38 protein-coding genes and 1 tRNA gene (1 of these 39 running past the window's edge) are annotated in these 48775 nt (G+C 64.1%); 25 read left to right on the forward strand and 14 right to left on the reverse strand.

The features are described 5' to 3' along the window. The 4 genes from ABWO90_RS12220 to folE2 all read left to right on the forward strand — a co-directional run. Nucleotides 1-78: the 3' end of an exodeoxyribonuclease VII small subunit gene (locus ABWO90_RS12220; RefSeq protein ID WP_353191499.1), read on the forward strand. 198 nt of this gene lie to the left of the window's left edge; only the last 78 of its 276 coding nucleotides appear in the window; its start codon lies off the left edge, out of view; its stop codon occupies nucleotides 76-78. 116 nt (nucleotides 79-194) lie between these two features. Beyond that, entirely contained in the window at nucleotides 195-1091 is an 897-nt protein-coding gene (locus tag ABWO90_RS12225; protein WP_353191500.1) for a polyprenyl synthetase family protein, read from the forward strand. A gap of 236 nt (nucleotides 1092-1327) precedes the next feature. Beyond that, the gene (gene dxs, locus ABWO90_RS12230; protein WP_353191501.1) at nucleotides 1328-3241 is read left to right on the forward strand and encodes a 1-deoxy-D-xylulose-5-phosphate synthase; all 1914 of its coding nucleotides are present in this window, start codon (nucleotides 1328-1330) and stop codon (nucleotides 3239-3241) included. Between the two features lie 201 nt (nucleotides 3242-3442). Beyond that, nucleotides 3443-4252 carry a GTP cyclohydrolase FolE2 gene (folE2, locus tag ABWO90_RS12235; RefSeq protein WP_353191502.1) on the forward strand — a complete coding sequence of 270 codons (810 nt, stop codon included), beginning with the start codon at nucleotides 3443-3445 and terminating at the stop codon, nucleotides 4250-4252. Nucleotides 4253-4352: 100 nt separating this feature from the next. Here folE2 and tsaD read toward each other — a convergent pair whose 3' ends face one another. Continuing rightward, nucleotides 4353-5384 (reverse strand): tRNA (adenosine(37)-N6)-threonylcarbamoyltransferase complex transferase subunit TsaD, encoded by a 1032-nt coding sequence (tsaD, locus tag ABWO90_RS12240; protein ID WP_353191503.1) that lies wholly within the window; start codon nucleotides 5382-5384, stop codon nucleotides 4353-4355. Nucleotides 5385-5472: 88 nt separating this feature from the next. Between tsaD and ABWO90_RS12245 the strand changes: the two genes are divergently transcribed. The 3 genes from ABWO90_RS12245 (at nucleotide 5473) to dnaG (ending at nucleotide 9399) form a co-directional block, all read left to right on the forward strand. Further along, nucleotides 5473-6726 carry a BaiN/RdsA family NAD(P)/FAD-dependent oxidoreductase gene (locus ABWO90_RS12245; protein WP_353191504.1) on the forward strand — a complete coding sequence of 418 codons (1254 nt, stop codon included), beginning with the start codon at nucleotides 5473-5475 and terminating at the stop codon, nucleotides 6724-6726. 273 nt (nucleotides 6727-6999) lie between these two features. After that, nucleotides 7000-7446: a GatB/YqeY domain-containing protein gene (locus ABWO90_RS12250; RefSeq protein ID WP_353191505.1), complete on the forward strand. Its 447-nt coding sequence runs from the start codon at nucleotides 7000-7002 to the stop codon at nucleotides 7444-7446. Between the two features lie 69 nt (nucleotides 7447-7515). After that, entirely contained in the window at nucleotides 7516-9399 is a 1884-nt protein-coding gene (gene dnaG / locus ABWO90_RS12255; RefSeq protein ID WP_353191506.1) for a DNA primase, read from the forward strand. A gap of 14 nt (nucleotides 9400-9413) precedes the next feature. Here the strand turns inward: dnaG and ABWO90_RS12260 are convergent, their stop codons facing one another. Beyond that, on the reverse strand, nucleotides 9414-9848 hold the full coding sequence (locus tag ABWO90_RS12260) for a hypothetical protein (protein ID WP_353191507.1): 435 nt from the start codon (nucleotides 9846-9848) through the stop codon (nucleotides 9414-9416). A 151-nt stretch (nucleotides 9849-9999) separates the two neighbouring features. On the opposite strand from ABWO90_RS12260, the gene rpoD reads away from it, so the two are divergent. The 3 genes from rpoD to ABWO90_RS12275 all read left to right on the forward strand — a co-directional run bounded on the left by rpoD (nucleotide 10000) and on the right by ABWO90_RS12275 (nucleotide 13406). Continuing rightward, nucleotides 10000-12105 (forward strand): RNA polymerase sigma factor RpoD, encoded by a 2106-nt coding sequence (rpoD, locus tag ABWO90_RS12265; RefSeq protein WP_353191508.1) that lies wholly within the window; start codon nucleotides 10000-10002, stop codon nucleotides 12103-12105. A 28-nt stretch (nucleotides 12106-12133) separates the two neighbouring features. Beyond that, nucleotides 12134-12209, forward strand: a tRNA-Ile gene (locus ABWO90_RS12270). 270 nt (nucleotides 12210-12479) lie between these two features. Continuing rightward, nucleotides 12480-13406 (forward strand): EAL domain-containing protein, encoded by a 927-nt coding sequence (locus ABWO90_RS12275; RefSeq protein WP_353191509.1) that lies wholly within the window; start codon nucleotides 12480-12482, stop codon nucleotides 13404-13406. A 322-nt stretch (nucleotides 13407-13728) separates the two neighbouring features. Here ABWO90_RS12275 and ABWO90_RS12280 read toward each other — a convergent pair whose 3' ends face one another. From ABWO90_RS12280 to ABWO90_RS12295, 4 genes are all read right to left on the reverse strand, one after another. After that, nucleotides 13729-15009 carry an MFS transporter gene (locus ABWO90_RS12280; RefSeq protein ID WP_353191510.1) on the reverse strand — a complete coding sequence of 427 codons (1281 nt, stop codon included), beginning with the start codon at nucleotides 15007-15009 and terminating at the stop codon, nucleotides 13729-13731. A 114-nt stretch (nucleotides 15010-15123) separates the two neighbouring features. Then, a complete protein-coding gene (locus tag ABWO90_RS12285) occupies nucleotides 15124-16224 on the reverse strand; it encodes a M14 family metallopeptidase (RefSeq protein WP_353191511.1) in 1101 nt (366 codons plus the stop codon). Nucleotides 16225-16467: 243 nt separating this feature from the next. Further along, nucleotides 16468-17376 (reverse strand): LysR family transcriptional regulator, encoded by a 909-nt coding sequence (locus ABWO90_RS12290; RefSeq protein WP_353191512.1) that lies wholly within the window; start codon nucleotides 17374-17376, stop codon nucleotides 16468-16470. Between the two features lie 158 nt (nucleotides 17377-17534). Beyond that, nucleotides 17535-18890 (reverse strand): MFS transporter, encoded by a 1356-nt coding sequence (locus ABWO90_RS12295; protein WP_353191513.1) that lies wholly within the window; start codon nucleotides 18888-18890, stop codon nucleotides 17535-17537. Between the two features lie 115 nt (nucleotides 18891-19005). On the opposite strand from ABWO90_RS12295, the gene ABWO90_RS12300 reads away from it, so the two are divergent. From ABWO90_RS12300 to ABWO90_RS12320, 5 genes are all read left to right on the forward strand, one after another. Then, on the forward strand, nucleotides 19006-20016 hold the full coding sequence (locus ABWO90_RS12300) for an asparaginase (RefSeq protein WP_353191514.1): 1011 nt from the start codon (nucleotides 19006-19008) through the stop codon (nucleotides 20014-20016). A 48-nt stretch (nucleotides 20017-20064) separates the two neighbouring features. After that, nucleotides 20065-20745: a GntR family transcriptional regulator gene (locus ABWO90_RS12305; RefSeq protein ID WP_353191515.1), complete on the forward strand. Its 681-nt coding sequence runs from the start codon at nucleotides 20065-20067 to the stop codon at nucleotides 20743-20745. A 319-nt stretch (nucleotides 20746-21064) separates the two neighbouring features. Next, entirely contained in the window at nucleotides 21065-22939 is a 1875-nt protein-coding gene (locus ABWO90_RS12310) for a methyl-accepting chemotaxis protein (protein WP_353191516.1), read from the forward strand. 226 nt (nucleotides 22940-23165) lie between these two features. Then, complete coding sequence (locus tag ABWO90_RS12315; RefSeq protein ID WP_353191517.1) at nucleotides 23166-23522, forward strand: GFA family protein; 357 nt, start codon at nucleotides 23166-23168, stop codon at nucleotides 23520-23522. Nucleotides 23523-23832: 310 nt separating this feature from the next. After that, a complete protein-coding gene (locus ABWO90_RS12320) occupies nucleotides 23833-25470 on the forward strand; it encodes a methyl-accepting chemotaxis protein (RefSeq protein ID WP_353191518.1) in 1638 nt (545 codons plus the stop codon). A gap of 228 nt (nucleotides 25471-25698) precedes the next feature. Here the strand turns inward: ABWO90_RS12320 and scpC are convergent, their stop codons facing one another. Then, a complete protein-coding gene (gene scpC, locus ABWO90_RS12325; protein WP_353191519.1) occupies nucleotides 25699-27195 on the reverse strand; it encodes a succinyl-CoA:acetate CoA-transferase ScpC in 1497 nt (498 codons plus the stop codon). Nucleotides 27196-27392: 197 nt separating this feature from the next. On the opposite strand from scpC, the gene ABWO90_RS12330 reads away from it, so the two are divergent. Next, entirely contained in the window at nucleotides 27393-28310 is a 918-nt protein-coding gene (locus ABWO90_RS12330) for a LysR family transcriptional regulator (protein ID WP_353191520.1), read from the forward strand. On the opposite strand, the gene ABWO90_RS12335 is transcribed toward ABWO90_RS12330, so the two are convergent. After that, complete coding sequence (locus ABWO90_RS12335; RefSeq protein ID WP_353191521.1) at nucleotides 28249-28800, reverse strand: hypothetical protein; 552 nt, start codon at nucleotides 28798-28800, stop codon at nucleotides 28249-28251. The genes ABWO90_RS12330 and ABWO90_RS12335 overlap by 62 nt on opposite strands. A 190-nt stretch (nucleotides 28801-28990) precedes the next feature. Here ABWO90_RS12335 and ABWO90_RS12340 point away from each other — a divergent pair, with 190 nt between their 5' ends. Both ABWO90_RS12340 and ABWO90_RS12345 read left to right on the forward strand, forming a co-directional pair. Then, on the forward strand, nucleotides 28991-30583 hold the full coding sequence (locus ABWO90_RS12340; RefSeq protein ID WP_353191522.1) for an EAL domain-containing protein: 1593 nt from the start codon (nucleotides 28991-28993) through the stop codon (nucleotides 30581-30583). A 261-nt stretch (nucleotides 30584-30844) separates the two neighbouring features. Continuing rightward, nucleotides 30845-31138 (forward strand): hypothetical protein, encoded by a 294-nt coding sequence (locus ABWO90_RS12345; protein WP_353191523.1) that lies wholly within the window; start codon nucleotides 30845-30847, stop codon nucleotides 31136-31138. A gap of 104 nt (nucleotides 31139-31242) precedes the next feature. Here the strand turns inward: ABWO90_RS12345 and ABWO90_RS12350 are convergent, their stop codons facing one another. After that, on the reverse strand, nucleotides 31243-31899 hold the full coding sequence (locus ABWO90_RS12350; RefSeq protein WP_353191524.1) for a hypothetical protein: 657 nt from the start codon (nucleotides 31897-31899) through the stop codon (nucleotides 31243-31245). Nucleotides 31900-32609: 710 nt separating this feature from the next. Between ABWO90_RS12350 and ABWO90_RS12355 the strand changes: the two genes are divergently transcribed. Next, the gene (locus ABWO90_RS12355) at nucleotides 32610-33965 is read left to right on the forward strand and encodes an MFS transporter (RefSeq protein WP_353191525.1); all 1356 of its coding nucleotides are present in this window, start codon (nucleotides 32610-32612) and stop codon (nucleotides 33963-33965) included. A gap of 175 nt (nucleotides 33966-34140) precedes the next feature. Then, nucleotides 34141-35361 (forward strand): multidrug effflux MFS transporter, encoded by a 1221-nt coding sequence (locus tag ABWO90_RS12360; RefSeq protein ID WP_353191526.1) that lies wholly within the window; start codon nucleotides 34141-34143, stop codon nucleotides 35359-35361. Between the two features lie 100 nt (nucleotides 35362-35461). On the opposite strand, the gene ABWO90_RS12365 is transcribed toward ABWO90_RS12360, so the two are convergent. After that, nucleotides 35462-37819 (reverse strand): cytochrome P450/oxidoreductase, encoded by a 2358-nt coding sequence (locus tag ABWO90_RS12365; RefSeq protein ID WP_353191527.1) that lies wholly within the window; start codon nucleotides 37817-37819, stop codon nucleotides 35462-35464. A gap of 346 nt (nucleotides 37820-38165) precedes the next feature. On the opposite strand from ABWO90_RS12365, the gene ABWO90_RS12370 reads away from it, so the two are divergent. From ABWO90_RS12370 to ABWO90_RS12380, 3 genes are all read left to right on the forward strand, one after another. Beyond that, nucleotides 38166-39071: an IclR family transcriptional regulator gene (locus tag ABWO90_RS12370; protein WP_353191528.1), complete on the forward strand. Its 906-nt coding sequence runs from the start codon at nucleotides 38166-38168 to the stop codon at nucleotides 39069-39071. A 236-nt stretch (nucleotides 39072-39307) separates the two neighbouring features. After that, on the forward strand, nucleotides 39308-40183 hold the full coding sequence (locus ABWO90_RS12375; RefSeq protein ID WP_353191529.1) for a 4'-phosphopantetheinyl transferase family protein: 876 nt from the start codon (nucleotides 39308-39310) through the stop codon (nucleotides 40181-40183). Between the two features lie 139 nt (nucleotides 40184-40322). Beyond that, nucleotides 40323-41927 (forward strand): ABC transporter substrate-binding protein, encoded by a 1605-nt coding sequence (locus ABWO90_RS12380; protein ID WP_502922596.1) that lies wholly within the window; start codon nucleotides 40323-40325, stop codon nucleotides 41925-41927. 87 nt (nucleotides 41928-42014) lie between these two features. Here ABWO90_RS12380 and ABWO90_RS12385 read toward each other — a convergent pair whose 3' ends face one another. The 4 genes from ABWO90_RS12385 to ABWO90_RS12400 are packed head-to-tail and all read right to left on the reverse strand — an operon-like array spanning nucleotide 42015 to nucleotide 46770. Next, nucleotides 42015-42905: an NAD(P)-dependent oxidoreductase gene (locus tag ABWO90_RS12385; protein ID WP_353191530.1), complete on the reverse strand. Its 891-nt coding sequence runs from the start codon at nucleotides 42903-42905 to the stop codon at nucleotides 42015-42017. Further along, on the reverse strand, nucleotides 42902-44647 hold the full coding sequence (gene ilvD / locus ABWO90_RS12390) for a dihydroxy-acid dehydratase (protein ID WP_353191531.1): 1746 nt from the start codon (nucleotides 44645-44647) through the stop codon (nucleotides 42902-42904). Before ilvD ends, ABWO90_RS12385 begins: the two co-directional genes overlap by 4 nt. 33 nt (nucleotides 44648-44680) lie before the next feature. Next, nucleotides 44681-45460, reverse strand: coding sequence for an SDR family NAD(P)-dependent oxidoreductase (locus tag ABWO90_RS12395; protein WP_353191532.1), 780 nt, complete (start codon nucleotides 45458-45460; stop codon nucleotides 44681-44683). Further along, a complete protein-coding gene (locus ABWO90_RS12400; protein WP_353191533.1) occupies nucleotides 45457-46770 on the reverse strand; it encodes an MFS transporter in 1314 nt (437 codons plus the stop codon). Before ABWO90_RS12400 ends, ABWO90_RS12395 begins: the two co-directional genes overlap by 4 nt. 299 nt (nucleotides 46771-47069) lie before the next feature. Here ABWO90_RS12400 and ABWO90_RS12405 point away from each other — a divergent pair, with 299 nt between their 5' ends. Then, complete coding sequence (locus ABWO90_RS12405; protein ID WP_353191534.1) at nucleotides 47070-48026, forward strand: LysR family transcriptional regulator; 957 nt, start codon at nucleotides 47070-47072, stop codon at nucleotides 48024-48026. A gap of 354 nt (nucleotides 48027-48380) precedes the next feature. Further along, on the forward strand, nucleotides 48381-48775 hold a 395-nt coding region (locus ABWO90_RS12410), incomplete at its 3' end, for a hypothetical protein (protein WP_353191535.1).

Genomic DNA, 48775 nt, shown 5'->3' on the forward strand with positions numbered 1-48775 from the left:
GTGGAGCAGCAGGTCAAGGTGCTCGAGGGCGAGACGCTCAAACCGCTCGACGCTTCGCCTTCGCGCGACGAGTTCTGATCGGTTTCCGGCGGAAACCGGCAAGACGGAATTACCCACGACCCAAAGCGTCCCCAGACTGCCCGGGGCGACTCAATAACACGCACGGCCCGTCGGGCACGTGCAGGACGAAGACGATGGCGGATCAGAATATCAAGGCCTGGATGCAGGCAGTACAGGCACGTGTGGAAACGGCGCTCGACGCCGCGCTGCCCCAGGCGGCCGATGGCGGCTCGTCCCGCCTGAACGAATCGATGCGCTATGCCGTGCTCGGCGGCGGCAAGCGGGTGCGTCCGCTGCTGTGCTTCGCAGCCGGCGAAGTGACCCAGGCGAGCGAAGCGGCATTGGCCCGCGCCGCCTGTGCCGTGGAAATGATCCACGCCTATTCGCTGGTGCACGACGACTTGCCGTGCATGGACGACGATGACCTGCGCCGTGGCAAGCCCACGGTGCATGTGCAGTACGATGAGGCGACCGGCCTGCTGGCGGGCGACGCGCTGCAAACGCAGGCGTTCGTGCTGCTCGGCGAGTCGACGGGCGACCTGAGCGCCGCGCAGTCGCTCGCGCTGGTGCGCGAACTGGCGCTGGCCTCCGGCGCGCTGGGCATGGCGGGCGGACAGGCGATCGATCTGGAGAGCGTCGGCATCAAGCTCACCCAGGCCCAATTGGAAAACATGCACCGCCTGAAGACGGGCGCGCTGTTGCGAGCCTCGCTGCGCATGGGCGCCATCTGCGGTCGGGCATTGTCGGACGACGAAACCGTTGCGCTCGACGCTTACGCCGCAGCCGTTGGCCTGGCCTTCCAGGTGGTGGACGACATTCTCGACACGACGGCCGATTCGGCCACGCTCGGCAAGACGGCCGGCAAGGATGCCGCCAACGACAAGCCGACCTACGTGTCGCTGATGGGCCTCGACGGCGCCCGCGCTTACGCGGAGAAGCTGCGCGCGGATGCGCATGCGGCGAGCGCCGCGCTCGGCAGCGCCGATCGTTTGCGTGCACTGGCCGATTACGTGGTCGATCGCATCAACTGATTGGCGTCGATTGGCACCGATTGACACCGATTGGCATTGGCGTTCATCGCGAATCGCCGGAAAAGTAAGTTTGAGACGGCCGCCGGAGGCAGGATCACGGGATCCGGAGGCAGTTTGCAGTAGAACAAGCAAGGGGCAAGGAGGGTCGGCGCGGTCTCCCCACAGAGCGCACCGGCAGGAGATCGGGAGCGGCGCGGGGGCGCCGACCGATAAAAACGCCTATACATGGAACGACGATGTACGAACTGTTAAATACCATCGATGACCCGGCCGCACTGCGGCGTCTGGAGCGTCGTCAACTTGCGCCGTTGGCCGAAGAGCTGCGCGCTTTCGTGCTCGAGAGCGTGTCGCGCACGGGCGGCCACCTGTCGTCCAATCTCGGGACGGTCGAGCTGACGATTGCGTTGCACTATGTCTTCAATACGCCGGAAGACCGCATTGTCTGGGACGTGGGGCATCAAAGCTACCCGCACAAGATCCTGACCGGCCGTCGCGACGCGATGGGTTCGCTGCGTCAGTTGGGCGGCATTTCGGGCTTCCCGAAGCGCGACGAATCGCCCTACGACACGTTCGGCACGGCCCATTCGAGCACCTCGATTTCGGCTGCGCTCGGCATGGCGCTCGGTGCGCGCACGAAGGGTGAGGACCGCTTCGGTATTGCCGTGATCGGCGATGGTGCGATGACGGCGGGCATGGCCTTCGAGGCGATGAACAACGCCGGTGTGCACGAAGACGTGCCGCTGCTTGTCATCCTGAACGACAACGACATGTCGATCTCGCCGCCGGTCGGCGCGCTCAACCGTTACCTCGCCCGCCTCATGTCGGGCCGTTTCTACGCCGCTGCGAAGAAGGGCGTGGAGAAGGTGCTGAGCGTGGCGCCGCCGGTGCTGGAGCTCGCACGCAAGTTCGAAGAGCATGCCAAGGGCATGGTCGTCCCTGCGACGATGTTCGAGGAATTCGGCTTCAACTACATCGGCCCGATCGATGGTCACGACCTCGATTCGCTGATCCCGACGCTCGAGAACATCAAGAATCTGAAGGGCCCGCAATTCCTGCACGTCGTTACGCGCAAGGGGTACGGCTACAAGCTGGCGGAAGCGGATCCGGTGCTGTATCACGGCCCGGGCAAGTTCAATCCGGCCGAAGGCATCAAGCCGAGCACGAGCAGCAAGAAGACCTACACGCAGGTGTTCGGCGACTGGTTGTGCGATATGGCGGCGGCCGACAAGCGCGTCGTCGGTATCACGCCGGCCATGCGCGAAGGCTCGGGCATGGTCGAGTTCGAGAAGCGTTTCCCGGATCGCTATTACGACGTCGGCATCGCCGAACAGCACGCGGTGACGTTCGCGGGCGGTATGGCGACCGAGGGCCTCAAGCCGGTCGTCGCGATCTATTCGACGTTCCTGCAACGCGGCTACGACCAACTGATTCACGATGTGGCGCTGCAGAACCTGCCGGTGGTGTTCGCGCTGGATCGCTCGGGTCTGGTCGGTGCCGATGGTGCGACGCACGCAGGCGCTTACGACATCGCTTACCTGCGCTGCATCCCGAACATGGTCGTGATGGCGCCGTCGGATGAGAACGAGTGCCGCCAGATGCTGTACACGGGTGTGCAGATCGACGGCCCGTCGGCGGTGCGCTATCCGCGCGGTGCCGGCACGGGTGCGGCGATCGAACAAACGATGACGGCACTGCCGATCGGCAAGGGCATCGTGCGTCGCGAGGGCCACGCGCAAGCGGGCCGCCGCGTGGCGATCCTGGCGTTCGGTAGCATGGTTGCTCCGGCGCTGGCCGCCGCAGCGCAACTCGATGCCACCGTGGCCGACATGCGCTTCGTCAAGCCGATCGACGATGAACTGATCGCGCGACTGGCGCAAACGCACGATTACCTCGTGACGGTGGAAGAGGGCAGCATCATGGGCGGTGCGGGTTCGGCCGTCGCGGAATCCTTGCTGGCCGGCGGGGCTGCTCGACCCGTACTACAATTGGGCCTGCCCGATCGCTTTATCGATCACGGGGATCCGGCGCTGCTGCTGGCGGCGCAAGGGCTCGACGCGGCGGGTATCGCCAAGTCGATCTGCGCACGCTTCGACCTGCAGCCGATTGAAGGTTCGGCGTCGGACAAGGTGACGACGAAGCTCGTCGCCTGAACCCCCGGTAGTCCTGACTCTCGAACGATCCGGCCAACCCGCCGGATCGTTTCGTTTTGAAAACCGCATTCCCCATCTCGTGCCGGCGTTCTCAGGCACGTTCCCGACGACTCTCGGCAGAGGCTCGCGAGCCGTGCGTCGGATCGGTTTGCCCATTGCCTCCCCCCAAGTCGGCTCGCCGGCAAAAGAAGGAAGAATTTGATGAACCAGATGAACCCCGCTTTCGTCATGCCGGACGTGCAAAGCACGGTCGACACCCGGCAGATTCCGATCCAGCGCGTTGGTGTGCGCGGTGTGCGTCACCCGTTGTCGGTGCGCCTGGCTGACGGCGAGGTACAGGCCACGGTTGGCCTGTTCAATCTCGACGTGCACCTGCCTGCCGACCAGAAGGGCACGCATATGTCGCGTTTCGTGGCGCTGCTCGAGGCGCATCGCGCGCCTTTGGATGTCGCGGGTTTTCGCGCCATGCTGGGCGATATGCTCGAAAAGCTCGAAGCCGAAGCGGGTCGCATCGAAGTCACGTTCCCGTATTTCATCAACAAGACGGCGCCGGTCTCGGGCGTGCAAAGCCTGATGGATTACGAGGTCACGCTGACCGGCGACGTGCGCAATGGCGAGACGCGCGTGTGGCTCAAGGTGCTCGTGCCCGTGACGAGCCTGTGCCCGTGCTCGAAGAAGATTTCGCAGTACGGTGCCCACAATCAGCGCTCGCACATCACCATCGATGCCGAAATTGCCGGCGACATCGCCGTCGAAGCATTGGTGAAGATGGCGGAAGAAGAAGCCTCTTGCGAGCTTTGGGGCCTGCTCAAGCGTCCGGACGAGAAGTATGTCACCGAGCGTGCCTACGAGAATCCGAAGTTCGTCGAAGACCTGGTGCGCGATGTGGCGACGCGTCTGAACGACGAGCCGCGCATCGTGGCGTATGTCCTGCAAGCCGAGAACTTCGAATCGATCCACAATCACAGCGCCTACGCCGTGATTGAGCGCGACAAGCGTCTCGCCGCCTGATCGCGATTGTCGACGCCGGGGTAGTACCCGGCCTCGAGAACGTAAGGTACAAAAAACCGCTCCTTGGAGCGGTTTTTTCATGGGCGCGTGCGCAAGTGTGTCAGACGCTGCGTACGATATCGGCAAGATCCCAGCGCGGGCGTACCGTGTACGCATATTCGCTGTCGGCTTCATCGGGCCAGTGCTTGAGGCGCATGGCGCCTGCGAAGGCGATCATCGCGCCGTTATCCGTGCAGAACGCCAGATCGGGGTAATGCACGCGATAGCCGCGTCGGCGCGCCGCTTCGTTCAGGCCTTCGCGAAGCTGCTTGTTCGCTCCCACGCCGCCCGCAACCACCAGCGTCTTCATGCCGGTCTGCTTGAGCGCGGCCATCGACTTGGCGACGAGCACGTCGACGATGGCATCGACGAAGCCTCGTGCGAGATCGGCCTTTTCCTGCTCGCACACGTTCCCACCGAGATTGCGCACTTGCGTGAGCACGGCGGTTTTCAGGCCACTGAAGCTGAAATCGAGATTGCCCGAATGCTTCATCGGACGTGGCAGGTCGTAGCGACCAGGCGTGCCGAACTCGGCCAGCCGAGAGACGGCCGGGCCGCCCGGATAGCCGAGCCCCAGCAGTTTGGCAGTCTTGTCGAATGCTTCGCCTGCGGCGTCGTCGAGCGTTTCACCGAGCATGGCGTACTGTCCGAACGCGCGCACTTCCATCAATTGCGTGTGACCGCCGGAGACCAGCAGGGCAACGAACGGGAAGCCGGGCGCGTCAGGCGCCAGCAGCGGTGAGAGCAGGTGGCCCTCGAGGTGATGCACGCCAACGACCGGGCGGTCGAGGGCGAACGCCAATGCATTGGCCACGCTGGCGCCCACCAGCAGTGCGCCTGCCAGACCGGGGCCTTGCGTGTAGGCGATCGCGTCCACGGCGCTGAGTGGCTTGCCGGCCTGTGCCAGCACTTCCTCGGCCAGCGGCAGCGCGCGACGGATGTGATCGCGCGAGGCCAGTTCGGGCACGACGCCGCCGTACTCGCGATGCATCGCGATCTGCGAATGCAGGGCGTGCGAGAGCAGCCCGGCCTCCGTGTCATAGAGGGCGAGTCCGGTTTCGTCGCAGGAGCTTTCAATGCCTAGAACCAGCATGGCGGGAGGAGATGCGTGCAGCGTCAGTAAAGGGATAACCCGGAAGTATACCAGTCGGCCCTATCCCCCGCCGGTTACAATGCGCGCCATGGAAAAGTTCGATGTAGCGATTGTGGGTGCCGGTGCGGCCGGTCTGATGTGCGCGGCCGTGGCCGGGCAACTCGGACTGCGCGTGGTGCTCATCGATCATGCGACGCGTCTCGCCGAGAAGATCCGCATCTCGGGCGGCGGTCGCTGCAATTTCACCAATATCAACGCCGGACCGGCCAATTATTTGTCGGAGAATCCGCGTTTCTGCCGTTCGGCACTGGCCCGTTACACGCCGCGCGACTTTCTGGACCTGCTCAAGCGGCACCGCATCGCGTGGCACGAGAAGCATCGCGGTCAGCTGTTCTGCGACGAGAGTGCCGAAGACGTTATCGAAATGCTCCGCAAGGAGTGCGCCGCCGGACACGTTCACTGGCGGATGCCGTGCGCCGTGCACACGGTCGCGCATACCGAGGCAGGTGGGGCACATCGCTACCACTTGACCACAGATGCCGGGCATATCGCCGCAAAGCGCCTGGTAATCGCCACGGGCGGCCTGTCGATTCCAAAAATCGGGGCGACGGACTGGGGCTATCGCATCGCGCGCCAGTTCGGGCTGGACATCATCGAGCCGCGACCGGCGCTGGTGCCGCTGATGTTCGATGCGTCGACCTGGGCGCCGTTCGCTGGCTTGTCAGGGTTGTCGCTGGAAGTTGAGGTAAGCACCGGTAAGGGTAAAGAAGCCGGCAGTTTCGTCGAAGATCTGCTGTTTACCCACCGAGGGCTATCCGGGCCGGCAATTCTGCAGATTTCCAGTTTCTGGGTGCCGGGGCAGCCCATTACCCTCAATCTGGCGCCATCGTCGGACATCGAGGCGGCATTGTTCGAGGCCAAGGCGACGTCGAAGCGGCAGTTGGCCAACCTGCTGGCGCAATGGGTGCCCGCACGGCTGGCCGATGCGTGGGTCGCCAACAGCGGCTTGTCGCCGCAGGCGCGTGTGCAGGAATTGCCCGACAAGGCGCTGCGCGGGCTGGCGCAGGCTTTTTCCGGCTGGACGCTCAAGCCGTGTGGCTCGGAGGGCTGGCGAAAGGCGGAAGTCACGCGCGGCGGGGTGGATACCCGTGCGCTGTCGTCGGCAACCCTGGAGGCTCGCGCGCAGCCGGGACTGCATTTCGTTGGCGAAGTCGTGGATGTGACGGGATGGCTCGGGGGGTACAACTTCCAGTGGGCATGGGCGTCTGCCGTGGCTTGCGCGCAGGCAATGTCTGAAAGTGTGCGTGCCGAGATGGGCGCCGCAGGCGGCGGCCCGGGGTAGGTCGCTACGTCGTAGACGGCCACTCCTGTGCCGTGATACGCTCTCTCCTTCGTGGAGACGACGCGCTTATGGTGTCGGCGCCTCCGTCGAGCCCGCTTGTGATCGCGTGTGTGATCGTTCCCGCAAGCGGGTTTTGTGCTTTCTGCCTCCGTTCGCCCCAGCGCCAATGCACCGGCTGCGGCCGCGTGCGGCCTGTGTCTGGTGGTGGTCGTCCTTTTTTTTGGGGCGGCATGCACTACACTGAAACGTATTCGAATTCCGGAATCCCTGCTCATGAGTCTGAAAGAACGCATCACCGAAGACATGAAGACGGCCATGCGTGCCAAGGCCGCCGAAAAATTGGGGACCATCCGGCTGCTGCTCGCGGCAATCAAACAAAAGGAAGTCGACGAGCGCATCACGCTCGACGATACGGCTACCGTGGCCATCGTCGACAAGCTGATCAAGCAACGCAAGGATTCCATCAGCCAGTTCCAGGCTGCCGGCCGCACCGATCTGGCCGACAAGGAGGCCGCCGAACTCGAAGTGCTCCAGGTCTACATGCCGCAGCAGCTCTCGGCAGATGAAGTCGCACAGGCCGTCAAGGCCGCTGTGGCGCAGACGGGGGCCGCGGGTCCGCAGGACATGGGCAAGGTCATGGGGGTGCTCAAGGGCCAACTGGCCGGGCGCGCCGACATGACGGCCGTGTCCGCGCAAGTGAAGGCGGCGTTGGCTGCGTAATCCAGCGGTGCGGTCCGGCGCCGTTGCTCGGGTGACGGTGCCGCGCTGCATTGTGATGACCTCGATCCAGTGATTCCCCAGTCGTTCCTGCAGGATTTGCTCAACCGCGTCGATATTGTCGAGGTGGTGGGCCGTTATGTGCAGTTGAAGAAAGGCGGGGCGAACTTCATGGGGCTGTGCCCCTTTCATAACGAGAAGTCGCCCTCATTTACGGTAAGCCCCACCAAGCAGTTCTATCACTGCTTCGGGTGTGGTGCGCACGGCAGCGCGATCAGCTTCCTGATGGAGCATGCCGGGCTTGGATTCGTCGAAGCCGTCGAGGAGTTGGCCCGTAACGTCGGGCTGGATGTGCCGCGTGAGGCGCCGATGCCGGGCGCGCCGGCGCCTGCCGCGCAGCGTGCGCAAACCCTCGGCCTGGTCGACGTCATGACGCGCGCCTGCGACTACTATCGCAAGCAATTGCGAGGGGCGCCGAGCGCCATCGAATATTTGAAGCGACGCGGTTTGACAGGAGAGATCGCCGCGCATTTCGGGCTGGGTTATGCCCCGGATGCCTGGCAGAACCTCGAAGCCGCGTTCCAGAACTACCGCGACGATCAGTTGCTCGACGCCGGTCTCGTCATCGAGAGCGAGAAGGGCGAGGCGGGCGGCGCGAAACGGCGTTACGACCGCTTTCGAGACCGGATCATGTTCCCGATCCGCAATACGAAGGGGCAGGTGATCGCTTTCGGCGGACGGGTGCTGGACAAGGGCGAGCCGAAGTATCTGAACTCACCCGAAACACCGCTGTTCAGCAAGGGCAGCGAGTTGTACGGCCTGTTCGAGGCGCGAATCGGTATTCGCGACGCGGGCTATGTGCTGGTGGTCGAAGGGTATATGGATGTGGTTGCGCTTGCGCAACTGGGTTTTCCGCAGGCTGTGGCCACCTTGGGCACGGCGTGCACGCCGATGCATGTGCAAAAGCTGTTGCGCCAGACCGAGACGGTGGTGTTCAGCTTCGACGGTGACGCCGCGGGGCGCCGTGCCGCACGCCGGGCCCTGGAAGCCTGTTTGCCGCATGCCGACGATAACCGGAGTTTCAAGTTCCTGTTCCTGCCAAGCGAGCACGATCCGGACAGTTTTGTGCGCGAGTACGGTGCAGAAGCCTTCGCCGGCGAAGTGGCGCATGCCATGCCGATGTCGCAGTTCCTGATCGGCGAGGTGACGTCGGGCAAGGAAATGCACCAGCCGGAAGGTCGGGCGCGGGCGCTTTTCGAAGCCAAACCGTTGTTGCAGCAAATGCCGGCGAACGCGCTGCGCGGCCAGATCATCCATGCGCTGGCCGAGCGTGTGGGAAGTTCGGTCGAGGAAGTTGCCGAACTTTGCGAACTGCAGATCGGCGCGGCGCGTCGCCAGAATACGTGGGACAAGGCCCCGGCCAAGCGCGAGAAGCGACGAGTGGTCGGCACCGAACAGCGGGCATTGCAGAACTTGCTGATGTTCCCGGGGCTGGGAAACGAATTAACCGAAGACGAGACCAAGATATTGCGGGAGGTGGGGCAGCACGGCGAGATTTTCTCGGAAGTGCTGTCGCTCTGCCGTGAGATGGGCGCGCAGGCCGATTTCCGTTATATGTCGGATCGGCTGCGAATTTCGCCGAACTGGGCGAGTTTCGACGACATCCTTCGCGAAATTCTCTCGTTCGAGGAGAACGCCCGCGACCTGATGCTGTTCGATCCGGCCGACGAGGCGCAGGTCGAGCGTCGGGAGGAGCAGATTGCGTTGCGACTCACCGAGTTGCGCAGCGCGATTCAGCGTATGCATTACGACGGCCTGTGTCAGGAAATCGACGCAATGCTCCGGCAGCCGTCGCTGACGCCGGACGACATGCGTCTGTTCCAGTCGCTGTCGCGTCAGCGGGACGATTTGAAGCAGTGGCTGGCTACGGCCGGCTCAGGGGGCACGCGAAGTTGAGGTAAGCCCGCGTGCTATAATGGAAAGTTTTCAGTGGGCTGTTTTCTGGCAAGCGAGATCGCTATGGCAAAGATGACAACGACCAGCGGAAAAAAGACGGTTATCCCTTCACCGACGGCAAAGCGCGCGACTAGCGCGGCGGCGGCATCTGGTGGGAAGGGGGCGTCTCGTTCTGCATCGGCTGGCGTTGCACCGAAGTCCGGCGAGGTCGCGCAAGCCTCGAAGAAAACGGCCAGCCAGGCAAGTTCGGCGAAACGTACTACGCAAGTAAAGGCAGCCGCCGGCGCAACGAAGACGACCGGCAAGACGGCTGCGAAGGTGACCGATGTCACCAAGCGCAAGAGTGCGACCGCCGCGAAGGTGGGGGCTGTGAAAGCAGTCAGGCCGACGGTGAAGTCCGAGCCGCCCGTCAAGACGACGAAGGCAGCAAAGGCGGTAACGGCCACCAAGGCGACGGCAGGCGGGAAACCGCAGGCCCGACAACCCGCTGAAAAAAGCGCGAAGAGCGCAACTACCGCCAAGGCCACGAGCCAGGCGGGCCGCAGTACACCTGCGACGCAGGCCCCACGCAAGACCGGGGCTTCCCGCAAACCCGAGGCAGTGGAGGTCACGCCGGTTGCAGTTGAGCCGCCCGTCCAAAAGACGCGTGGCAAGGCCGCGAAGACCCTCGCCGCGGGGCCGCAAGGCGTCGCAGGGCATACTTACGATCAACCCGTGAACGAAGATCAGACCAAAGTGGAAAAGCAGAAGGCGCGTGATCGCCGGGCAAAAGAGAAAGCACTTCTCAAGGACGCATTTTCCTCGCACCAGCCCGGTACGGCCGAGGAACTTGAGGAGCGTCGCGGCAAGCTGCGGACACTGATCAAGCTGGGCAAGGAACGAGGCTTCCTGACCTTTGCAGAGATCAATGACCACCTCCCCGACGACGTGGTCGAGGGCGACGCGCTGGAAGGCGTGATCGCTACGTTTAACGACATGGGCGTGGCCGTCTACGAGCAGGCGCCCGATGCGGAAACGCTGCTGCTCAACGACAATGCGCCGAACGCCGCGACGGACGACGAAGTTGAAGAGCAGGCGGAAGCCGCCCTTTCGACGGTCGACTCCGAGTTCGGTCGCACGACCGACCCGGTGCGTATGTACATGCGCGAAATGGGTACGGTCGAGTTGCTCACGCGTGAGGGTGAAATCGAGATCGCCAAGCGCATCGAGGAAGGCCTAAAGCACATGGTGCAGGCCATCTCCGCATGCCCGACGACGATCGCCGAGATCCTGGCGATGGCCGAGAAGGTCGAGCGCGAAGAAATGCGTATCGACGAAGTGGTCGACGGCCTGATCGATCCGAACGCGGAAGCCAACGCCGCCGCGGCTGCCTCTGACGACGAAGACTTCGACGCCGATTCGGACGAAGAAGAGGAAGAAGAGGAAGAGGAAGAAAGCGAAGAGGAAGACGACAGCAGCGGCAACGGCGGCGGTGCTTCGGCAGCGCAGGTCGAGCAGCTCAAGCGCGACTCCCTCGCCAAGTTCGCCGCGATTGCCGATTGGTTCGGCAAGATGCGCCGCGCGTTCGAGAAGGAAGGCTATCAGTCGAAGCCTTACGTGAAGGCTGGCGAGTCGATTCAGGCCGAACTGATGACGATCCGCTTCACGGCGCGTACGGTCGAGCGTCTGTGCGACACGCTGCGTTCGCAAGTGGACGAAGTGCGCAACATCGAGCGTGCGATCCTGAACATTGTGGTCGACAAGTGCGGCATGCCGCGTGCTGATTTCGTGTCGCGTTTCCCGGGCAACGAAACCAATCTCGACTGGATCTACACGGTCGTGGCCGATAACAAGGCCTACAGCTCGGTCGTTGAGCGTAACGTGCCGGCTGTGCAGGAACTTCAGCAGAAGCTGATCGACCTGCAGGCGCGTGTGGTGTTGCCGCTGGCCGAGTTGAAGGACGTCAATCGCAAGATGTCGGAAGGCGAGCGCCGTGCCCGCAAGGCCAAGCGTGAGATGACCGAAGCCAACTTGCGTCTGGTGATCTCGATCGCGAAGAAGTACACGAACCGTGGCCTGCAGTTCCTGGATCTGATCCAGGAGGGCAACATCGGTCTGATGAAGGCGGTGGACAAGTTCGAATACCGTCGTGGTTACAAGTTCTCGACGTACGCGACGTGGTGGATCCGTCAGGCCATCACGCGTTCGATCGCTGACCAGGCACGTACCATCCGGATTCCGGTGCACATGATCGAAACGATCAACAAGATGAACCGGATTTCGCGTCAGATTCTGCAGGAAACCGGTGTTGAGCCGGATCCGGCAACGCTGGCCGAGAAGATGGAAATGCCGGAGGACAAGATCCGCAAGATCATGAAGATCGCGAAGGAACCGATCTCCATGGAAACGCCGATCGGTGACGACGACGATTCGCATCTGGGCGATTTCATCGAAGATACGGGCACGGTAGCGCCTGCTGACGCCGCATTGCATGGTAGTATGCGCGACGTCGTGAAGGACGTGCTGGATTCGCTGACGCCGCGTGAAGCCAAGGTGCTGCGCATGCGTTTCGGTATCGAGATGAGCACGGACCACACGCTCGAGGAAGTGGGCAAGCAATTTGACGTGACGCGTGAGCGTATTCGTCAGATCGAAGCCAAGGCACTGCGCAAGCTGCGCCACCCGAGCCGTTCCGACAAGCTCAAGTCGTTCCTCGAAGGCAATTGATTGCTGCTGAGCGAGCGCCGGTAGTTTAGGGCCGTTAGCTCAGCGGTTAGAGCAGGGGACTCATAATCCCTTGGTCGCTGGTTCGAACCCAGCACGGCCTACCAAGAATAGGGCCAGCAGACGAAAGTCTGCTGGCCCTTTTTTGTTGCCTGAATTCGATGTTCAGAAAAATCCGATAGAAGATCAGACGCTTCGCAATTCGCACCGGGGCACGGTTACGTATTCTCCATTACACCGAGCGCTGCCCTGTTGCATGCGCCTCCGGTGTCGCCATCCCTCAATGGCTGACGACGCGCACAGTGTTCGTCATCCCGGTAGCACCGAGGGTTCGCGCTCGTCTCGTTGCAGTCCAAGTGGACGATCTGGATGCTCGTATGAACAATCTGGCATTTCCAAGTTCTGGATGCGTTGGCGGCGGCTCTCCGCGCTCATCCGCCAGCGTCCCGGTCATGGATTCGGCCGAAACCGAGTGGCCGCCCATTTCGGCCGGGGAGATCGCGACCGGACTGACGCGAGGTGAATTCTGGCTTGCCTTTCAGCCCATCCTGGATGTTCGAACGGGCGGGATTGCCGGTGCGGAAGCCTTGCTGCGCTGGAATCATCCGCGCTTCGGGCACCTGCTGCCGGGAAGTTTCCTGAGCAAGGTCGGTCCGGATGACGTGCAGATCAAAAGGCGCATCGCCGATTTCGTCGTCGAGGCACTGTGTGCTCAAGCTGGCGTGTATCAACGGTCGAATGTGAAGGCATCGAGCCAGGCCTATGTCAGTTTCAATGTGGAGCCCACGTTGTTGCTTGACGCTGATTTCAGCGAAGGGTTGAAACGGCAGTGCATGTGTCATGGGGTCGATCCGTCACGTTTGGTGGTGGAGATCCTTGAGACCGAATACGCGTCGCACGTCTTGTCATTGGACGACGCTTTGCAGCCCCTCAGAGAAATGGGCGTGCGCCTGGCGTTGGACGATTTTGGCGCCGGCTACTGTTCGCTTGCCAGGATTGCTTCGCTGGGTGTCGACAAGGTGAAAGTGAGCAGGGAGCTGATGCGCAATCTATCCCTGGGCACGCGCGGACACACCGTGCTGACGGTGCTCCTGGAACTGTTGAGAAAGCTCGATGTAGATATCGTCGTCGAAGGCGTGGAAACCGTAACCGAGGCGCGGTGGCTTCGACGGAACAGGGTCTCGGAAATGCAGGGATTCTATTTTTCGCGGCCTTTGCCCGATCTCGTTTCTGCGCTCACCGAAACGCCGGAAATCCGATCGAGGCTCGCCCGGGCCGGTATCGCCCCCGACGAGGTGGCTTAGTGGACATGAAGACGGGCTGCGAGTCTTCACTTCATTCACGCGCTTGTGCAGGATCGTTTTCAACTTGTGAAGGACGACCGGATTCAAAGCGACTGTGCCGGCCCGAGCTTCAACCTGACCATCTCTGTTCGTTCGCTGACCGCACGTAGTGCCCCCTCCCCGCGGTCGGTTTTGGCCCGTGAGTCGTTCACGGGCTATTTTTTTGCGTTGACGATCGCGAACGGGAGTGACGCGGTCGCGTTGTCAGCGACCGCGCTTTCTTGCCAGGGGACTCCACCAGCGCGAAAGCCGTTCTGGCATCGCCCCCATCGATTTCCCCCGGTTAACGCAGCTTCAACGCCCGAATCCTCAGCAACGCCATCATGCTGATCACCGCCGCGCCCATCAGGTAGAAACTCGGCGCGAGTTTGCTTCCGGTGACCTGTATCAGCCAGGTGATGATGAACGGGGCGAAGCCGCCGAAGATCGTGACCGCCAGGTTGTAAGCGATCGACATACCCGTCGTACGGGTTTGCGTCGGGAACAACTCGCTGAGCAGGGCAGGCATGCCGCCGTAGTACGCCACGCTCACCAGCCCGATGCCGATCTGCATGGCAATCATGGTGCCGAACGTGGCATGCAGGTCGAGCACGTAAAACGCCGGCCAGGAAAGCAGCAGGATCACGACGGCGGCACCGAGCATCATGCCCGTGCGTCCGTGCTTGTCCGACAGATGCCCCACGATCGGCGCGCCCACTGTCTGAATCACGCCGGTGGCGATGATGGCCGTGAAGACCGTCGACGCCGACACGCCGAGCTGCTTGACGGCATATGTCGGCATGAACAGGATCAGGTAGGCCGAAACCGTGGCGAGCACGACCACACCGATGGCGAGCAACAGGCGCTCCTTCTGGCTCGAGAACGTATCGGCCAGCGGCGATTGCGTGGTCTCGGCCGCCACGAACTCGGGTGTCTCGTCCATGTGCGTTCGGATGTAATACGCTACCGGGCCGATTGCCAGGCCGAACAGGAACGGGATGCGCCATCCCCAGCTTTGCATCTGGGCATCGCTCAGACTACTCGTGAGCACGGCCCCGAAGACCGACGCCAGCAAGGTCGTCATGCCCTGACTCGACGACTGCCAGCTCGCATAGAAGCCTCGCCGCGACGGCGCCTGCTCCGCGAGAAACGCGGTGGCACTGCCGTACTCCCCGCCGGCTGAAAAGCCCTGGATCATCCGAGCGAGAACCAGACCGATCGGCGCAAGCACGCCAATGGATGCATAGGTCGGCATCACGCCGATGATGAGTGTGCCGGTCATCATCAGCGTGATCGACAACGTGAGTGCGGCCTTGCGGCCAGCCTTGTCGGCATAAACGCCAAGCACGATTGCGCCGAGCGGGCGCATGAAGAACGACACGCCAAACGTGCCCAGCGTGAGCAGCAGCGACACGGTCGAGTCGCCCGCCGGAAAAAACAGCCTGGAGATCGTGACGGCGAAAAAGCCGTAGACGACAAGGTCAAACCATTCGAGCGCATTGCCGATGGTGGCGGCCGCGATGACCCGCCACGCAGGCGTGGCCGGCTTCGCATCGGCCGGCATTGCGAGAGACGCATTGTTCATTGCGATTCCTTGGAGTGCAGAAGACTTGCCGAATCGAGGGTGACGCGACACCAGCGAGATGCCGCGCCGACCCGATGGATCATCAACCACGCGGGACGACGCGCGCGCACGGCATCACGTCGCCGACAGCCCGCAAAGCGCCTGAAGCACGGCAACGCGGCTTTGGCCCAGCACCATGCCCTTCCACACGTCGTGATCGCAATAGAACGCGTCGCGCACGCGCCGACGCAACGCCGTCGCGACGTCGGCCGGTGCGTCCGGATGCGCGCGCAGCCAGGCCTCGCCGCGCAACGCGCCGATGACTCCCTCGAACGGCTGCGTGCCGTACTCCATCGCCATCAGGGTCGGGCGCGATTCGGGGCAGCACGTGTAGATCGTGGAGGCCAACTGGCCCGTCACATCCACCGACGCCGACGTGCCTGCAAATGGCACCGCGATGTCCGCGCCCCACCATTGCCGGGCGCGATCGACTTCCTGCTCGTTGCGCCGACCCGCGAAGATCTTCTCGCCGTGCCCCTGCGGCCCGAGTCCGGTGTGGTAGTCGATCCAGCCGATGTCGGCAAAGCTTGCGGCCTGCGTGCGCAGGACGTGCGAGACCGTCTGCAGCGAGCGGCTTTGGGCCTGGCCGCCGTAGAACAGGCCACTGGCGTGCGTGTACTGCCCGCTGGAAACCGCGTTGCGGAACCGTTGTACGCCGTGGCGCTCGATGTACTCGGCGATGGCGCGCTCGTTCTGCGGCGTGGGCGGCCATTCGGCCGGCACGAGCCAGTCGTGGACATCGGCATAGTCGGCGTTGACCGGTAGCGGATGCGTGCCGAAGGCCTGCGCGTTGCGATTCAGGTCGATGTTGTCTTCGTTGGTACGACTCCCCCACGAGAAGCCATACGGATTCACCGCGTGGATCAGCAGCAGGGCCACACCGGCCTCGGCCGCTCGTGCGAGCATCGGCGCGTCGTCGAGCAACGCCACCTGGCAACCCGAGCCGCAGTGCCCCTCGGCGCCATGCGTGGCCGACGTCAGGATCAGCAGGCGGCGGGCGTTCGCCGGTGCGATCATCGCCACGTCGGTCGACAGGGCTTCGCCCTGCGCGCCAGTGGCATCGACCGGGTACGAATCGATCCGGTCGGTGTGCCGTCGGGCTGCGCTCAGAAAACGCTCACGCGCCTCGGCGTAGGTCGAAGAAAAGTAACGCTCGGTGTCTTGCGATGTCGTCATCCCCATCCTCCTTGCCCGCACACCGGCCTGGCCGGTGCAGGTATCGGTTGTTGTCGTGACTCGTCTGCGTCGCCGTGCCGCGCCACCGGAGAGGGCGGCACGTTGCACGTCGGCAGACGGGTTACGGGGATCTTATCGCTCTGCCCCTATACCCAAAAGATAAGAAATTTATTCTTGGTATCAGCATTTCTTATCGCGTGGGGCGGCCGAATCAACAGGAGGCGATCGTCGTGCGCAGCCGTCTCAGGCGGCGGCCGCCGTCAGACTCGCCGCCGCGTCCGCGAGGCAGTTCATCAGGCAGCGCGCGGCCGGCGTGGGCTGCGACGCTGGCCGTGTCACGAGCGTCAGCCACGCCATCGGCAGCGGTTCGGCAGGATGAAACAGGCTCAGGTTTGCGATGCGTTGGCGCCGGTCGAGCACCACGCGCGAGAAGATCCCGAGCGCGTCGGAGTTCTCCATGATGCTCAACGCCGTAACGATCGAGCGACACGAGATCACGTCTTGCGGTGGGTTCAGGCGATAGTCCCGGAACACGCGACTCAGATAGTCGGTCGCGCTGTCGCCAATGCCCGGCACGAGCCACAGGCTGTCGCGCAATTCCGCAATCGACTTCGCGCCGCGCAGCGGATGCCGCTTGCGACCGACCACGACCAGTTGCATGGGCAGCAGCACGGTGCGCTCGAATCCGTCGGCGGCGCCGCCTTCGAGTTCGGTCAGCACGGCGAAGTCGAGACGCCCGGCTTCCAGCTGGTCTTGCGTGTGGGGGGGAGCAGACTCGCTGATCGTGAGTTCGACGCGCGGCATACGCTCGCGAAAGCGCTGCAATGCCGACGGAAACAGCGACAGCGCTGCGGTCGACGAAATCGCGATGTTGAGGCTGCCGCCCGCACCGTCGCGCATCTGGTCGAGCTCATCTTGTGCCTTGCGCGCTTCTTCGAGAATCAGATGGGCGCGTTTGAGCAATGCCTGACCGAATGGCGTGAGTTCGATGCCCTTGCTGCCGCGATGCAGCAGGTGCGTGTCGACGTTGCGTTCAAGCTCGCGCATGATGCGCGTGACCGCTGGCTGGGACAGGCCGAGCACGCGCGCTGCGCTGCGAATGCTCTGCTGCTGGGCAACGATGGTGAAGGCGTGCAGATGCTGAAGGTTCATGCGGGCGTCTCGCGCGAACGCCGGCCGGTGCAGGGCGCCGGCCGGCGCATCGTCTCTGTTTTGTTTCTGTTTGCCTGAACGGCATCGAGATGCCGGTGATCAGGAAATGATATCGCGAGACGCACGAGTGCCCGTTTTCTGTTGCATGCCGGACAGGATCAGGCCGACACCGTCTCGCCCTCACGACGCGTGAGCTTCGGGCCGACGCCCGGCTTGACTTGCAGCATTGCGAACACGCCGACCGCCGTGGCGACTGCCGTAGCGATGAACATCGACGAATAGCCGTACTTGGCCGACAGTATCCCGGCGAGCGTGGGGGCGAGCACCGAGGCAATGTTCGCGATGAAGTGCATCAGGCCGCTGAACGTGCCCACGCGAGTGGGTGCGGTGTCGATCACCACCGCCCAGTACACCGAGTTCGGCAGGGCATTCAGTGCGTTGCCGAGCGTCATCAGCGCGATCACGGCCCACACGCTTTGTGCCTGCGACACCAGCAGGAAGCACAGCGTCGTGCAGGTCAGCGCGGCAGCGGCGAACCAGCTACGGGCGATCACCAGCTTGCCCGTCTTGCGATACAGCCAGTCCGAAATGCGACCGCCGAGCAGCACCGTCACACACGCGCCCGTCCAGGGAATCATGCCGATATACCAGAGCGACGACAGCGTGAAGTGAAACTCGTCGGCCAGATACTTCGGCGTCCACGTCAGCAGCATGAAGTTCACGTAGATGAAGGCAAAGTAGCCGATCGAGTTGAACACCAGCGTCTTGCTCTTGAAGAAGCTCCACCACGGCATGTCGTTCGCGGCTGCGGCGGCGGACGTGTTCTGTGCCGGACGTCCCGCCTGAATCAGCGCCACTTCGGCGGCGTTCACGCGGGGATTGTCTTCGGGACGATTCGTGTAGACGCGTGCGAACAGCGCAATCAGCACGAAACCCGCAATGCCGAGCACGACATACATCGTGCGCCAGCTATCGGTCAGCAACAGCAGGCCGACGGCCACCGGTGCCGTGAGCAACGCGCCCAGCGGCGTGCTCAACAAGCCGATCGACACCGCGAAGCCGCGCTCCGACGGCGACGCCCATGCGGACATCGTCTTGTTGATGATGGAGTAGGCCGGTCCCTCGGCGAAACCGAACAGCACGCGAATCGTGGCGAACCCGGTCAGTGCCGAGCCACCGAACACCGCGATCCCGATGTCGCCTGCCCAGATCATGGCGATGGCGAACGCCGACCATGCGATGCCGGCAATCACCCATACCTTCTTGGCGCCCAGACGGTCCGCCAGCGCGCCGCCGAAGAGGGCGCCGAACATGTAGCCGTAGCCGAAGTAGCCGAGCACGGCACCCCAGCCCGCGCGATCGAAGCCGTATTCGGCCGTGATCTGCCCGGCGGAATACGAAATTGCGCCGCGGTCGATGTAGTTCACCAGGGCAATCACCACGATCAGCGCGAATACGGCGAACCGGTATCGCGTCGCTCCAGCGGCCGGATGGCCCACCGTTGTTGGTTGCATGAACGTCTCCTCAATGTTGGATCTGTGCGAAGCACCCGATGCCCTTCGCAAACGATTATCGATTATATATAATGCACAATGCATATCAACTGAAATCAAAAACCCAGCCTCCACCATGTCCAATTCGCTTCCCGTGGTTGCCGTCGCCTCGCTTGGCGGCACGATCAGCATGACGCCCTCCGACGCCGCAGGCGGCGTCGTCCCCACGCTAGACGCCACGCAACTGGCGCGCTCGGTGCCCGGCTTGTCCGAGGTCGCGACGATCACAACGGCGTCGATTCGTCAGCTTCCCAGCGCGTCGCTGCGCTACGACGATCTGATGGAGGTGCTTGCCTGGGCCGAGCAACAGATCGCGGCGGGCGCCGTCGGTGTGGTGCTCACCCAGGGCACCGACACGCTGGAGGAGACGGCATTCCTGCTGGACTTGTTCTGGAAGCTGCCCGCACCGTTGATCCTGACCGGTGCGATGCGCGCGCCGCAGGCGGCCGGCGCCGACGGTCCGGCAAATCTGCTGGCGGCCGTGCGCACGGCGATCCATCCCGACAGTGCAGGGCGCGGGGTGTTGGTGGTGATGAACGACACGGCACACTATGCACGCTGGGTCAGCAAGGGCGATTCGCTGGCGGTTCAGGCCTTCGTGTCGCTCGACGGCGGCGTTGCCGCGCGCCTGGTGGAAGGTCGTCCGACGTTTTTCCACGCGGCGCCGATGCGTGCAGAGCCGTTGGCGCGACCGGTCCGTGCGTGGCCGAAGGTGGCTTTGGTGAGCGCTGTTCTGGGCGACGAAGGTGAGCTTGCCGAACTCGCCGTGCAAGCGGGCTACGAGGCCGTGGTGATCGCGGCGCAAGGGGCGGGCCACGTGTCGTTCGGCTTCGCCGAGCGTATCGGGGCGTTGACGCAAAAGGTCCCGGTGGTGATCGCGAGCCGGGCAGCGGGTGGCTCCACCGCGTCGCAGACTTACGGTTACGTGGGGGCGGAAATCGATCTGGTCCGACGCGGGGCCGTGATGTCGGGGTGGCTCTCGGGACTCAAGTCGCGCCTGCTTGTGACGGCGCTCCTCGCCTCGGGCGTGGCGCCCGGCGCCGTGACGGAGGCCCTGGCAAATTGGAGTAAACTCACGCGTCGATAATCCTCACACCACACCGCTTTGAAAAGCACGTCCTCCGCATCTGCCAGCGTGTCCGGCACGTCTGGCCGCCGCCGTCTCACGGCATATCAATATGCCATCGAGACACTGCGTACCGAGATTCTGCAAGGCAAGCTCAAGGCGGGCGACCGCCTGCGGCAGGACGACCTCGCGCGCCGTCTGGAGATGTCGACCACGCCGGTGCGCGAAGCACTGCGCACGCTCGTCTCCGAGGGGCTGGTGTTCTTCGACGTTCATCGCGGTGCGGTGGTGCGGGGTCTGACGGTCGACGACGTCAACGAACTCTACCGATTGCGCAAGACGCTCGAACCGATGATGGCCGAGCAGGCGATGGCCACGATCAGCGAAGCGGACATCGCGCGCGCGCAGGCGCTGCACGCGGAAATGCTCGCCACGCAGGATGTCGTCAAATGGACCGAGCTGAATCAGGCGTTTCACGCGGCGCTGTGGGCGTCGCAGGACGAATCCCGCCTGGCGCATCTCATCAAGACGTTACGCGATGCGTCGGGTCCTTACATTGCGCTGTCGCTGTATATGCGGCCGGTGCACGTCGAGGTCAGCAATCACGAGCATCAGCAGATGCTCGACGAGTACCGCGCACGCGACGTGGCCGCTGCCCGGCGTCATACGGAAGATCACCTCGACGCCACGCTGCGCATCATCGTCAAGGCCATCGAGCAGAGCGAAGCCGAAGCGGCCGCCAACGACTGACCCGCATTGTCCTCGGCGCCGCATCGCCTGCGGCGGTGCCGTTCGTGCGCTGCACCGCTTTCTCTCCTCGGCATCCCCATCCCCATCAAATTCGCACGCCTGATGTTTCGCCATCCATAACGATGTGCGACGGCCGCCGCACGGCCATTTCCGGGGGATTTGCGATGGATGACTGTGAAGTTCCGGGTTAACACCTAAAGTTATCCCGCCGCCTGCCGTAAGTGCTGGGGTGGAATCCCACCTCGTGGAGCCGGTGGCCTGGGCGCCGGTTTCCTGTCTTTGACCCCCCAATCGCCGCAGGCCTGCCTGTCCAGACAGCATGACAGTATCTTCGCTTAGAACACGCATCATCCTGATCGCGTGTGCCACCGTTATTGGTGCACTGATCCTCTCCGGCATTACCACTTACGTCATCGTGCGCAACAGCATGATGTCGACCATCGCCAACACGCTCGACGCCGTCGCGCGCGGCAACACGCTCGCCGTGGAGCGTTGGGCGGCCGCCAAGGGCCAATCGGTCGTAGGCACCGCCGCCGCCGTCGAAAAGGGCGAACAGGGCGTGGCGCTCACCAAACTGCTTGGTGCAACGAACGGTTTCCCGATCTCCAGCATCGGCTGGAGCGACAAGTCTTACTTTTCGAGCGGTCCCACGCCGCCGGACTACGATCCGACCGTGCGCCCCTGGTACAAGGGCGCGACCGCCGCAGGCAAGCTGACGGTCGTCAAGCCGTACGCCGACATCGCCTCGGGCAAGCTGTACGTGTCGTTCGCCGCGCCGATTCTGCGCGACGGTCAGACACAAGGGGCGGTGAGCGGTGCCGTGCCGCTCGACGCGGTCCAGGAAGTCGTCAAGGCTGTGCATCCGACGCCGTCGAGCCTGGCCTTCGTGGTCTCGCGCGACGGTCTCGTGATCGCGCATCCCGACGAAAAGCTCATGCTCAAGCAGTCGAGCGATCTCGCCCAGACGTTGACCCCTGATGCGCTCGTCGGTCTGGAGCGCGCCACCGAACCGATGGAAGTCGAACTCGGCGGCGACACCAAACTGCTCAAGGTGCAGCCGGTGCCGGGCACGGACTGGCTGTTTGTCGTGGCACTCGACAAGGCGGAAGCCACCGCCGGGTTGTCGCGTGTGCTGAGTGCCACGGTGATCACGCTGATCGTGCTTACGCTGTGTGCCATCGGCATTGCGAGCTTCTTCACCTCGCAGGCGTTTCGCCGTCTGTCGCAGGTGCGCGACGCCATGGACACCATCGGCTCGGGGGGCGGCGATCTCACGCGACGTCTCGACGTCATCGGTCACGACGAAGTCGCGCAGATCTCCCGTTCTTTCAATGCCTTCGTGGACAAGATCAGCACGGTCATGGTCGATGTGCGCTCGGGCGTGCACGGCATGACGTCGGCGACCAGCGAGATCGAGACGGGCAACCGCGACCTGTCTCAGCGCACGGAGGCCTCGGCGGGCACGTTGCAGGAAACGTCGGCGGCGCTCACTGAGCTGACGGCCAGCGTCAAGCAGACGGCCGAAGCGGCCGAGCATGCCACGCGCCTCGCCAACGACGCGAGCGAAGCGGCGGCACGCGGCGGCGACGTGGTCACGGGGGCGGTCACCACGATGAGCGAGATCGCGCAGTCGTCGGAGCGCATCACCGAAATCATCGGCGTGATCGACGGTATTGCCTTCCAGACGAACATTCTGGCGCTCAACGCCGCAGTGGAAGCGGCGCGCGCCGGGGAGCAGGGCCGCGGCTTCGCCGTGGTGGCCGGCGAAGTGCGCACGCTCGCGCAACGCAGCGCTGCGGCGGCACAGGAAATCAAGACGCTTATCGAAGCCTCCGTGCAGAACGTCAAGAGCGGCACGCAGCGTGTGCAGGCAGCTGGCGACACGATGGGCGAGATCGTCGACGGCATTGCACGCGTGCGTCGTCTGATCGGCGAGATCCATAGCGCCATGACGGAGCAGAGCACCGGCATCAGCCAGATCGATCGCAGCGTCGCGGAGATGGATCAGTCGACGCAACAGAACGCCGCGCTGGTCGAGGAGTCGGCGGCGGCGTCGGCCATGCTCAGCGAGCAGGCGCGTAATCTGGCCGACACTGTCGCGCTGTTCCAGCTGCGCGAGCACAGCCGTCACGGCGTGACGATCGTGCGTCAAGCCGCCGGCACACAGCGCGACGAACCGGCACTGGCCGCCTGAGCCAGCGCATCCGGCAACGCCGGATGCTTCGCAGGAAAAGACCGGCGGCGTCACCGCCGGTCTTCGAAGTCTCGTCATCACGCCATCACCCCCGCCTTCGCCTTCTCCCGCCCGCCGAAATCTGTCGCACAATAGGGCACACGCTGGCGAGATCTCGACCCGATCCGGTGCAATGCCGATCGATACCCGCCAGTCTGAAATCCCCATCGAAGTCAGGAGACACGACATGGCGAATCAGCAATACGAGGGTGGATGCCATTGCGGTGATTTGCGATTTACCGCAAATATTGATTTGTCCAAAACAATTGCGTGCAATTGTTCGATCTGCAAGAAGCGTGGTTTGATTCTCGCCTTTACGCCGATGGGCGAGTTTTCGCAGACGGCTGGCGTGGGAAAAGCCAATGAGTATCTGTTCAACAAACATGTGATCCGGCATCAGTTTTGCCCCAGGTGTGGCGTCGAGGCTTTTGCCTTTGGCGAAATGCCGGACGGCACCCCGATGGCGGCGGTCAACGTGCGCTGTATCGATGAAATTGACCTGAACACCGTGCATCCCGCGCCGTTCGACGGTGCCAGCAAGTAAGCCTGTCGGTAAGGCGGTTCGCTGCTGGGCTGCCGATGTCTTACGCGGCGAACACGTCTTCGTATTTCGGTATTCGTTTTAATAGATTAATTAATATACGAACACGGATATTTCTTCGTGGATATTCGCAATGCCGGATTTGATGTGTGAAACCGGCATTCGTTTTTTCTTGGAATCCGTTCGGAATTCTCCGGTCCGGAAGGTTTGAAAAGCCATAGCGTGAGAATCAGGGGTGAATTGACTCAAGATTCTCGGATGCTTGCCCGTTATGAAATGCGATGGTTTGGTTTTTTTCGCATTTGGAGCGGGCATGAAGTTCTTGGGTAGTCTCAAAATCGGCACGCGGTTGACCGTCGGGTTCGCCATCACGCTGATTCTGCTGTGCATTGTGGGTGGCATGGCTGTGTTTCAGGCGTCGCGTATCTATGCGGGCACGCGCGATCTCGCCGATAACTGGCTGCCCAGCGTGCAAACGCTCGGCAAGGCACAAGTGGCGGCCAATGCCACTCGTCGCGCCACGTTGGCCGTGCTGCTCACCACGATCGACAGCTCGCGCGTTGATGAAACGAACAAGCGTCTGGCGGCCATCGACCAGATGAACAAGACGCTCGAGAGCTACAACAGCATGGTGGCCTCCGACGTGGATCGTCGGGCCTACGACGCAGTGCGCGAAGCGTGGGGCAGCTATCTGGCCATCGACAACCGCATCGCCGAGCTGCAAAAGGGCGACGACGATGCGAAGACGCAAGCGCGCACGTTGGCCATGACGGACGCAGTGAAGGCGTTCGACGTGCTGAGCCAGCGTTTGTCCGAACACGTGGCAGTGAACCGGGCCGGCTCGGTGAAAGCGACAGACGCCGCCGCGACCAACTATCACACCGCTTTCATCGCCGCGATCGTGCTGATTCTGCTCGCGCTCGGCGTGAATATCGTGATCGCGCTGATCATCACACGCTCGATCACGGTGCCGATCGGCCGCTGCGTCGATATCGCGCAAACGGTGGCGCGTGGCGATCTGACCTCGCGCATCGACGTGCAGGGCAAGGACGAACTCGCCCAACTGCTCGGCTCGCTGCGCGACATGAACACGAAGCTGGCGCAGGTCGTGGGTCAGGTGCGCAATACCAGCGAAAGCATTGCCACCGGCTCGGCGCAGATCGCCGCAGGCAACACGGACCTGTCGTCGCGCACGGAGCAGCAGGCAGCGTCGCTTGAAGAAACGGCGGCGAGCATGGAAGAGCTCACGACGACCGTCAAGCAGAACGCCGACAACGCCGATCAGGGCAACATGCTGGCGTCCAACGCTTCGCAAATCGCGCAGCGTGGCGGTGAAGTGGTGCGTCAGGTCGTCGAGACGATGCGCGAGATCTCGGAAGGTTCGGCGCGCGTGTCGGACATCACGAGCGTGATCGAAGGCATCGCCTTCCAGACCAATATCCTGGCACTCAACGCTGCGGTGGAAGCCGCCCGCGCCGGGGAGCAAGGGCGCGGCTTTGCCGTGGTGGCCGGGGAAGTGCGCACGCTGGCGCAGCGCAGCGCCAACGCAGCCAAGGAAATCAAGGAACTGATCGACGCCTCGACGCGCCAGGTCAGCGACGGTGCGAAGCTCGTCTCCGAGGCGGGCAGCACGATGGACGAGGTCGTGACTGCGGTCCGGCGCGTCACCGATCTGATGGCGGAGATCGCCGCCGCGTCGACCGAGCAGCGTACCGGCATCGAACAGGTCAATCAGGCGGTCATGCAGATGGATACGGTCACGCAGCAGAACGCGGCGCTCGTGGAAGAGGCGTCGGCAGCGGCGCAGTCGATGGCCGCACAATCGGGCGGGCTGCGCGAACTGGTATCGATCTTCCGTCTGGATGGCACGGCCCAGGCGTCGCAGGCGGCGCAGCCGTCATTCCATGCGGAGGCGGTCAACTACACGCCGCCGCAACGGTTGCGCGCCTGAGCGCCTGGGCGTTGCTTGGGCCTTATAAGGCGCGCTCGTCTCACCGGCAATAAAAAGCGGCTCGCCTGCGCACGCTGGCGAGCCGCGAATACCTGACGCTCTCACCAGCGTCAGGCCCACGGGACCGCATGCGTCCCATGTGCTTTCCGGCACCGGCGAATGTCGTCGATGCCGCACAACCGGTGTCCGGCCACCCGCCCCCCGGTAATGAGGCGGCCGGTTCCGATATCACTTCCCTGCCAGCATCGAGCCGCGCTCGCGCAGGTTCACGTGCATGTCGAAAGCGCGCTCCAGCGCATGCGGCGTTTGTCCACCGTAGCGCAGTGCGTCGCGATAGTAGTCGCGCAGCACTTCGCGATAGCTCGGATGTGCGCAATGGTCGATCACGAGATTCACGCGCTCGCGCGGTGCCAGCGTGCGCAGATCGGCCAGGCCCTGTTCGGTCACGATGATGTCCACGTCATGCTCGTTGTGATCGACGTGCGGCACCATGGGCACGATGCTGGAAATCTTGCCGTCCTTGGCGATCGACTTCGTTGCGAAGATCGCCATGCGGGCGTTGCGCGCGAAGTCTCCCGAGCCGCCGATGCCGTTCATCATGTGCGTGCCCCCCACGTGTGTGGAGTTCACGTTGCCGTAGATGTCGGCTTCCAGCGCCGTGTTCAGCGCGATCAGTCCCAGTCGACGAATCACTTCCGGATGGTTGCTCACTTCCTGCGGACGCAGCACGAGCTTGTCGCGATAGCGCTCCAGGTGCTTGAACACGCGATCCTGGACGGCTTGCGAAACCGTGATCGACGAGCCCGAAGCGAACACCATCTTGCCCGCGTCCATCAGTTCGAAGGTCGAATCCTGAAGCACCTCGGAGTACATCGTGAGGTCTTCGAACGGCGAGTCGATGAAACCGGTGAGCACCGCGTTGGCGATCGTACCGATGCCCGACTGGATGGCGGGCAGGGTGTGCGGCAGGCGTCCGCGCGAGACTTCGTGCTGGAAGAACTCGATCAGATGGCCGGCGATCATCTGCGTCTCGGCGTCGGCCGGCAGCGCGTTCGAGGCGCTATCGGGCGTGTCGGTGATAACGATGGCGGCGATCTTCTCCGGCGCAATCTTCACGACGTTCGTGCCGACGCGGTCGCGCACGTCGACGATCGGCAACGGCGTGCGGTGCGGGCGCTGACCCGGAATCCAGATGTCGTGCATGCCCTCGAACGCCAACGGCTGCGCGAGGTTGATCTCGACGATCACTTTCTCGGCGAGGATCGCGAAGCTGGCGGAGTTGCCGACCGACGAGCTTGGCACGAGGCCACCGTCTTCGGTAATGGCGACGGCTTCGATCACCGCAACGTCGAGCTTGCCGAACTGGCCCGTGCGCAGGAATTCCACCGTTTCGGAGAGATGCTGGTCGACGAACATCACGTCGCCGCGATTGATCGCGCTGCGCAGCGTGGTGTCGACCTGGAAGGGCAGGCGCTTGGCAAGTACGCCGGCTTCCGTGAGTGTCTTGTCGGAGTCGTGCCCCAGCGATGCCCCGGTGATCAGCGTGATCTTCATCGGGTGCGCTTTCGCGCGCTTGGCCAACGCAATCGGCATGTCCTTGGCGTCGCCGGCGCGGGTGAACCCGCTCATGCCGACCACCATGCCGTCACCGACCAGCTTGGCAGCGTCGTCGGCGCTCATCACCCGGTCGCGCAGCGACGCCAGGCGGATGCGATCTTCAAACATCGTGATGCTCCTCGTCTCTCTTATTCGAATCTCTTGAATTCAGCGCATCCGGCTCGGGTAGGGCGCCGGCTCACGCTTGACTCGAAGTGTATTGACCCATCGGTCACATTTCCAATATATTGAACATGTTGTTTTCATACTTTTTATGTATTCATCTGGCCAACCCCTGATGGGGACGGGCTGAGACGGGAGCGGGCATGGAGTTGCGGCATTTGCAATATTTCATTGCGGTCGCCGAAGAGCGTCATTTCACGCGGGCGGCGGCGCGCGTCGGGATTCAGCAGCCCCCGTTGAGCCTGCAGATCCGGCAGTTGGAAACCGAGTTGGGCGGGCCGCTATTCGTGCGATTGCCGCGCGATGTCGTGCTGACGGAATTGGGCGAGGCTTTTCTGCCGGAAGCGCGGCAGATTCTCGAGCGGGTCGAGCGGGTCAAGCGCCAGATGCAACAAATCTCGCGGGGCGAAGCGGGGCATATCCGCATCGGTTTTGCGGGCGCGACATACTTCGAGCCACGTATTCCCGCCTGGATTCGCGATTTCCGTGCGCGGTATCCGGATGTCCAGTTGCATCCACAGCAAAGCAACACGGCGAGTCTGCTCGGCGCATTGCTGGATGAAACGGTCGACGCGGCGTTCGTGCGCACGCCGTTCGAATTTCCGCCGGGAATCGAGAGTGTGCTGGTGGCTGACGAGCCGATGGTGTTGGTCCTGCCGCTCGGCCATCCGATGTGCGCGCGCGAGCGGGTGCCACTGTCGGCGCTGGCGCATGAGGAGTTCATCTTGCTGCCGCGCGAGATCAGTCCGGCACTCTACGACCGGACGATTGCGGCCTGCGAATCAGCGGGATTCCGGCCGAAACTCGGGCAGGAAGCGCCGCAGATCACGTCGATTGTGCCGATGGTGGCCGCGGGATTCGGTGTCTCGCTGGTGCCCGCGTCGGTCAGTCAGATCCGAACGCCGGGCATGGGGTTCTGGCCCATTGAAGGAGAGGAGCCGCTCGCGCCGATCAGTCTCGCGTATCGCGAGAATCACGGCTCGGCGGCGCTGGACCGTTTTATCGAGATGTTGCCTGCAGATTTGCCAGACAGTGACGGCAGCGGATCGCCTGACGCTTGATGGTTTCGCCGCAGAAAAGACAGGACTTTTCGTCGCCGGCGAGCGAGGGGGCTTCGTTTGCTGCGGCCGAGGACACGCTTGCTGTGGCGGCCGCCGGCGCACTGGCCAGCGTCGGCAGTACGGGGGCGAGTGCAAAGCCCGCGCTGGCGCGACCAGTATTCGGCGAATCCACATAGGCGTCGTAGCCGCGCTGGCGCGGACTCGGAACGGCGTCGTCGCTCGCGGGTACCCAGCCGTTGGCGCGCAGTCGACCCACGAGCAGCGGGTGGATCAGCAGCGAGTAAAACAGGCACGTGGCGGGCAGGGAGATCGCAAGCGCGGTGTCCCAGATCAGCGCGGGGCCGATGGCCAGGACCGTCCAGGCGAGCGCGTGCCACGCGAAGCCGTAGGCCAGCAGGTAGAGCGGGCCAAGGAAGAACGCCGCGACACATGACAGATATGTGATCTCGACGACATCCCCGTTCGCTGGGTGGCGAAATTTGAGCGTCATGGCGAGGCCGTTGGGGGGAAGACGTCGCCACGGTAACCGAGTGCCGACCCCATTTCGTCCCACTCCGGGAGGGCCGCGAGGCGTGGCTGTGCAAGCCGAACGTGTGGCAATCCGATGCATCGGCGAGGGTGAGCTACACTTCGGGCATGCCCCGAAGGGATCCGGGGGCGCTACGTGGACGGCAAACTCCATGCAAACGCTCAGAAGGCTGACACGATGGCTGCCCCTGCTGTTCGGTGCCATCGCAGGCATGCTGGTGATGTTGCTGGTTGGGCAGATCGTACAGACGCGCGTCGACGACTTTCGGCTGCGAGCCTATGTGCACGACATCATGGGCTTCATGACCGACGCGTCGGTCTCGAGCCGCAACGCGCTGCAAAGCGCAATGTACAGCGGTGCGGTGCCCTGTACCGACGAAGATCTCGTCGTGCTGCGCCGTGTCGCCATGCGCAGCCCGTACTTTCACGATATCGGCCGGGTTCACGACTCGCGCCTGCTGTGTTCCGCCGTGGCCGGGCGCCTGAACCCGGAGCCCGAGCTGCCGCCCCCCGATCACGAGACCCGCAACGGTGTAAAGCTCTGGCACACGCTTTCGGGCATCGTCACGCCGGGCGTGCAGGTCAATGCTGTCGGCCTTGGCGATGTGGTCGTCTTCAGTCCGCCGGTGCTGCCGGAAAGGCTCTCGACACCCGAGCCCGGTTTCGCCTCGGTGGCGTCGACAAACGACCTGCGATTCCAGTTCTGGCGGGCGGGCCTGTTCGACGACCAGCAGAAGATCGAGCCGGGGCGAAAATCGCGCTGGCTCGACATTGGTACGCTTCGGCGGTTCTCCAGCTGCTCCAACAGTGCCGATGTGTGCGCGTCGGCCGTGTATGTTTCGTCGAATATCCTGACCAATCCGCTGGGATTGACACTGGTGCTGGTCATCGGCGTAGCGGCTGGCGCGATCCTGGGGCTCTGGTGGCGCTCTCGCCGCCGCTACCGCATGTCGATCGACTGGGTGACACAGCACGCGGCGGAGAGCGGCGACATTTTCGTCGTCTACCAGCCATTGGTGCGCCTGAGCGATCGCAAGATGGTCGGTGTCGAGGCGCTGGCGCGTCTGAACGACAGCGCGGGCGCCCCGATCTCCCCGGAGATGTTTATCCCGATTGCCGAGCGCCGCGGCGTGATCGGGCTCATCACCCGGCAGGTCGCGCGGCGTGCCCTGATCGAGATGCACGGGCGGGCACTCGCCGATCCCGAGTTCCACATCAGCATCAACCTCGCGGCGACCGACATCGTGGACCGCACGTTCCACACATATCTGAACCATCTCGCGGCGTCGTTGCGTGTGCCGCGTGCGCAAATCGCGCTCGAGATCACCGAGCGCTCCACCGACAACATGAAGCGCTTGCGCGAGGCGCTCGACCGGTTGCGGGTCGACGGCTATCAGATTCACATCGACGACTTCGGCACGGGTTTCTCGAACCTGGCCTACTTGTCGACGCTCAACGTGGATGCGCTGAAAATCGACCGTATGTTCACGCAGGCCATCGGCAAGGACGCCGTGGGCAGTGCCATCGTCGATCAGATATGCAAAATGGCGACGCTGCTCAACGTCGACGTGATCGTGGAGGGGCTGGAAACGGAAGCGCAGGCCGCCTATATGCTTGCCATCCATCCCCGAGTCATCGGGCAGGGGTGGTTATTCGGCAAGGCGGTCGTCGCAGAGGATCTGGACGGTGGCCTGAGAGATGCCTGCGTGCCGCCGGTGAACGAGGCGCTCGACGAGAAGGCATGACCGTGAAGGGATTTGTAATATTTGCGGCAGCGCATCAGGCAAATTACCGAGAATAACGACAGCCATTCGCCACTACAGTGGATTCACCGTGGTCCTGATGTGCCCCCGACCTCCACGGACTGCCCGGCTCGCCAATCTGGCGAGCCGCTTTTTTTTCCGACTGTGGGTCGGAAATGACGAACATGTTACGATTCCCCAAAAAACAGCGTTGGCAGGCAGTTCCATAGCTGTCGCTTCACAGCAGGTAAAGAAGGGGGACACGTGACCGACTCATTTCATTTTTCCTGGCGTTATGTCAGCCATTCGTCGCCTGGGCGACCGTACGAGCTGGCAGGTGCCGTGACGCCGCGTGCGGACGAACGCTTCGACGGCGCCGTCGATGCCTATTGCGATGGGCACTACATCGGCCGTTGCGAATTCTCGAGCGTCGATGCGCATGACGCGTCGGAAGCCGCCGAACAGATCCGAAAACGCACCGAGCGACGCATCGAAGATCGCGTCGCGAGCGAAAACGCTGCCGCCGCCTCGCCGCAGCTATCGCGGACGTCTCACTGATTCAAATTCCAATGCCGTGCCCGGCATGACGCGTGCGTCATGCCGTCTGGCGCGCGTTCTCGTGCGTGCATCGACGGTGCCGCACGTCTTCGGATCGCGCTCGCTCAGTGCCAGCGATGGCAGCAGCGACCGCCCCATCCCCCCCAGCCTCGCCCCCAACCCACCGAGAACGACACGTTGCTGACCCACGGCGACGGCGCATACGCCGGATACATCGGTGCATATGCGGGATACGCGACCGGATAGGTTGGATAGGTCGGATAGATCGGATAGGCAGCGTACGTCACCGGATAGCTCGGAGACGCCGCATACGTCGAATACTGCGGATAGCCTGCATACCCCGGATCTGCCGGCGCGGGTGCATAGGTCGCGGCCGCCGCACCCGGCGGCGGCGCAGGCGGCACGTAGTCCGGTGGCACTGGCGAACCGTTTGGATAAACGGGCGCGCGCGCTGACGGCGATGTCTGCGGCCGGTAATCCGGCGGCACCGGCGAATCGTTCGGATAGCGCGGTTGCGATGTGATCCCGGCAGGCGGTGGCGGCATCGGCGTAGTCCTGACGGGGGCTGCGGTAATGCTCGGTGTGGGCACCGGCGCAGTCGAAACGCCATCGGCGGCACCGGCCGTGCCTGGCGCGGCGCGCATGGCCTGCGGCACGACAGGATCAGGTGAAAGCGCGAGTGCGCCTCCCGGATACTGCACGACATAACAACCGGCCAACGGCAGGGCACACAGCAGCGAGACGAGCGGAGCGATTTTCATGGCGAGGAGTGTAGCGCAGCATGACGTGCGCGCCGCACGACGGATCGTGCGGGGGCATTACACGCCGTTATCGACGCCAGAGGCGAAAGACCGGTCACCGGTACGGCGACGCGCAGGCAGGTCACGCGCCCAGTCACACAAAGCCGTGCGAACCGTACAGGCAAAAAAAACGGCCAGCGCGTTGCTGGCCGTGAAATCCACCAGGAGGAGGTGGAGGAGACAGGTGCAACTATATCAGGGAAATCCCTAGACAGGTAAACCTTTGTCAAAAAAATCTGTAGAAAAACCACAGCTGCGACAATTCGCCGCTTCTTCACGCGCGCTTCACGTTTCTCCATGCCCCGTATGGCCATAGGGCAAAGTCCTGGACATCGCTGGATCCTGTCGATGGAGAAAAACCACATATTCAAATCTCGTTTGTCGGAACAGACGCGCTGGCGGCACCGTGCCGTGCTGGTGACATCGGCGCTGGCATCTGGCGGGAATATCAGTGTTAACACCAAGCATCGATTTACGTTCAGCGGGATAAACTTCCGCAAAGCGTAATTTTGGATGTGCCGGGAGGCGGCTTGCCGCTTGCGAATGCGCATCTGGAAGACTCTGCATGCCCGACCCGGGCGGCAGGGTGCCTGGGACGAGGCAACCAAGGGAAAACCGGCGCCTCGACCGGAACGCAATGACACGAAGTTGCGAGAACGTTTGGAGACAGGATGAAAGCAGCAGAAGTGAATGTGGGCACCCTGATCGACGAGAGTCGTCTGGGTGGCTATCAGTGGTGGGTGATCGCGCTGTGCGCGATGTGTCTGGTGGTAGACGGCTTCGATGTCCAGGCGATGGGCTACGTGGCGCCGGTGGTGATCCGCGAGTGGGGCATCGCCAAGGAAACGCTCTCGCCGGTGTTCGGCGCCGGATTGTTCGGCATGCTGGTCGGCTCGCTGACCTTTTCTGCACTGGCCGACAAGCTGGGGCGCCGTCCCGTGCTGATCGGCGCGACGCTGTTCTTCTCCGTGTGCATGATCGTGACGGGCTTTGCCAACTCGATTACCGAGCTGATCGTCTGGCGTTTCGCTGCGGGTCTGGGCCTGGGATGCATCATGCCGAACGCGATGGCGCTCGCCGGTGAGTACAGCCCGCGTCGCATTCGCGTGTCGCTGATGATGATCGTGTCGTGCGGCTTCACGCTGGGTGGCGTGGTCGGCGGCCTGATCACGGCCGCCATCATTCCGAGCCTGGGCTGGCGCGCGGTGTTCTACATCGGCGGCGCGATTCCGCTGGTGCTGGGCCTGCTGATGTGGGTTTCGCTGCCCGAGTCGATTCAATTCCTGATGTTCAAGAAGAGCGATGCGGCGCGCATTCGCAAGCAGTTGCAGCGTGTGGCCCCGACGGCCAGCCTGCCGGCCGACGCGCGTTTCGTACTCGACGAACAGAAGGCCAAGGGCGTGCCGTTCATCGAACTGTTCAAGGACGGCCGCGCCCGCGTGACGTTGCTCCTGTGGGTCATCAACTTCGCCAACCTGCTCGACATGTACTTCCTGTCGAACTGGCTGCCGACGGTGATTCGCGATGCAGGCTATTCGACGCAGGTCGCCGTGATGGCGGGTACCGCGCTGTGGGCGGGGGGCGTGATCGGCACGCTGCTGCTCGGCCGGGTGATCGATCGCGTGGGCTTCACGAGCGTGCTTGCCGTCACGTTCCTGATCGCCATTGCCGCCACGGCCGCGATTGGCAACCCGGTGGTGATGGTGTCGATGGTGGCGGTGTTCATCGCGATCTTCTTCGCGGGCTTCTCGATCATCGGCGGTCAACCGGCGCTCAACGCGCTCGCGGCAACGTACTACCCGACGTCGCTGCGCTCGACGGGTATCGGCTGGAGCCTGGGCATCGGCCGTATCGGCTCGGTGCTGGGCCCGGTGCTGGGCGGCGCCTTGATGCACCTGCAATGGTCGTCGTCGTCGCTGTTCCTGGCGGCAGCGGTGCCTGCCTGCGTGTCGCTGATCGGGGTGCTGGCGATCGCCCGCACGCAGCGCGCCGATGGCGGCAACCTGCGCACGGCCACGGCCGCTTGAGCGCGCCCATGACGTCCATCGACGCCGACCGCGCGCACCATGAGCAGCGGTTAGGGCTGCGATAACCATCGAGTATGAAAGTCCGACGCCCGCCAGCGTTATCATGGCGGGCGTCGTTCATTTTGCGGCGGCCGTTGCGATGCGCCACGCGTCGCATTGAATAACTAGAACGACAATGACAACGACGTCCGAAATCTCTCCTGCATTGCCTGCCGAGCGCGTGTTGCTGGGCATTCTCGGCCTGTTCATGATGATCGCCCCGGCCTCGACGGACATGTATCTGCCGGGGCTGACGACCATGCGCCACGAGTTGGGCGCAAGTGCCGCCGCCGCCCAACTTACGCTGTCTTACTTCTTCCTCGGTTTCGCTTTCGGGCAACTGCTGTGGGGCCCGCTGGCAGACCGCTTCGGTCGCCGTCGCCCGATGGCCGCCGGCATCGCGCTGTATATCTTCGGCAGCATCGGTTGCGCGTTCGCCGACAGCATGGACCACATGATGGCGTGGCGTTTCGTGCAGGCGCTCGGCGGCTGTGCCATGCCGGTGATTGCGCAGGCCATCGTGCGCGACGTCTATGGTCCGCGAAACAGTGCGCGCGCCTTCTCGATCATGCTGCTGGTCATGAGCGTGGCGCCGATCGTCGCGCCGCTAGTGGGCGGACAGATGTTGCGCTTTACCACGTGGCGCGTGATCTTCGGGGTGCTGGCGCTGTTCGGCGCAGTGGCCATGCTGGCACTCTGGCGCTTGCCGGAGACGGGGGCGGTGAGTGCGCGCCAGTCGGGGGGACCGCGCGCCGTGCTCGCTTCGTACTGGCATCTGCTGCGCGACCCGCATTTCGTCGGCTACATGGTGGCGGGCGGTGCGGTCTTCGGCGCGTCGTTCACCTACATTACCGGCACGCCGCTCGTGTACATGGAGTACTTCCATGTCTCGCCGCAGTTCTTCGGCGTGCTGTTCGGCATCAACATCGTGGGTATGGCGGCGATGACGGTCTTCAACTCGCGTCGCGTGGGGCAGATCGGTCCGTACCGTCTGATGCGTGTTGGCATCATCGGGTGCGCCATCGTCACGACGGCGCTGTGCGCTACGGTGTGGGCGGGCTACGCGATACTGCCGCTGATGGTGATGATGCTGTTCCTGTTTATGTCGCTGCGCGGCATCATCACGGCGAACTCGGTCGCCGGGGCGCTGGCGAACCACCCGACGCGTGCGGGCGCGGCGGCGGCGCTCGTCGGGAGCGTGCAATACGGCTTCGGCTTTGCTGCCGGCGGCTTGCTCGGCGTGCTCAACGACGGCACGCCGCGTCCGCTGGTCGCTGTCATGTGCGGCTTCGCGGTGTTGGCGCTGATCGCGTTGATGACCATGCTGCGCGATCCGGGCCACGCTCACGGGCATTGATGGCGGCGCACCTTCCAGGGGTGCGCCTCAGCGAGCCATCAGGTCTCGACATGCCGGGCAGGGATATTTCCCCGGCATGTCGATCCGATCGGTCTGCGCGTTACAGCGCCAGCACCAGTTTCTTGCCGCAGGCGCGCGAGCAGCACGACATCATCTTGCTGTTTGCGTCGCGCTCGGCACGCGTGAGCACCACGTCGCGGTGGTCCACGTCTCCGTCGAGCACCTGCACCTCACACGATCCGCACAGGCCTTCCTCGCAGTCGCTCTGCACGTCGATGTTCGCCGCGCGCAGTGCCGTGAGCAGCGTCTGGTCTGCGGGCACCGTCACCGTAATGCCGGAGTCCTTGAGCGTGACTTCGAACGCGTGCTCCTTCTCGGGGTCGAGCGTGCCCAGTTGCGACTGGAAGTGCTCGACACGCAGCGTGTCGTCCGGCCAGTGCGCGCAGCACTCGGCCAAACCGTCGAGCATGCGCATCGGGCCGCACGCGTACACCTGCGTATCCTCGCGCGGCGTGGCCAACAGGCTGGCGTAGTCGGCGCGCTGCCCCTCATCCTTGACCCACAGATGCAGACGTTCGCCATGCAGCGCCCGAAGCTCGTCGATCAGTGCCATCGTGTGACGGCTGCGCCCGCTGTAGTGAATCTCGTAATCGATGCCGAGTGCCTTCGCACGACGCGCCATCGCGGCAATCGGCGTCACGCCGATGCCCCCCGCGACGAAGATCGCGCGCGGCGTGGTCTCGTCCAGGCGGAAATGGTTGCGCGGGCCGCGAATGCGCAGGCGGTCGCCGGCCTTGACCTGCGTGTGCATCCAGTGCGAGCCGCCTCGACCGTCGGGCTCGTGCAGTACGGCAATCTCGAGCGCACCGGCGTCCGACGGATCGCCGCACAGCGAGTATTGACGCGACAGGCCCGTGTCGCCGCACTCGATGTCGATGTGCGAGCCCGGCGCCCAGCGCGGCAGGGTGCGGCCGTCCGGCGCCACCAGTCGCAGCTTCACGATGCCTTCGGCAGCGGCGGATACGGACTCGACCACGACCGGACGCGTGACGCTGTGCCCCGACGGTTCGCCGATACGGACGGGCGCCTGACGCGAGAGCACGGCCGGATCGTGCCGCTCCGGGTTCTGCGCCGGATCCCATTCGACCCACAGATGCTCAGGACCGCGGAACGACGTGTTCGGCACATAACTGAATTGCTGTTCGGCAAGCTTCATGTGCGGCAGGCGGCGCGTGAACTCTTCGAGGAAGATCTGCATCTCCATGCGCGCAAGGTTCTTGCCCATGCACTGGTGCGAGCCGTAGCCGAACGTCAACTGATCGCTCGCATTCTCGCGGCGGATGTCGAACAGGTCCGCATCGGCGAAGTGTCCTTCGTCGTGGTTCGCCGACGACGACACGATCAGCAGCTTCGACCCGGCGGCGATCTCGATACCGCCGATGGTCACGTCCTTCGTGGCGAGGCGCCGCCATGCGGCCACCGAACCGTTGTGACGCAGGCACTCTTCGACCGCGTTCGGAATCAGCGACGGATCTTCGCAGACCTCGCGCCACACATCCGGGTGCTGCAACAGCAGCTTCATTGCGTTGGCCGTGGCGTTGGCCGTCGTTTCGTGGGCGGCCACAATGCCCGCCATCATCATCGAATGCAGATACGAGTCGGTGACGACTTCCGGGTGGTCCTTCTGCTTGCGAATGCCGTATTGCATCCAGCCCGGGCCGTCCGGGTTCTGGCGCATCTTGTCGAGAATCTTGCCTGCCAGTTGCCAGAAATTGCCCACGGCGTGGGCGACGGCTACCTGCTCTTCGGGCTTCGGACGTCCCCACGTATTGACCGTGTGCGCGATGGAGTATTCGCGCAGCTTGTCCATGTCTTCTTCCGGCACGCCGAGGAAGTGCAGGGCAACCGTGAGGGGCACTTCCCACAGCATCTGGTCGACGAGATCGGCGCGACCGTCGTTCACGAAGCGATCGACGTATTCACGCGCAAGCTGGCGCACCAGAGGCTCGTGATGCTTCAGATGCTCGGGCGTGAACGGCTCCATCAGCACGCGACGGCGCGGCATGTGGGCCGGCTCGTCTTCGTTGACCAGCGTACGATTCAGTGCGAAGCCGTAGGAGGCGAGCACCGCATTGGCTTCCGGCCCCGTGGGCGTGATCTTTTCCAGCGCGATTGACGGGCTGAAGGTGATGTTGTCGCGGAAGATCGCCTTGATGTCGTCGTAACGGGTGACCACCCAGTAGCCGAGTTTCGGGCTGTAGAACACCGGCTCTTGCTCGCGTGCCCAGCGCACGTACTCGGGGGGATCTTGCTGATAACCGTCTTCGAACGGATCGAAGTCGGCCGCGCGCGCGCTCACCGGGCAGCCGTTCGGCGCCTTGGCGGGGGCAGTGGCCGCCGTCTGATGAAATGGGCAGCCGCCAGCGCTCGCTGCGGGGGTCTCGGGGGTGGGGGACATCGATTGATTCATCCGTTCACGCTCTCTCGGTCGGGTGCGACGGCGGCCCGGGCAGGGCGCGCGGCGACACACGCATTAAATCAAGTGTAGAGGAGCGGTGGACGAACCGGCGATCTGGGCGATCCGGGCAATTCGGGCGATATGCGCTGCGTTGCCGAACTCGCGCCCCGGTGGCGCCACGTCTCCTCAATCCGATGCGATTCGCGCCATGATGCTGGCGAGCGCTCGCATTCTGTTAATTCATTAAGCGTAAATATAATACGCATTGCGTAAATTGGTGGACTGGGGTTAACCTCTAGTCGAGCCGACACCGGGCAAGATCGATTTGCATCTTAAAATCTCGCCGATGACGACAAGCAAACGACCTACAGCCGGACGCCCGCGTAGCACGGCGGCGGCTTCCCGAGCCACGGACGGCGTCGCAGCCGCCGGCGGCGATACCCTCGATGCGCCGCGCGAGCGCGGCCGCCGCCAGCGTGTGCAATCGGCCGAAACCGGCATGGTGGTGCTCAAGGGCCTGGCCCGGCTGGGTGGCCGTGCGAGCCTCACGGCACTGGCGCTGCACGTGCAGCAAAGTCCCGCGAAGGTGCACCGGTACCTGATGAGCCTGGTGGAGGAGGGGCTCGTGGCACAGGACGCCGACTCGCAACATTACTACCTCGGTCTCGAGGCAATGCTCATCGGTGTGGCTGCGATGCGGCAGGCCGATCCGGTGCGCGCTGCGGAGCCCGGGCTGGTGCGTCTGCGTGAAGCTTTCGACGTCACCTGTTTCATTGCCGTGATGGGCAACAAGGGACCGACCATCGTGCGCTTCGAGGAGCCGGGGCTGCCGGTGACGATCAACGTGCGGATCGGCTCGGTCATGTCCGTGCTGTGGTCTGCGGCGGGGCGCGTTTTTCTCGGCTTGCTCGACGATCCGCAAGTGCTGGCGATGGCCGAGGGCGAACTGGCGCATGCCACACCGGAGCAGCGCGCGCTGCTCGACGCCACCGACCCGATCGGCGCACTGCGAGCCTCGGTGCGCGCCGCGCAGGCGGCGAGCGTTCGCGATACCAATTTGACGGGCATCAGCGCCCTGGCCGCGCCGGTCTTCAATTACGATGGGCGACTCGTCGGTGTCATCACGGCGCTCGGCGCCACGGGCGGTTTCGATGCCCGCCTGGAGAGCCCGATTGGCGAGGCCGTGCGTCGCGAAGCCCTGGCCGCCAGCCATGCGCTGGGCTACCGTCCGCCGCTGCCAGCCGGCGCCTGAGTGATTCGAAGACGTCGACAGCCGCTTAAGCGGCCGTCGACGTCCGCCGCTCCGATCCGTCGATCGGCGGAATCCCGAACACGCATTCCGGCGCCTTTCCCCTGCTTTTTCATCTCATCCAGGCCAGACGCGTGTGCTATTATTTGATAATGATTCTCATTATCAAATGAATGGCCACCGATGAGCGCGGACAAGTCGAGACGCGTCGCCGGAGACCTCGTCGACGGAGGTCGTCAATGCTGATGTTGAAACGGACGCTCGATCTGACGCCGCGTGTGGCATCGATCCCCACGCCGTCCATGACGTATGTGCCGCTCGGCCAGTTCGGGCAGGGGGAGCGCAAGCTCTCGGGTGGGGCGCAGCATCGTGCCCTGGCGAGCAGCGACATGGCCGCCGCACACCGAAGCGCAGTCCCGCCGCCGCTCCCCGAGTGCAGCGGCGACGAGCTTTGGCTGTGGCGTTTTCTGCTGGCGGGGCGCCCGTTCGGTGCGACGGGCGCTGCGGCAGGCGGCCCGGACGACGGCACAACGTGGCTGTCGGCAGAAGAGCACGCGCTCGCGAGGCGATTGCCGCGTCCGCAGATGCGCCATCGCTTTCTCTCCGAGCGTATCGCGTTGCGCTGGATTTTTGGTCGCTGGTTTCGCTGCCCGCCCGGGCAGGCCCCGGTGCCGGCCGCCACGCCCGGCGTGTCGTCGCTCGCGTGCGACGGGCCGCACGGCAAAGTCTGGGTGGACATGGCGCACGCAGGGCTGTGGTTGTTCGTCGTGCTGGGGCAGGGACCGCTGGCGCTGGCCGCTCACGCGCCCACACCGGCAGGTGCCGACGATGCCGATGTTGCCGTCCGACCGGAAGATCGCTTGCTGGCCACGCCCGATCCATTCGCGGTGGCGCGCGATGCGGCGCACCGTCTGTGCCTTGCGCGTCTGGCAGGAGAGGGGGAGGTGTTGACGTCGAACGCCGAGGTCCCGTTGCTCGCGCATCCGTACGTGAGCGTGCCCTACGCAGGGCGCACGCGCTATCTGTACGACATGTCGGTGAGTTCGCGCCTGACGGTCGTGACGGCGCGCGACAGCATCGTTCACCGGATGCGGGCGTTCGGTTGGCAGAACTGACGTTTCGATGCGACAGCGTTGACGGCAGTGGCGGCACCCGAATATCCATATGTTGCGGACGAAGGGCAGCTGTCCTGAATTTGCGCTATTCTGGCCCGCTGTTTCGCCATCCGTCATCGACTTCCTGGAGAAGAAGCTCATGCGCCGTTGCTCGCGCCATACTCTTGCTGCCGTTCTGACTGTCCTTTCCCTGCCGATGGTGCCGCTTGCCGCGCACGCCAAGGCACTCACCGTGTGTACCGAAGCGAGCCCCGAAGGTTTCGACGTGGTGCGCTACAACTCGCTGACGACCACGAACGCCTCGGCCGATCCGGTGTTCAACCGTCTGGTCGAATTCGACGCCGCGCAGGCGAAGGTGGTGCCGAGCCTGGCGACGAAGTGGGAAGTCAGCCCCGACGGGCTGACCTACACGTTCACGCTGCGCCCGAACGTAAGCTTCCACAGCAACGATCTCTTCAAGCCGACGCGCGCGTTCAATGCCGACGACGTCGTCTTCACGTTCGATCGCATGCTCAACGACAATGCGCCGTGGCACAAGCTCACGCCGTCGGGCTTCCCGCATGCGCAGTCGCTCTCGCTGGGCAAGCTGATCAAGTCGGTGCAGAAGGTTGACGACAACACCGTGCGCTTCACGCTCTCCGAGCCGGACGCCGTGTTCCTGTCGATGTTGTCGATGGGTTTCGCGTCGATCTATTCGGCCGAATATGCCGACAAGCTCGTGGCCGCCAACAAGACGGATGAACTCAATGCAAAGCCGATCGGCACGGGGCCGTTCGTCTTCCGCAGTTATCAGAAGGACAGCGTCGTGCGTTACGACGCGAACAAAGCCTATTTCGGCGGCACCCCGGCGTCGGAGCGTCTGATCTACACGATCGTGCCTGATGCGGCCGTGCGCGCGCAGAAGGTGAAGGTCGGCGAATGCCAGATCGCGCTCTCGCCCAAGCCGCTCGACGTACAGGCTGCGCGCAGCGACAAGGCGCTCAAGGTGGTCGAGACGCCCGCGTTCATGACCGCGTTCGTCGCCATCAATACGCAGCACAAGCCGCTGAACGATGTGCGCGTGCGTCAGGCGCTGAACATGGCGTTCGACAAGCCGAGCTACGTCAAGCAGGTCTTCGAAGGCACGGCCACGCCGGCGGTGAACGTGTATCCGCCGAATACGTGGAGTTATGCGAAGGGCGTGGCGGACTATCCGCTGAACATCGAAAAGGCGAAGAAGCTGCTGGCTGACGCCGGCTTCCCGCAAGGCTTCGAGACGACCATCTGGACGCGCCCGGCCGGCAGCCTGCTGAATCCGAACCCGCGCGTGGGTGCCGAGATGCTGCAAAGCGATCTGGCGAAGATCGGCGTGAAGGCGCAGATCAAGACCGTGGAGTGGGGCGAGCTGATTCGCCGGGGCAAGGCGGGCGAGCACGACCTGTTGTTCATGGGCTGGTCGGGTGACAACGGCGACCCCGACAACTTCCTCACACCGCAATTCAGTTGTGCGGCCGTGACTTCGGGCACGAACTTCGCGCGCTTCTGCGACGCGAATCTCGACAAGCTGATCAGCGATGGCAAGCGCACGCATGACATTGCCGCGCGCACGGCGAAGTATCAGGCGGCGCAAAAGACGATCAAGGACGACGCGCTGTGGATTCCGCTGGCCCACCCGGTCGCCTCGGTGATTACGCGTGCCGACGTGTCGGGCTATCAGGTGAGTCCGTTCGGGCGCCAGAATTTCGCGACGGTGAAGGTCAAGTAACGCGAAGTCCGATGCAGTAACAAAGGGCCATGTCCGGCGACGGACATGGCCCTTTCTCATGTGACGCTTCAGTGCACGGTTCAGACGTCAGGCGTCAGGCGCGCTCTCCGTTTCACCGATCCGGAAGATCTGCGACAAGTCCCAATCTCCCATGCCACGCTGTTCGGCGTCCTTGAGCAACCGGCGTACCTCCGGCAGCACGCGTTGCACGGTGGCGCTCGCATGCGCGAGTTCGGCAATGGCATCGAGGTCCTTGAGAATCACGCGCACGGTGCCGGTCGCGTGTTCGGGCGGCGTCACCATACGTGGCCAAAGCGTCTGCATCAGAACGGAATCGGCCCAGCCGCCTTGCAGTGCCGACGGCACCGCCGCCGTATCGATGCCGTTGCGTTTGGCGAGCACGAAGGCTTCGGCCAGTCCGGCGAGCGTGGTGGCGACGACGGCCTGGTTGGCGAGTTTCGTCGTTTGACCGGCACCGATGTCGCCCATGCGTGTGACGCGAGATGCGAACGCGCGCAGCACCGGCGTGACGGCAACGATCGCCTCGGCGGGGCCGCCCGCCATGATCGCGAGCGTGCCGGCCTCGGCGCCGCCGGTGCCGCCTGACACGGGGGCATCGATCCACACGCTGCCGGTGGCGTCGAACCAGCGCTTGGCGAGCGAGCGGGTGAGCGCGGGCGAGAGCGTCGAGTGATCGACGATAAATCGCGGTGGCGTGGCTGCATGCACCAGTCCGTGCTCGCCGAAGACCACGTCTTCCACGGCCTTGCCGTCGCCGAGGCACAGCAACGCGATGTCGACGCACTCGCCGAGCGCCTGCGGGGTGACGCAGGCCATCGCGCCCGCATCGGTCAGGGAGGCAAGCTTCGCGCTGGAGCGATTCCAGACGGCGACGTCGTGTCCGGCGGCGAGTAGTCGCCGCGTCATCGGTTCGCCCATGCGGCCAATGCCGCAAAAGCCTACGCGTGGGGTTGTCATCGTTTCGATTCCTCGTGGGTTGGCGTCTCCCCGATCGAGGCTTCGTACGGCCAGTCCACGGCACCGGAATGCGTCACGGCGCCGAGCTTCGCCGGACGCACGAGCGCTTCGTACTTTTCGAGCACACCGCCCAGACGTCCGCGAACGAAAGGCTTGGTCACGGCCGCGCGGGCCGCGAGTTCCTCGTCGGAGAGTTCGACGTCGAGCTTACCCTTGATTGCATCGATGTGGATGCGGTCGCCATCGCGCAGCAGCCGGATCGGTCCACCTGCCGCCGCTTCGGGGCCGACATAACCGATGCACATGCCGCGCGTGGCGCCGGAGAAGCGCCCATCGGTCAGCAGCGCGACCTTCTCGCCCATGCCTTGCCCGTAGATCGCCGCGGTCACACTCAGCATTTCGCGCATGCCGGGGCCGCCCTTCGGGCCCTCGTTGCGAATCACGAGCACATCGCCTTCGCGGTACGTGCCCGCAGCGACCACCGCCATGCAGTCCTCTTCGGTCTCGAACACACGTGCCGTACCCGAGAAGGCCAATTGCTTGAGGCCCGCGGTCTTGAGGGCGGCGCCGTCCGGGGCGAGGTTGCCGCGCAGCACCACGAGACCGGCGTTGGGGGAGAGCGGCTCGGTGTGGGGCTTGACGACACGTCCGTCGGGACCGGGAAACGCACGCAGCGCGGCTTCGAGCGTTTCGCCGCTCTGCGTGAGCGTGTCGCCGTGAATGTGGCCGCCGGCAAGCAGCGCGTTGAGCACGGCAGGCACGCCGCCCACATGATGCAGGTCGACGGCAAGGTAGCGCCCGCCCGGTTGCATGTCGCCGATGAGCGGCGTGCGGGCGAGCACTTCGGAGACGTCGTCCAGCGTGAATTCGATGCCGGCTTCGTGGGCGATGGCCGGGATATGCAGCATGGCATTGGTCGAGCCGCCCGTTGCCGCAACGGCGGCGCAGGCGTTCTCGAGACTCTTGCGTGTGACCAGATCGCGCGGCAGCGGACCGCCGTTGCGCAGCGCGCGCATCACGTTCTCACCGGCGCGGCGGGCAATGGCGATGCGCTCGCTGTACACCGCAGGCACCATGGCCGACCCGAGCGGGGCGAGGCCCAGCACTTCGGCCACCATGGCCATCGTGTTCGCCGTGAATTGTCCCGGGCAGGAACCGGCTGTCGGCGTGCAACGCTTTTCGATGCCACGCAGCGTCTCGGCCGACATGTCGCCACGTTGCGCCGCCCCCACGGCCTCGATGGCGGTCAGGATCGTGGCCTGCGAACCGTCGGGAGCAACGCCGGGCAGCATGGCGCCGCCAAAGAGAAACACCCCGGGCACGTTCACACGGACCATGCCCATCAGAATGCCCGGCAGTGTCTTGTCGCAACCGGCCACGCCCACGAGCGCGTCGTAGCAATGCGCACGCACGAACAACTCGACGCTGTCGGCAATCGTCTCGCGCGAGACCAGCGAGAAGCGCATGCCCGAATGGTTCATCGAGGTGCCGTCGGAGACTGAGATCGCCGAGCCGCGAATCGGCACACCGCCACCGGCGGCAATACCCAGACGCACGTTGTCCGAGATCTGGTTGAGCGACATGGAACACGGCGTGTTTTCACCGAAGGTGTCGACGATGGCGACAAACGGCTTGTCGATGGCTTCGTCGTCGAGGCCGGTAGCCCGCAGGAAGGCACGGTGCGGCGTGCGCGTGACGCCTTCGGTGACCGTGCGGGAGCGGTGTTTGTGCAGATCTGTCATGGGGGGACTTCCTTGTAGGGAGCGCTCGAACACTCAGGTGTTGAGCAGCAAACCGTTTTCGATGGCCAGCACCTGGCCCGTCATGGCCGGCGCGTGTGCGGCGAGGAACCAGGCCAGATCGGCGACTTCCGACGGCTGTGACACCCGCTTGAGCGGTGCGTTCTCGCGCATGCCGTCGACCACGCGGGCGTAAGCGTCGTCGCCGAGCACGCGGCGCAACAGGCCGTCGTCGACCATGCCCGGTGCGATGGCGTTCACGCGCACTTGCGGGGCGAGATTGCGCGCCAGCGAAAGCGTGAGCGCGTTGACCGCGCCTTTCGACGCAGCGTACGCAATCGACGATCCCGTGCCGTTGAGCGACGCCAGCGACGAGATGTTGATGACGCTGCCCGATGGCTCGCCGGCCGTGCGCTCGCGCAGCAGGGGCGCGGCCGCACGCGTCATCTGGAACATGCCGATGAGGTTCACGCGATAGATGCGCTCGAACTCGTCGGCATCGATGGCCTCGAGATCGCCGTGCGGAATCACCCGCGTGGTGCCGGCGCTGTTCACGAGGGCGTCGAGCCGCCCCCATTGGGCGCGCACCGCATCGACCATGCGGCGGCAGGCGTCGTCGTCGCCCACGTCGGCGTCGACGACGAGCGTCTGCACGCCCGCGTCGCGGCATTGCGCTGCCACGGCCTCGGCTGCGGCGCGCGTGCTGTCGTCGAAATTATTGACGGCCACTGCCCAGCCACCGCGCGCGAAACGCAAGGCGGTGGCGGCACCGATACCGGTGGCTGCACCGGTCACGAGACAGACAGGTGTACTCATGCGCGACCCCGTTGCGAGCCCAGCGAGAGCACGATGAAGGCTCCGCCGACGAGGGCGCACGCCAGCACGATCATACCCGGCAACAGTTGCCCGGTGCTGTCCTTCAGAAAGCCGATGACGTACGGGCTCACGAAGCCCGCAAGATTGCCGGTCGAGTTGATCAGCGCGATGGCGGCGGCTGCACCGGCACCGCTCATCATGGCCGTGGGAATGCCCCAGAAGACCGGCGCGATCGAGTTGATGCCGATGGCGGCCACGATGAGCGCGGCCATCGACCACCACAGATGTTGCGCCAGCAGCACTGACGCGAGCATGCCGGCGGCACCCAGCAGACAGCACACGGCCACGTGAATGCGGCGTTCGTTGTGGCGGTCGGCATGGCGTGCAATGAGGATCATGGCCACGGCGCTGATCAGCGACGGCACGGCCGAGAGCAGACCGATGTTGCCGAGGTTGGCGACCCCGGCGGCGCGGATCATCGTCGGCAACCAGAAGACGAGTCCGTAGTTGCCCATGGCGATACAGAAGTAGAGCAGGCCGAGCAGCCAGACCTTGCCGTTGCCGAACACCTCGCGCACGCTGTGACGGGCGCGCGTGCTGTCGTCGGCCGCGAGGTCCTGGGCGAGCAGGCGCTTTTCTTCCGCGCTCAGCCACTTGACCGTCTCGATCCGGTCCTGCAACACGAAGAATGCCGCGATACCCACGACCAGCGACGCGACACCTTCGATCAGAAACAGCCATTGCCAGCCCGCGAGGCCGTGCACGCCGGCGAACTGCTGCATGATCCAGCCGGACAGCGGGCCGCCGATGGCACCCGAGACCGGAATCGCCACCATGAACAGCGCGATGATCTGCGAGCGCTTGTTCGACGGGAACCAGGTGGCGAGGTACAGCACGATGCCCGGGAAGAATCCGGCCTCGGCCACGCCGAGCAGGAAGCGCAGCACATAGAACGAGACAGGGCCCTGCGTGAACATCGTCAGGCAGGAGATGATCGACCACGTGACCATGATCCGGGCAATCCACATGCGCGCGCCAACACGATGCAGGATCAGGTTGCTCGGCACTTCGAAGATGAAGTAGCCGAGGAAGAACACGCCCGCCCCGGCGCCGTAGACGGTCTCCGACAGCGAAAGGTCGGAGAGCATCTGCAACTTCGCGAAACTCACGTTCACGCGGTCGATGTACGCCACGATGAACGCGAGGAACAGGAACGGCATGATGTGCCAGGTCAGCTTGCGGTACAGCGCATCGCGCTGCGTCGGGTCGCCGGCATACGCCTGCGCGCCGCCGGAAAGGGACGTGCTCATGGGTGTTGTCTCCGTGGGTGCGTGCCGTGGGGCACGTCGAGTTATCTGGCAGCCTGCCCGGGTTCGGTTATGTGCGCTGCGCGGATCGCCAGCGTTTTCTTCGACGCGTCTGGCGGTTCGCCAACGTGCGGGAACGCCCGCACGGCAGTGCTGCTCGTTCGCAGGGTAAGGGCTGCGCCGGGCGCTCGGCAAATCACACTTTGCGCACGCGACATTACCATTTGGTTATGATTGGGCGTTGCGCCGAGGTGCGATCCCCGTCCTTTGTGCGTCCTTTCGACAACTGCTCATCGCCCGCCATGCCCACGGCCGACAACTCCATCGAACGTTTTTTCCGTAGCGGTCTGAAGCTCGGGCACCTGCGCATGCTGGTGACACTGGGCGAATTGCGTCAGGTCACGCGCGTAGCGGCCGCATTTCATGTGACGCAGCCAGCCATCTCCAAGCAGATCGCCGAAATCGAGGAAGCCTTGGGGGCGCCGGTCGTGCGTCGCGTGGGCAACGCCGTGGAGTTGACCGGGATCGGACGCGTGCTCGTCGAACGAGGACGCGAGATTCTGCGGCAGATCGAACTGGCGCGACGCGACGTCAGCGCATTGACGGCCGGTACCGCGGGCCACGTGCGCTTCGGCGCTGTCGTCACGATCCCGCAGCCGTTGATCGCGCATGCGGTAGAGCTTTTTACGCGCCGCGCGCCGACGGCATCGTTCTCCTTCGTGGAAGCCACGCTCGATCGTCTGCTCAAGATGATGGACGAAGGCAACCTCGATCTGGCGCTCGGCCGCAATCGGGTGACGGGACATCTGGCCGTGATGCGCCATGAATCGCTCCATCATGAGCCGTTCGTGTTCGTGGTGGGCACGCGGCATGCCTTGGGCGGTCCTGACACGCCGGTAGCGTGGCAGGATTTGCAGGAGGTGCGTTGGATCACGCCGATGCGCGGCTCGCCTGCGTTCGCAACGATGGCCGAAATCCTGGCGGAGCATGGGGTGACGTTGCAGCGTCCGGCGATCGAGTCGAGTTCGCTGGCGTTGAATCTGTCGCTGCTGCGCGGTGGCGATTTCGTCTCGATCCTGCCGCTCTCGCTGGCCCGGCGTTACGTGCAACGTGGCTCGATGCGCGTATTGCCGTTGCCGCCGCTGGGGCCGTTGGGCGAAGCGATCCTGTATTGGCGCGAAGACACCACCACCCCGGCAGCACAACTGTTTGCGGCTTGTTTGCGCGAGTCGTCGGCCGAGCTGATCGACGCCAACTGACGCGTTTTCCGCGCGTTTTACTGCGCGCTGCAAGTTGGTGCGCGTTGTAAGCGTTTCATGAACGATACATTTTCCGCACGCCAGGCTTTGATGTCTTGTAAGTTGAGTTATTAATTCGTTGTAAATCAATGGGTTGGGTTATCTGGCACGGAATTCGCGTATGTGAATCGTGTATGGCGAAGCGCCAACCCGGAATTCCCGCAGGCTGTTGGCAAGGATCTCCTGTGCGTCATGGCACGGGACGGCTCTCTATTGCCCGCGATTTTGGCTGACGCGCTCACGCCGTAACGCAGAACCTTCTGGCGGGGTTCTGCGTGTTTCGAAGTGAGTGTGCGCGTGCGCGGGGAGGGAACCATGAACGGGTTCAAGGCGACTTTGGTGGGGGCGGCCGCAGCGGCGATGCTGTGCGGCCTTTCGATCAATGCTTCCTATGCTGCCGGAGGTGGTGGCGGTGGGCGTGGCGGAGGTGGCGGCATCGGATTCGGTGCCGGTGGCCTCGGCGGGCTCGGCGCCTTCGGTGGGCCAGGCGGTACCGGTACGGGTGTCGGCATTGGCGTCGGCGTCGGGATTGGCGGCGCGGGCGGCTGCGGCTGCGGCGGCCATGGTGGTGGTGGCGACGGTGGCGGTGGTGGCGGCGGTGGCGGCGGTGGCGGCGGTGGCGGAGGCGGTGGCGGAGGCGGCGGTGGCGGTGGCGGTGGCGGTGGCGGAGGCGGCGGTGGCGGTGGCGGTGGCGGCGGCGGTGGTGGTGG

Source organism: Pandoraea pnomenusa, assembly GCF_040391475.1.
In the GTDB taxonomy this organism is placed as follows: Bacteria; Pseudomonadota; Gammaproteobacteria; order Burkholderiales; family Burkholderiaceae; genus Pandoraea; species Pandoraea pnomenusa_C.

Coding starts and splice junctions, on each gene's coding strand:
- ABWO90_RS12225 (WP_353191500.1), top strand. CDS start 195: ATGGCGGATCAGAATATCAAGGCCTGGATGCAGGCAGTACAGGCACGT.
- dxs (WP_353191501.1), top strand. CDS start 1,328: ATGTACGAACTGTTAAATACCATCGATGACCCGGCCGCACTGCGGCGT.
- folE2 (WP_353191502.1), top strand. CDS start 3,443: ATGAACCAGATGAACCCCGCTTTCGTCATGCCGGACGTGCAAAGCACG.
- tsaD (WP_353191503.1), bottom strand. CDS start 5,384: ATGCTGGTTCTAGGCATTGAAAGCTCCTGCGACGAAACCGGACTCGCC.
- ABWO90_RS12245 (WP_353191504.1), top strand. CDS start 5,473: ATGGAAAAGTTCGATGTAGCGATTGTGGGTGCCGGTGCGGCCGGTCTG.
- ABWO90_RS12250 (WP_353191505.1), top strand. CDS start 7,000: ATGAGTCTGAAAGAACGCATCACCGAAGACATGAAGACGGCCATGCGT.
- ABWO90_RS12275 (WP_353191509.1), top strand. CDS start 12,480: ATGAACAATCTGGCATTTCCAAGTTCTGGATGCGTTGGCGGCGGCTCT.
- ABWO90_RS12280 (WP_353191510.1), bottom strand. CDS start 15,009: ATGAACAATGCGTCTCTCGCAATGCCGGCCGATGCGAAGCCGGCCACG.
- ABWO90_RS12285 (WP_353191511.1), bottom strand. CDS start 16,224: ATGACGACATCGCAAGACACCGAGCGTTACTTTTCTTCGACCTACGCC.
- ABWO90_RS12290 (WP_353191512.1), bottom strand. CDS start 17,376: ATGAACCTTCAGCATCTGCACGCCTTCACCATCGTTGCCCAGCAGCAG.
- ABWO90_RS12295 (WP_353191513.1), bottom strand. CDS start 18,890: ATGCAACCAACAACGGTGGGCCATCCGGCCGCTGGAGCGACGCGATAC.
- ABWO90_RS12300 (WP_353191514.1), top strand. CDS start 19,006: ATGTCCAATTCGCTTCCCGTGGTTGCCGTCGCCTCGCTTGGCGGCACG.
- ABWO90_RS12310 (WP_353191516.1), top strand. CDS start 21,065: ATGACAGTATCTTCGCTTAGAACACGCATCATCCTGATCGCGTGTGCC.
- ABWO90_RS12315 (WP_353191517.1), top strand. CDS start 23,166: ATGGCGAATCAGCAATACGAGGGTGGATGCCATTGCGGTGATTTGCGA.
- ABWO90_RS12320 (WP_353191518.1), top strand. CDS start 23,833: ATGAAGTTCTTGGGTAGTCTCAAAATCGGCACGCGGTTGACCGTCGGG.
- scpC (WP_353191519.1), bottom strand. CDS start 27,195: ATGTTTGAAGATCGCATCCGCCTGGCGTCGCTGCGCGACCGGGTGATG.
- ABWO90_RS12330 (WP_353191520.1), top strand. CDS start 27,393: ATGGAGTTGCGGCATTTGCAATATTTCATTGCGGTCGCCGAAGAGCGT.
- ABWO90_RS12335 (WP_353191521.1), bottom strand. CDS start 28,800: ATGACGCTCAAATTTCGCCACCCAGCGAACGGGGATGTCGTCGAGATC.
- ABWO90_RS12340 (WP_353191522.1), top strand. CDS start 28,991: ATGCAAACGCTCAGAAGGCTGACACGATGGCTGCCCCTGCTGTTCGGT.
- ABWO90_RS12350 (WP_353191524.1), bottom strand. CDS start 31,899: ATGAAAATCGCTCCGCTCGTCTCGCTGCTGTGTGCCCTGCCGTTGGCC.
- ABWO90_RS12355 (WP_353191525.1), top strand. CDS start 32,610: ATGAAAGCAGCAGAAGTGAATGTGGGCACCCTGATCGACGAGAGTCGT.
- ABWO90_RS12360 (WP_353191526.1), top strand. CDS start 34,141: ATGACAACGACGTCCGAAATCTCTCCTGCATTGCCTGCCGAGCGCGTG.
- ABWO90_RS12365 (WP_353191527.1), bottom strand. CDS start 37,819: ATGTCCCCCACCCCCGAGACCCCCGCAGCGAGCGCTGGCGGCTGCCCA.
- ABWO90_RS12370 (WP_353191528.1), top strand. CDS start 38,166: ATGACGACAAGCAAACGACCTACAGCCGGACGCCCGCGTAGCACGGCG.
- ABWO90_RS12375 (WP_353191529.1), top strand. CDS start 39,308: ATGCTGATGTTGAAACGGACGCTCGATCTGACGCCGCGTGTGGCATCG.
- ABWO90_RS12380 (WP_502922596.1), top strand. CDS start 40,323: ATGCGCCGTTGCTCGCGCCATACTCTTGCTGCCGTTCTGACTGTCCTT.
- ABWO90_RS12385 (WP_353191530.1), bottom strand. CDS start 42,905: ATGACAACCCCACGCGTAGGCTTTTGCGGCATTGGCCGCATGGGCGAA.
- ilvD (WP_353191531.1), bottom strand. CDS start 44,647: ATGACAGATCTGCACAAACACCGCTCCCGCACGGTCACCGAAGGCGTC.
- ABWO90_RS12395 (WP_353191532.1), bottom strand. CDS start 45,460: ATGAGTACACCTGTCTGTCTCGTGACCGGTGCAGCCACCGGTATCGGT.
- ABWO90_RS12400 (WP_353191533.1), bottom strand. CDS start 46,770: ATGAGCACGTCCCTTTCCGGCGGCGCGCAGGCGTATGCCGGCGACCCG.
- ABWO90_RS12405 (WP_353191534.1), top strand. CDS start 47,070: ATGCCCACGGCCGACAACTCCATCGAACGTTTTTTCCGTAGCGGTCTG.